The sequence below is a fragment of the Agarivorans sp. OAG1 genome (genome assembly GCF_037076485.1).
GTDB lineage: Bacteria > Pseudomonadota > Gammaproteobacteria > Enterobacterales > Celerinatantimonadaceae > Agarivorans > Agarivorans albus.
In genome coordinates this window covers 378529-422500 of the sequence record NZ_AP028990.1, presented here as the reverse complement: position 1 = coordinate 422500, position 43972 = coordinate 378529, and the positions used below count along the sequence as shown (strand labels likewise).

Sequence of the window (43972 nt, the reverse complement as noted above, 5' to 3'; positions counted from 1 at the left end):
TCGCAATTTTGTTAAAAAATTGCTTTCCATTATTCTGAATACATTGAGCATTGAATTTATTATGAAAAATTCCAGTTTATCTGTTGTCATACTTATAGCGGTAGCAGTTGCTGCCTATTTTGTGGCTGCCGCAGTCGCTCCACTACAGCCTTTATATCTATCTATAGCAGTAATTGTTGGCGGCGCCATCGTATTGTTAAGTTCTAACGGTGCTACTAGCGACGAACAACCAGCAAGTTCATCAACGAATGAATCATCCGACGGTGTGGAAACACAAACCCTATACGTTGGTAACCTACCCTATCGTGCAAACGAGTCAGCTATTCGCAAATTATTCTCAGATTACGGCCAAGTAGTATCAGTACGTTTATTGAAAGATAAGCAAACCGGTAAACGTCGCGGCTTTGGTTTTGTAGAAATGGCGGCTAAAGATGCACCAAAAGCTGTTGAAGCCCTAAACGAACAAGAGTTTCAACAACGTACTTTAAAGGTTCGTGAAGCGAATGAGCGTAAAGAAGCCTAAGTAAATAGTTGCAAGCTACTTAGTTGATAAGCTTGTAGCTGTTTTAACAACGAAGAATTAGCGGGATGCATAGTGCAGTAAGCATGAGCTTCCGCTTTTTTTTGGCTTGGATTCAAGGCTTCATTAGTTGATAGCAAACTGTGTACACGATTGGCTATCGCTGCGCCAGAATCAACTAAACATACTCGCTCACCCAATACTTGCTGGATTTCATCCTTTAATAAGGGGAAATGGGTGCAACCTAATACCACGCAATCTAGATCATCAAACGATAACCACGACGCTAACGCCTGCTTTACATCTTCAAGCGCTATAGATTCGCCAGCTAGTTTTTGTTCTGCCAATTGCACTAATAATGTAGAACCGAGTAACTCAACGCGACAATCTTTAGCAAAGTCTACGATAAGTTGTTCAGTATAACTGCGCTCTACGGTACCAGGAGTCGCCAATACACCAAAGTGGCGAGTGATGCTTTTGTTCGCAGCAGATTTTATCGCCGGCACAACGCCAACTATTGGTATGGAGAGAGTTTCGCGCAAAGAAGGAAGGGATAAGGTACTGGCAGAATTACACGCCACAACCACCAGATCGGGGTTAAACTTATTTACTGCCTTAGTAAGCAGTTCGACCACACGGGTAATCAGTTGTTGGTCGTCTAACTCCCCATAGGGAAAATAAAGGTTATCGAATAAGTAGCTGTATTGCATAGTAGGGTTTCGCTGCTGCAGTTGCTCTAAAACAGATAAACCACCCACACCAGAATCAAAAACAAGAACGTGCATTACTCTACCAATAAGCCTTTAAAATAATTCAGCCCTAGTTTAACCAAAGCTAGGGCTGAGAGCTATGTTAAAGCGTAAACCTTAAAACTGGTAACTTGCGCCCAACTCAAAGGTACGACCTTGTGCTTGGTAGTCGTTTACAGTTGAATACTGCTTATCAAATACATTTCGTAGTTTCGCATCAACACGTAACCCGCTAGCAAACTTATAGTTAGCACTTAAATCCCAAATGGAATGGCTATCAATGGTTGTAGTATTTGCTGCATCTTCATACGAATCTCCGCGCCATAGAAAATCGACGACAACTTGCAGGCTCTGCCAATACATATCAGCTTTATACTTAACTTGCTCCTCTGGGCGGCGAATCAAGTTTTTATCGGTACTGCGATCCTTTGGATCTAAAAATTCTACAATTAACCTATGGTTTACCCAAGCTGTAGAAAATTCACCTTGGAACTCGATACCCTGAATGCGCGCATCACTTACATTGTCTGGTGTCCATAATGGCCATGTATCAGGCGTTCCTGAGTAGTCGTTATCACAACGTGCTACACAACCCCAAGCAATAAGATTATCCACGTCATTACGAAATACATTAAGCTGCCATTGGCTTTGCAGTAAATTAAGCTCTAAGCCCAACTCACTATTAGTTGACGTTTCTGCTTTTAAACTAGGGTTTTCACTACCTGGGTAGTAAAGATCGTTAAAAGTTGGAGCTCTGAAGGCGGTGCCATGCAATGCATTAAAACGCATTGACGGTTGGAACTGCCAAGCCCAACCTAGGTTATAGGTAGTGTGGTCACCGTAATGTTCGTTATCATCATAACGTAAGCTACCTTCGAGAGTATGCTGGTCGTAGTCTGCTCGCGTACCAATATGGGCAGCTTTGTTATCTCGGCTTTCTTGTTGATAAATCAAGCTTGTACCAGAAATATCATCTTTTTGATAATCAAGCCCGCCTTGCAATAACCATTGCTGGTTAAGTTGGTAGCCTAATAGCCAGTTCGCAGCAACTCGTTCTGTAGAATAGCGCTGGGGATCAACAAAATTATCGGCTGGAGCTGTATCCGATTGGTCTTGTTGGGAGTTTAATGCGAACTCACTATTAATTCGGTCTTGAGCATAATTAACACTAGCACCGTAAACGGTCTGCTTGTGCTTGGTTAAAGCTTTACCACCTTGAATAAATTCGGACTCGCTATCATTTAGGAGTAAGAATACTCGCCCACGCCAAGCTTGGTTGAATTCATGATCCAAGCTTAACAATCCTCCAAAGGTATCGTAGCCATAGTCTTCGTCTAAGTTATCTTGTGGACGAATATCATAACCATTGCTCTTATCTTTGCTAAATATCACATTGTATTGAGTAGCATCATCTAATTGTCCGCTTGCACGAGCGGCAAGCTTAGCAGTCTCTTGAGTACCAACTGCAGCTTTCAAGCCGTGATACTCGCTGCCAAAACTAGGACGAGTGATAATGTTGATTACCCCACCTACGGCATCGGCGCCGTAAATCGAAGCTCTCGCACCACGTAAAATCTCAATACGCTCAACAAATTCTAAGGGGAGTAACGACAACTGCGCGCCACCATTTGTAGCAGTATTGATTCGCACGCCATCGATAAGAAACAAAGATTGTGCTGAGCTGGTACCACGAATAAACACACTTTCGGTATGCCCTTTACCGCCATTACGGGTAACGCTAATACCCACTTGCTGGCTTAGCACATCAATAATGTCTTGAGCGCCGCTGCTTTCAATTTCGCTACGGCTAACCACAGTAAGTGGCGCAATAACACTGGCTTCAGTTTGTTCCATGCGGTTGGCGGTAACAACCATAGTAGCTGGCTGTTCTGTTTGGGGCGCTTGCTGGGTTTCTTGGGCATAGCCAAAAGCTGGCGCTACTGCGGCCAGTAATATGAACTTCTTCATCGATGTAATCCTAATCGTCGCGTAGTACTTTGCTGTTATAAGCATGTGCGATGTGGCAGGTATTCGGACTTAGAGGCGTATTACTTGTACTACGGCTGCGACTTCCCGTTTGGCGATACAAACAGTGTCTGGAGTTCCTTGGAAAAGGCCAATCCTTGAGCTTTCGTTCCTCATTACCGCTGCGCGTCAGTTCCGGATTTTCACCAGATTCCCTATTAAGCTTGAGTATTAAATACACAAGCACCACAGCGGGCGAGATTATAAGCGAGGCTTAATGTGATTGATAGCACAAAAAGCCGCGCTTTTACCCAACTTGAAATTAACTAATGTTGTCGGCTGCGTTATTCGCAGTAGCAGGTGTGTTGTTAAACATCGCCAAAGCTTCAGCCATGCGGTCGGCAAAACCTTTAAAGCGTTCTACATCTGCTTGTTTGTTTTCTTCGTCGCTAGGACTAGAAATAGGCAGTATTCCAGCCAATAGCGTTTCGGTGGCAGATTCAGGTTGAGCAAACAAAGCACTCACTTTGGCTTGAATATCTTGCCAAGAGCTCAAAAACTCACTTAAGTCTGGCACCAGCTCAGAACCACCAGAGGATTTATCATTAGCTTGTTGATAGGCTTGCGTAACCGCTACGCTTTGTTGCTGCTGAAAGTTAACCGCAAAGCCAACTAGTTGCTGTTCGTCGAAACCAATATTAAGCGCTTGATCAAAGGCTTTATCTAAATCGCCCGAGAAAAACTGCTGGCCAACCTCATCAACTTGTTTAATCAAATCTGCAATTGCCGCCAATTCATCATCATTAAGGTCTCCCTCAACCGAGAAGCTAAATTGTTGCTGCGAGGCAAAAGAGGCTTGGATTGAAGAACGCCCTTCACTATAACTGGCGGCTAACTGCGAGCCATAACTAATAGTGACCTTATCGCCTTCTGCTGTTTCTAACTCCATAGTGGCGGATTGCGAACTAGACATTGCCAGTTGGCTATAAAGAGGAGCAGATTGAATTTCGTAATCACCTTCTTCAATCTTTTCTAAACCTTCTTGAATCAGGTCATAACTCTTATCGATGCCTTTTTCTAACTCTTCATTAAGAATACCCGCATCACTAAGTTCCTCACGGGCACCTTCAAAACCCATATCTACCCCTTTACGGGCTTGGGCCATCATTTCGGCTAGCTTATCTTCCGACATCCCCGACTGTTTAGCGCTGTGCAGGGAACTGGCAACAAAATTAAGCACGTTTCGAGCGACTTCTTCAGCATCAAACACGCTCACTTGCTGGGGTTTAGGGAGGCTTACTCCACCCGTTGCCATAGATAAGGTATGTTTTTCAACAGAACTCAATAACACATGGCTAGCTACCGCACCTTGCTGGTTTAAGCTTGCCTTGTCATCTGCCAAGTTATTGCGTTTCTCAATCGCCGGTGCCGACTGCTGCAACAAGCGCTCGGCATACTGTTGTACGGGGGTTTTGCCCACGCCATTCAGTTCGTTCATAAAGCCTCCACGGATTTACCCTAGTCACAGCTTATCGGCGACCAAAATTAAAACTTTAGAAATATTATCACTATTATTGTAGATAAACTGGACAAGCAAGCCACGCACCTTTAAATTGCGCTGCTTGCTAGAACAGAGGAACGGCCATGAGCGCTATTGCATACTACCCAGAACAGTACCAACAACTATTGGCCGACAAAGTGGCAAAACGCTTAGAGCAGTTTGCCGAATTTTCGCCTGCTCAACCGAGTGTATTTGCATCACCGACGAATCATTACCGAATGCGCGCTGAGTTTAGGGTGTGGCACGAAGGTGACGATCTCTTCTACATCATGTTTGATCAGCAAACCAAACAAAAATTTAGAGTAGACAGCTTTCCTCCGGCTAGCGAAATCATTAACCAGCTTATGCCAATTTTAGTTGAGCAGCTAAAACCAAACCCGCTGCTACGCCACAAACTGTTTCAAGTGGATTTTTTATCTACTTTAAGTGGCGAAGTGATAGTAAGCATGCTCTACCACAAGCCTATCGACGAGGCATGGCGTGTAGAAGCCGAAAAACTAAAAGCTGAGCTAAGCAAGCAATTTTCCATTCAGCTAATTGGTCGCTCACGTAAACAAAAAATGTGTTTAGACCAAGATAGAGTAGACGAAGTACTTACTGTTAATGGTGAAAAACTTATTTACCAGCAAATAGAAAACAGCTTCACTCAACCTAACGCAATAGTAAATCAACACATGTTGGAATGGGCGCAAAGCGCCACCAGCGATAGCCAAGGTGATTTGCTAGAACTATATTGTGGCAATGGTAACTTCTCATTAGCCTTAGCCAAAAACTTCAATCGCGTGTTAGCCACCGAAATCGCCAAACCCTCGGTTGAAGCAGCGCAATACAACATTAAACATAACAACATCGACAACGTAAAAATCATTCGTTTGTCGGCAGAAGAATTTACTCAAGCGATGTTAGGTGAGCGCGAGTTCCGCCGCCTAAAAGAAGCCGATGTTGATTTAAGCACTTATCAATGCGATACCATTTTGGTTGACCCACCACGAGCGGGTTTAGATGATGCAACCTTAGGCATGGTGCAAGGCTACGACAACATTGTTTATATCTCGTGTAACCCTAATACACTTTACGACAATCTAAGTGAGTTAAGCCGTACCCACAAAATTAGCCATTGGGCGCTGTTTGACCAGTTTCCCTATACCGACCACATCGAAGTAGGCATGTACCTGCAGCGTCGCTAGCACAAGTATTCACCTGCAACTTAAAGCCGCGTTAATTGACGCGGCTTTTTACTATTTGAAATAGTGCTCTGCTAAGCACGGTCTCCCTTTATGGCTTACTCAGCATCTAGGGAAGATTATGAAACAGACTATATTTGCCACCACTTGCTTGATACTCAGTTTAAGCAGCTTTGCCAATGAGCCGGTAAGCACCGGCTTTTGGAGCGACAAAGCTATAGGCGGAATTGACATCACCAGTTACCAACTTGCTCAAGAACAAGCCAATCGCAACATTCAGCAGGGCAATAAAAAATATATAGTGAGATGGAAAGAGGCAAACTGGCAGTTTGCCAGTCAACAAAGCGCCGACAAATTTGCGGTTAGTCCCGAGACCTACCTAGCTAAATACAACGGATTTTGTGCCAATGCACTGTCTTTAGGCGAGGGCTTAATAGCAACCGATGGCCAAGTGTGGGAATTTTTTGATAACCAACTGCATCTATTTTTTGCAGAAAAAGGTCGCCAACGCTGGTTAAAAGGAGATTGGAAAGCCTACCAAAAACAGGCCGATTTAGCATGGCAGCAGGCTTTACAATAACTTAAAAATTCAAACCTTAGCGTTTAAAGCCACCTAACTTAAACATCAACCATAAGCCAATAAACAAACAGATGATTAGCAATACTAAGTTGCTACCGATGTCGGGGAACTGAGCACGCAGCATGGCCGAATAACCCAGCGCGCCCAGCAGAAAGGCGGCGACACTCATTAGAGGTGAGTCTTCACTTAAGTCTTTCTCAGTATATAAGTGGTACAGCTGCATAATAGCCAGTACAAAGGCAATGATTGGAAACACCGAAAACTTTAACTCAGGCACCGTAAACAAGGCCAAGCTGGCGTTACCACATAAGCCAGCAATAAAAGCTAGCAATAGCAGCGATTTTCTTACCTTCATATTCACCTCTTAACTTAAGGCTTCCGAGCGATTATAGAGTGCCGCTCCCTTGGCAACAATGCGTAACTGTTTAATGGTTTTATCGGCCAACAATTGGCGATCAAACTCGGCTAAATCTAAAGCAGATGCTCCAGCATTAAAAACAATGATCACCATTGCCTCGGCTTGCATTTGCGCATCCTCTCGTGGGCAGCGATATTGCAGCTCTAAATAGTCGGTAAGCTCGGCAATAAAATGGGCGATCTCCCGCGCCACAGCAGCCCTAAAAGCCGGAGATGTCCCAGAACGCTCACGCAACAACAAACGAAACACATTAGGATTGTTATAAACAAACTCCATAAAGGTTTCTACCGAGGTGCCAATAACACTGCCACCACTGGCAATAATGCGCTGGCGCGCTTGGCGCATAAGCTGGCGTAAGGTTAATCCACCTTCATCTACTAAGGTTAGTCCCAGTTCTTCCATATCGGAAAAGTGACGATAAAAAGAAGTGGGTGCAATACCCGCTTCTCTAGCCACTTCCCTCAAACTTAAGCTCGACAAACCACGTTCAGCACTTAGCTGACTAAACGCAGCATCAATAATTGCTCTACGTGTTTTCTCTTTTTGCTGGGCCCTAACGCCACTCATAAACCTGCCACTTTCTTTCTATTTATAGGGCTATCATACCGTGAGTAGTAAAAAACCCAAATCGAACAATGCAAATCCTCACAAACCAAGTTTTTAACCATGAATCGTTTCTTGAACAGAATAATCAAAATGAAAACCATTTCATAAAAAAACAATATTCTCAATTAAACGAAAGATGCGAGCTGGGTCAATTTTCCATCAATCTGAAAACGCTATCAAGTATCTAGTCTACAGACGCTGTGATTAACTGAGCTCATATAAGTTGTATTTAGCAAGGATGAATAATGAATTGGTCCAAGAGCGCCATCTCAATGGCAGTAGTATTTGGTTTAAGTGCTTGTGGCGGTGGCGGCGGTGATAGCGGCGGCAACGGCGGCGATGGCGGAACACCTGATTATGAATACCAAGCTTATGCTTGTGATGCTGAAATTTATGAAAAAGCAAAAGAACTTCGCATCTATCAAGTAATGACCGAAGCGTTTATCGATGGTGATTCAAACCACGACTACAACGACGGTTACGGTACTAGCCACCATAAAGGCGATCTGCAAGGTATTATCGACTCGCTTGACTACATCCAGAGCTTAGGCATGAATGCCGTTTGGATGACGCCTATCTTTGACTCAGAAGGCGATAGCAAGCTAGATGCTACCGGTTACTTTACCCGTAACTACTTCGCCATCGATCCTAACTTTGGCACCATAGAGCAAGCGCGCACATTAGTAAATGAAGCACATGCGCGTGGCATGTACGTAATCTTTGATGGCGTATTTGGTCACCATAAAGGCAATGTAACACCTTCTCCAAATGGCTTAACGCCTTCAGGCTCTGATAACCCTGTTAGCTACCCAGGTACCGATAACGATACCCTTGAGTTTTATAAAGAAGTTGCTAGCTACTGGGTAACAGAACTGGGTATCGATGGCTGGCGTTTAGACCAAGCGTACCAAGTGCCTGTTGGTGCATGGGGCGAAATTCGTAAAGCGGTTGAAGATGCATCTAAAGCAACCACCTACACCATGAATGGTGAAACTGTTAATCCATTAGCGTACATGGTGGCAGAAATTTGGGATGGCGGCGGCAGTCAAATTCGTGATGACGGCTACGGACCAGAAACAGCACCAGGTTTGTGTTCGGCCTTTGATTTCCCAATGCGATATAGCATCACTCAAACTTACGCTGTAGAAGAAAGCGGCAATGGTGGTCGTGATGCAACTAACTTAAACGCGGCATTTAACGCTCAGATTGCTAATCCTTCTCACGCAGTGCCAAATGGTTTTATTGGTAATCATGATTTATTGCGTTTTGGTGATTTATTGCAACGCGGCGATATCGCTGAGCCAAGTGATCAAGAATACTGGGATCGTCACAAAGCAGCTTATGCATTCCTAAGTGCTTATTCTGGACCAATTACCCTTTACTACGGTGAAGAAATTGGCGATGAAGTACCAGATTTTGCCGACCAAGTTAGCAATACAACCTGTGCAGATTTAGGTTTGTGTGATGACCACGTGGCTCGCAACAGCGGTCAAGTTGAAGGCCTAGCCAGTGAGCAAGGTGGCAGTGTATTTAATGCCAACGCCAATCAGGCTGATTTACGTGATTACATTAGCTCTTTGATGACCTTACGAGCAGCAAACCCTGCGCTTTATAAAGGTGAGCGAGTTGCCATTAATCATGATGATGCGGCTAATGTTTTCTTTGACCACAAACAGTTCGAAGACAACACCATTTTGTTCCTGAACAATACTAGCGGCAACAGTTACACCATTACGGTAACCGGTGATGATGTTGGTAGTGACGGTCAATTACGCAACATGCTAAATAACGAGACCATCGATATTGCTTCTGGTGGTTATACCATCGATATTGATGGCTTCGAATCACTATTCCTTGAAGTGATGTCTGCTACCGCCGATGGCCCACAACAAGGGAACGGTGGAAGTTTGGTAGGAACTGGCCCCTTGGCAGATTGTAATGCCCCTGATGTTGCAGGAAACGGTCCACTGGATAAAGAAATGTGGATCCGTGGTAACTATAGTGGTGGCGACGGGTTCATGGCCACGCCAGATAGCCATAAGTTCACTTACAAAGGCGACAATATTTACCAAGTGGTGGTAAACGAAACAGCGACCACTTCGTTTGGCTTTAAGTTTGCTGCATCAGATTGGAGCTCAGAATTTGCTTCATCTACCGGAGTGGCTGTAATTGCAACGGAACAAGCAATGTCTATTGCAGCCGGTGAAGGTACAGAATCAAGTGTAGTTATCCCTGAAGCAGGTGAATACGTATATAGCTTTGAAATCAATGATGCCTTAACCGGCGGAACAATGATGATTAGCAAGTGTGAGTAAAAATTGAGAGGTGGCTTCACGCCATCTTTTCTTGTGCGGAAGGTTTTCTAGCAACCCTTAAAACTAGAGTGAAGGTAGCAACCTTCAAGCGTTTGTAAACACCCTTAATATCCTATTTGGCCTCTTAGTTTAAGAGGCCTTTTTTTATCCAACATCAGCTTATTTAAGGCTTTTGCAAAGGCTAACTAAATCAGCTTGAATAGCCCCTGCAGTCACTTCTCTGCCCGCGCCTGGCCCTTGAATCACCAAAGGGTTTTGCTTGTACCATAAGCTCTCAATGGCAAACACATTGTCACAAGGTTTAAGGTTAGCAAAAGGATGAAGTGCATCAATTGCTGATAAGCCAACTTCAGCCTCTCCCTTTTGATTCACTTTGGCTAGAAAACGAATCACTTTGCCCTGGCGCTTAGCGTCATTAAAGGCTTCTAGCATGCTTTGGTCTAACTCGCTCATCGAGTCTAAAAACTGCTCTACAGTTAAGGCAGCTAAATGCTCTGGCACTAACGAGCTAAGCGCAATATCGGCTAGCTCCAACTGTAAACCCGCCTCTCTAGCTAAAATAAGCAACTTGCGCTGCACATCTTTACCAGAAAGATCCTCGCGAGGATCTGGCTCTGTTAAACCTTGATTTAAGGCATCGGCGAGCAATTCAGAAAAGGCTACTGTTCCGTCGTACTGCTGGAACAACCAACTCAAAGTGCCAGAAAATATTCCTGAGATGGTATGAATCTCATCGCCAGAGTCGCGCAAACTTTGAATACTTTTTTGCACTGGCAAGCCCGCCCCTACCGTGGCGTTACTTAACCATTGCGCACCATGGTCACTAAAGGCCTGCTGCAAGGCTGAATAATTAGCTTGCTCACTTGCACCAGCATGCTTGTTAGCGGTAATAAGGTGGAAACCATGTCGAGCAAACTCACCATAATAAGCACTTAATGCCTCACTGGCGGTAATGTCTAACACAGCAAGCTCGTCATATGGATGACGTTTTAACTTATCAAATATCTCTGGCCAAATAAGTGCAGTATCTGCCTCACTGCTGTTTAGCTGCTCAAGCGCTAAGCCAGTAAAATCTAAATGGCCAGCTTTACTAGAAAACACCCCCGCCAAACACAACTCAATTTGATGTTGCTGCTCCAGCTTAGCCTGTTGCTGGCTAAACAACTCAAGCCACTGGCTACCGATGTTGCCTTTACCAAATACCACCAAACCCAACTTGGTTTTTTGCTTGAATAAGTGGCTATGCAAGTCTTTTAATAGCGGCTCTAAGGTGATTTTTCTCACCACCGCACACAAGCTCAACTTATCGGCACTAGAGTGAATAAACTCTAGTGGCTGCTCAGCCAGATGCTGAAAAAACTGGTAACACTGCTGTGGGTTATCACACACGCCCGCGCCCACTAGGGCCACCAAACTGTAACCTTCGCTACGCTCAATTTTTTGGATATGAAATTGGCTCGCCAGTTGGTCTATTTTTGCTAAGGCTTCATCTACAAGCTCACAGGTGTAAGCCATACGTAAAGAACCGGTTTCACTATGTTTATGGCGAGTCGCAGGTGCTAAATGGCTACAGGCCAAAGCTTCTAACAACGCAGTAGCGTTATTAGAAAAATCTTCAGTAAATGTAAGCTCCAGCAGTACCACATTGTCTACCGAGGTAACAATTTTAGCGCTGTGACTGTTTGCGCCTTTACGGTGAATTAAGGTTTGCCCGTCGTTGGGAGCGTAGCTGCAACGCAAGTTCACTTTTTGGCGAGAGCGCGCCAGTGGCTCTAAGGTGCGCGCATGCAATACCGAGGTACCAATGCGCGATAATTCTGCCGCTTCATTCAACGCAAGATTTTCGAGCAATACCGCATCTTTCACTAAACGTGGGTCTGCACTGTAAATACCGGCCACATCACTCCAAATCGTAGTAGACACAGCATCAGCCAAGGCGGCTAACTCGGTAGCCGAGTAATCACTGCCGTTGCGACCTAAAGTCACGGTACGTTGTTCACTATCACTACAAATAAAACCCGTTACCACTATTCGGCAAGCGGCTTTTTCAGCTAAACATTTAGCTAATAACGGTGCGCTTTGCGCAACATCTACTTGCGGTTGAGTAGATAACTCCGCTTTAAAAAACTGGCGAGAATCTAACCACTCGGCTTGGCAATCTTGAGCACTTAACAAAGCAGCCAATAAACGTGCAGACCAACGCTCGCCAAAAGACAATACTTCATTGCAGGTAAAGGCTGTAAGCTCACCTTCAAGAATACTAGCAATTTGGTGATGCTCGCCATCAAGCGCTGTTAGGATCGGTTTGGCAGCGGCTTCATCAAGCAGCTCATTCACCAACTTGCTTTGAAATTCAATTAAACCGGTGAGCGCATCTGCTGCGGCATTATCGGCTTGTTTAGCCAACTCAATAATATTGATTAAACGGTTAGTGGTTTTACCCGCTGCCGATACCACAATTAAATCCTGTGCTTGGGTATGCTCGGCCACAATGGCCGCCACCCGCTTAAAGCACCCTGCATCAGCTAAGCTGCTGCCACCAAATTTATGCACATGTCTATTTACCGACATGACTTACCTCTCTACAACGCTGGTAAAACTACAGTTGGGCAAAGGCCTGCTGTAAATCATTAACTAAATCTTGCGAATCTTCCAAGCCTACCGATACCCGCAATAACTGATTAGAAATGCCAGCCTCTGCTAGCGCTTCTGCCGACATCGCAGCGTGCGTCATGGTAGCCGGATGAGCAATTAGACTCTCTACGCCACCTAAAGATTCCGCCAAAGAAAACAACTGTAAGCTTTTTAAAAACTTAACCATTTGGCTTTCTTCTAAATTCAATTCAAAACTGAACATAGCACCAAAGCCTTTTTGCTGGCTTTGCGCTAAAACATGCCCAGGATGCTCTGGTAAACCAGGATAGTAAATCGCGCCCACCGCTTCTTGCTGCTTTAAACATTCCACCAAGGCTTGGGCGTTTTGTTGGTGTACATTCATACGTGCTTTAAGGGTACGCAAACCACGTAAGGTAAGGTAAGAATCAAAAGCCGACCCCGTTAAACCTAAACAGTTAGCCCACCACGCCAATTGCTCGGCCAGTTCTTCGTTGGCCGCAACCACCATACCTGCTACAACGTCGGAGTGACCATTAATGTATTTAGTGGCCGAATGCACCACAATGTCGGCACCTAACAAAATTGGCGTTTGCAAAGCAGGCGACAAAAAGGTGTTGTCTACTACCACCAATGCGCCTGCAGCATGTGCCTGCTCGGCAATCGCTTTAATGTCTACTATTCGAAGCAAAGGGTTACTTGGGGTCTCTAACCACACTAATTTTGGCTTTTTAGCCAATAACTGAGTTAAAGCTGCATCATCGTTTTGATCAACAAAAGCTACTTCAAAGGCATTCTTCTTAGCTAGGCTGTCGAATAAACGGTAGCTACCACCGTAACAATCATGCGGCGCAACCAATAAATCACCTGGCTCAAGCAAGGCGGTAACAAGGTTAACCGCCGACATACCGGTGTTAGTAATTACCGCACCAGCGCCATGTTCTAAATCGGCAATGGCCTCGGCTAAAATGTGGCGAGTAGGGTTACCTGAACGGCTGTAATCAAACTGGCGTTTTTGGTTAAAATCAGCAAAGCTGTAGTTACTCGACAAATAAATAGGCGGCACTACCGCACCGTGTTGGGTATCACTTTCAATACCGCTGCGCACTGCTATAGTAGCTGCTTGTAGATCTTTTAAAGACATTGCTGATTTACTCCCTCAATTTATCCTGCCACTTTACCACCAGCAAAAAAGACGTCAACACTTCTAGACGTCTAAATGTCTTTGCTGTTGGATTGCTAAGTCGCATTTCCCCCGTTACAATAGGGTCTCTTTAGTTTGGTGTGTATTGCAGAATGTCTACAGATTGGAATGGTGAGTGGATCAGCCCTTACGCTGAGCACGGTAAAAAAAGCGAACAAGTAAAAAAAATCACAGTATCTATCCCACTAAAAGTGCTAAAGATATTGACCGATGAGCGAACCCGTAGACAAATAAATAACCTACGCCACGCCACCAACAGTGAGCTACTTTGCGAAGCATTTTTGCACGCCTACACAGGCCAGCCGCTCCCCGACGACGCCGACTTGCAAAAAGACAAGCCAGACCCGGCCTTAGAAAAAGCCGCCCAAGCAGAATTGGATAAAGAAGATTAACATTTTACAAAGCCGCTCACCGAGCGGCTTTTTTATTGCCTAAACCCAGCGTACAACAAACTATTTTCACCAACTATTACTCATAAACTGTAATCAAATTGGGGGCTTACCGGTCTGTAAACAGGCTCTTAATTTAAAATAGGTAAAAGGATGAAAACGTCGTACCCTCCTCAGTTAGCCTCAAAACTATCACTTGGTCTTTTATGTTTAAGGCTAAGCATTGCCCTCGTGTTTACAATATGGGCTTTAGATAAAGTACTTGTGCCAGAGCATGCAATAAAAGTGTTCTCTGGCTTTTACGGATTAAATTTAACCACCAATACACTTATTGCCATGGGGCTTGCACAACTCGCCTTTATCGCAGCCTTTACCTTAGGTTTATGGAAAAACATTACCTACCTTGCGGTATTGGTACTGCATGCTGGTTCAACATTTTCTTCATTTGCTAAGTATCTAGACCCATTCAATAACTTATTGTTCTTTGCAGCTTGGCCAATGCTCGCTGCATGCTTAGCTCTCTATTTGCTGCGAGATTATGACACTTGGACTTTGGGTAAAGCTCACTCTTTAGAGCAGAGAGAAGAAGCCAACAACTAAGTACTAATTGATAAAACGAAGCCGCTGATTAAGCGGCTTTTGTTGCTTTATCTTACCTAAGGCTACGCTTGCCTCCATTTGCTTTATTTCTCATCTGTTAGCTAAACGCACCCGTTTCGCCTAACGGCGACGTCATTTTCTTTGAACAACCAAAGAAAACGAAGCAAAAGAAGGGTTGCCCCGCATTACCTTCCTCCTATGTTCAAGCGCACAAAGCGATGCTTTGTTTACATCTGTGCTTTCACCTCAGTTTAAAGCGCGCCTGCGCAACTCGGCGATAATGAAGGAATAGAAAGAGTAGGATAACTTGAGTTGATTTGCGCAAAGATGATAGTACGTTATGACGTTCGATCTATCTGTTAAACAAAGCATAATTTGATCTTTGCTCTCTGATCCGCAACCTTGTGCTCAGTTGGCTTTCGCGCATAGAATAGCAATGGTCAGCTTATGCTGACAAAATGTGGAAGGAATCAATACTACAGATGATAACGAACGTAAGGTGTAGAAGCTGCAACAAGAAAGTTGACACCAAAACCTTAAGATTGGCTGAAGACAAATACATATGCCAATCGTGTTTCAATGGCCTATTCAAAGAGTCGTTTATCCCTGAGACCTTGAGAAGAACATTTACGCCGAAAGAGAGTAAGACTCAAGGAAAAGAACCCTTTAGCTCATCTGCACTTTATGGCTCGCTAAAAGTAAAAGAGCAAACGCCAAACTATCTACTTTTAGCTAGATCTAGAAGGAAGCTAATTGAAAACATTGTAGTGAGATTTGTAGTCGTCATTTTGTGGTCTTTGATGCTCTTTAGTTTTCCTGACAACCAAGACGCACTGATAAAATTAGTCAGCTCTAATGCGGCATTAGCATCAAAAGATATTTTGTCAGCCGTAATTTTTTTACTCTTCATGATAGTGCCAGTGCTAGTGATAGTTGACTCTTTTCGTGTCTTTAAAACTATTGCAGCAGGACAAAAATATGAATTTAAAAAGATTGCTTATCTGTTTTTGTGAATAACAAAAAAACATTGGATTTTACAGACATTGAGTGTGTAAACATTCGAGTAATTTATGATAACGATGGTGCAGATGTATACCGTCTTTCATTATCACTAAAGCGTGGTGGAAGATTCTTCATCGAATCAAGTACTGACGGTAATGAAGTGTTTGAAATCTCTGAAGCCGTTGCAGATATAATAATAACAGAAGTTAAAATGGCCTAACAAACAGCTTTAGTCGTTCTTTAGGGCAATGATTAGATTTATCCATGCTTATGACTACTCAAAAAAATCTCTGCATACGTGACTTATCAAACTGATTTCTGCCCACACACTTAATATCACTAAACCCAGACACAAAAAAAGCGCCCTTAGGCGCTTTTTGTTTGCTGTGTAGCGTAAATAAGGCTGGCTTATTTTTTGCCCAATACAGCGAATTTCTTGTTGAAACGATCAACACGACCACCGGTATCAACGTTACGTTGCTTACCAGTGTAGAACGGGTGACATTTGTCACATACGTCTAGGAACATTGCGCCAGTGCGAGTAGATTTAGTTTCGATTACGTTACCGCAAGAACAAGTAGCAGTAAGTACTTCGTAAGTTGGGTGGATATCAGTTTTCATGGATTACCTCAATACTTGGGCCGTATCGCCATCTGGTCGCCACAATTGACACCAAACACCATACGAAAGCAACTCTATCAGAGCCTATAAATTTTAGGTGGCGGATCATATAAGAAGCCACCTAGCATAGCAAGCACCCAACAACAAAAAGCGGGCAAAAATTCGCCAAACGCTTAATTTGCTCCGCAAGGTGCTCTGCCAGTAGAATGAGACAGGTTTTTTGCTTGAGTTTATTCATTAGTGTCGATTGTTCGTGTTGCCTTAGCTATTCCCCTGCGTCGCCTTTTTGATTACAGCGTGCCAGCAAACACTCCCATGCCAGCCATTGGTACTCGCGTAAAGGTGCCTTTTGGTAAAGGCGAAAAAGTAGGTTTAGTAATAGAACACCCCTGCGATAGCGACATTGCCGAAGATAAACTCAAACCATTTAGTGAATCACTCGATCAACAAGCATTATTACCAGAAAGCCTATTTAAGCTACTTAATTGGGCTAGCTCTTATTATCACCACAGCTTGGGAGATGTTATCAGCCAAGCCTTGCCGGCACTTTTACGCAAAGGTGAGCCAGCCAAAGCGAAAAGCATTGTGGTGTGGCGTTTAAGCGAGCAAGGCAAAGTGGCCGATCTAGCTAACTTTACCCGCGCCCCCAAGCAAGGGGTTGTATTAGGCAGCTTACAACAGCAAGAAGATGGCAAGCTGAGTGACGAACAATGCAAACAACAAGAGTTATCCCGTACTGCCATTAAAGCGCTAGTAGATAAAGGTTTTATCGAAAAACATGAGATTACGCCCGCGCCGGCGCTGTGGTCGAAAAGCGATACCAACAACCAAGCCTCGCTAAAACTTAATGCAGAACAAGCCATTGCAGTGGCGGCAGTTAATCAAAGCATTGGCAGTTTTCAGGCCTTTCTTATCGAGGGTATTACCGGCTCGGGCAAAACCGAGGTGTATTTAAATATTATTGCCGAAGTGCTCGCTCAAGGTAAACAAGCCTTAGTATTGGTGCCCGAAATTGGCTTAACGCCACAAACCTTAGCGCGCTTTGCCGAGCGCTTTAAAGTGCCGGTTTATGCGATTAACTCAGGTTTAAACGACACCGAGCGTTTTACCGCATGGCTTAAAGCCAAACAAGGCGAAGCAGGCATTATTATTGGCACGCGTTCGGCAGTATTCACCCCCATGAAAAACCCCGGGGTAATTATTATCGATGAGGAGCACGACAGTTCTTTTAAGCAGCAAGACAGCTTTCGCTACCACGCGCGCGATTTAGCCATAGTGCGTGCCCGCTTAGAAAAAATGCCGGTGGTGCTTGGCTCTGCCACCCCATCCTTAGAAAGTTTACATAATGCGCTAAGCGGCCGTTACTCACACTTAGAACTAAAGCAACGCGCCGGTAATGCAGTATTGGCCGAGCAACAATTACTGGATATTCGCCAGCAGCCACTATCGTCAGGTTTATCACCAGCACTAATTAAAGCCATGCGCATTGAGTTAAAAGCTGGCCGCCAAGTAATGCTGTTTTTAAATCGCCGCGGTTACGCCCCTGCGTTGCTGTGCCATGAGTGTGGCCACGTATGTGAATGTGAGCGCTGTGAGGCCTACTTTACCTATCATCAGCAACCTCGCCACTTGGCTTGTCACCACTGTGGCAGCCAAAAAGCCGTACCACACCAATGTGAGAAATGTGGCTCTACCAACTTGGTAACAACAGGTTTAGGCACCGAGCAGTTGCAAGAAGCCTTGCTGGAGATTTTCCCCGAATACAAAGTGGCGCGCATCGACCGCGACAGTACCCGCCGCAAAGGCAGCTTAGAACAGTTGCTGGACGATATTCACAACAACCAATACCAGATTTTAATTGGCACCCAAATGTTGGCCAAGGGCCACCACTTTCCAAATGTAACCTTGGTTGCCTTATTAGACATAGACCACGCGCTGTTTTGCTCTGATTTTCGCGCGCCAGAACGCTTAGCCCAACTTTACGTTCAAGTAGCTGGCCGAGCTGGTCGAGCGAATCTGCTGGGCAAGGTGTTGTTGCAATCTCACCACCCTGAACACGAGCTGTTGCAAGATCTTATCAACAACGGTTACCAACATTTTGCTCGCTTTGCCTTAAACGAGCGTAAAGATACCGAACTTCCCCCCTTTAGCTTTCAAGCGCTGTTTCGCTTTGAAGCTGCCGATGGCAACGCAGTTAACGAGTTTAGCCAACAGCTATACCAACTCGCTCAACCGCTACAGCAAGGCGAAACGTGGGTATTTCCGCCCTGCCCTGCACCACAGGCTCGCCGTGCGGGTAAGTTTCGTATGCAACTGTTGATTCAAGCCGAACAACGCCCGCAATTGCACCAATTGGTTTATCGCCTGTTGCCTCAACTAGAAAGCTTAAAACTAAGCCGAAAAGTACGTTGGTCACTGGATATCGACCCTTATGACATGCAATAAATCTAAGGCTTTTTATAAGGCTTTTTATAAGGCTTTTTATAAGGCTTTTTATAAGGCTTAAAAGATCAATCTCTCGCCAAGCAGCACCTAGGATCTTAGATGATTTCCCCTAGCTTCCAAAACTAAGGCTAATTAGCCCAGATAAGAGATAGTTTTCGTCACAAATTGTCGGTAAAATGCCCGCTTTGTACAATTTATTTACGCGAGATTGGTGCCAACCTACATGAAAGAGCTTATTCAACAACTTCTGGAACAAACGGTCACAGCCCTAAAACAACAGCAGGTGCTGCCTGAAGGATTCGAACCACGTATCCAAGTAGACCGAACCAAAGATAAAGCTCACGGTGATTTAGCCACCAACCTTGCGCTAATGGCTGCTAAGCCTGCGGGCAAAAACCCACGCGAGTTGGCTCAACTCATCGTAGATAACCTACCTGCTTCAGCCTTGGTAGAAAAAACTGCGATTGCGGGACCAGGCTTCATTAACTTCTACCTAAACAACGATTGGTTAGCGTCGCAAGTTGAAGCCATGGCTAGCTCGCCAACCGCTAACGTTAAGCCTGCTGACAAAGCCCAAACTATTGTGGTGGATTACTCGGCGCCAAACGTAGCCAAAGAAATGCACGTAGGCCACTTGCGCTCAACCATTATTGGTGACGCTGTTGTTCGCACCCTAGAGTTTTTAGGTCACAAAGTGGTTCGCGCTAATCACATCGGCGACTGGGGCACTCAGTTTGGCATGCTAATCGCCAACCTAGAAGAAGTAGAGGCGCGTGGCACCGATGCTGGCGATATTGAATTAGCCGACTTAGAAGTATTTTACCGCGAATCTAAAGCACGCTACGACAGCGACGAAGCATTTGCCGAACGTGCCCGTAATTATGTAGTAAAACTGCAAAGTGGCGACGAGTACTGCAACACTATGTGGCGCAAACTGGTAGACATTACCCTTAGCCATAACCAAGCCGTTTACGACCGCTTAAATGTATCGTTAACTAAAGACGATGTGATGGGCGAAAGCATGTACAACCCCATGCTTAACGACGTGGTAGCTGATTTAAAACAACAAGGTTTAGCAGTAGAAGATAATGGCGCTACCGTTGTATTCCTTGATGAATACAAAAACAAAGACGGCGACCCAATGGGTGTAATCATCCAGAAAAAAGATGGCGGCTTCTTGTATACCACCACCGACATCGCCTGTGCTAAATACCGCTACCAAAACCTTAACGCAGACCGCGTGTTGTACTTCATTGACTCACGCCAACACCAGCACCTGATGCAAGCTTGGAACATTGTTCGCAAAGCCGGTTACGTGCCAGAGGAAGTTCCATTAGAGCACCACGCCTTTGGCATGATGTTGGGTAAAGATGGTCGCCCATTTAAAACCCGTAGCGGCGGCACAGTTAAGTTAGTGGATTTATTAGAAGAAGCTGAGCAACGCGCGCAAACCATTGTGGCTGAAAAATCTCGCGATTTAGATGCCGAACAACAAGTGGTAGCCGCTAAAGCGATTGCTATGGGTGCAGTAAAATACGCCGATTTATCGAAAAACCGTACTACCGACTACATTTTTGATTGGGAAAACATGTTGGCCTTTAACGGCAATACAGCTCCTTACTTGCAGTACGCTTATACCCGTATCCAATCAATTATTCGCCGCTCGGAAGTGGATGTAGCCAATTTGCAGCAAGCAATTAGCTTAGAGCAAGATGCCGAAATTGCATTAGCACAAAAGCTTATTCAATTTAGCGATGCGGTACATAACGTGGCTAACAAAGGTATGCCACACATGATGTGTAACTACCTCTACGAGCTAGCGGGTGCCTTCATGACCTTCTACGAGGCCTGCCCAATTCTTAAAGACGACGTAGCAGCCGATACTAAATCTAGCCGCTTACGCCTAGCCTCGCTTACCGCCAAAGTTCTTGACCAAGGCCTATCACTACTAGGAATTGAAACCCTGGAACGCATGTAAGCATGGCCAAGGATTACGTAGGGCGTAGTAAGCCCAAGAAGCGCGCGGCTAAACCTAGCCGCGCGGTATCTAACAATAAACGTTTCCCTTTACCGCTAGCATTAGCGGTAATTGCGGCTATTGTGGGATTTGCAGCGTTGCTCTTTAATATTAAAGGCACAGCCCCAACCCCCGCACCAGAGCTAAGCGAGATAGTTAAACCTAAAGCAGCCACGCCCACTAAACCCAAAACAACGCTGCCCGAGCCACCAAAAGAACGTACTTACGTTAAAGAGCTAGAAGAGAAAAAGGTTGAAGTAGAGATTGCCGAGCAGTCCTCTAAACCAAGCAAGCCTTACCAAATGCAGTGCGCGTCTTTTCGCAGCCGAGATAAAGCCGAAGAAAGCAAAGCGCTTATCGCCTTTGCCGGCCTAGAAAGCCAAATTAGACGCACCGAAGGGAAAAACGGCGCATGGTATCGAGTGGTTTTAGGTCCTTACCCCACTAAACGCGACGCAGAACGTGCTCGACACATACTGCAGCGAGCCAAAATTAATGGCTGCCAAATTTGGCATTGGAACTTCTAAAACACCTCCCACACTAAATAAGCTGAATAATCCTAATTCAGCTTATTTTTTAATTAGTTAGAATCAAAGTAGTATTAAAGTTTTGTATTAACAATCGACCGTTAAAACAACTACTTTAGGGCACTATTTCAGCAATAAATCCTCACCCTTTAGTGAAAAAGACAGAAAAAAACAACGCTAAGCAATTAAAAATATTAGTTATTTGAACTAGTTCTCAACTATGTTATAAAAATGTAGCTAGGCTAGTATGTTAGGAATAACTAAAATGCGGAATATCTATAAGCTTCAATCCGCGACTCGTAATAGGAACGCGATGAAATGGAAAACACGGAACTAGAGCAGCTCGACCGTCGTCGCTCAATGCGACTGGATTTAGAGAATGAGCCAGTGCAACTAACGTGGAAAGACGGCGAAGGCGAAGATCAAAGCATTGAAGCAACCTGCATAGATATCTCTCGACGTGGCATGTTGGTAAAACATAGCAACGATCTGCAAATAGGAACCAAGCTAAAAATACAATTTTCTGCGGGGCATAGTGATACCTCAGAAATGAAAGCCAAGGTTGCACGCTGTCACCGTAAAAATTTCTCCAGCTATCATATGTTTTTGTTATTACTATAGAAAAACCACCTGCACGAGCAAAACTGGCGAACTGTCTTATACTTATTATTACTTGTAGCAATCTTAACGAGATAAAAAACAACAAGTAGCGATAACAAGGAGCAGCCATGCTAATACTAGTAGGTGGAGAAAAAGGCGGCAGTGGCAAAAGCTGCCTCGCACAAAACATTGCTGTACACCTTAAAACCAGCCTAAATGCCAACATCTTGATGGTGGACTGCGACCCACAGCGCACTACCTCTGATTGGATTCAAGCCCGTAATGAAGATGAATCGCTACCAGGCATCAACTGCATTCAGCTTTACGGCAAGATCCGCAAAGACCTATTAAGCCTAGAAGGTGGCTACGACTTTGTAATTGTTGATTGCGGCGGCCAAGATAACCTCGCAATGCGCGCCGCTATGTCGGTCGCAAAATACGTACTTATTCCATTGCGTCCAAAACGCCGTGATTTAAAAACCCTACCGCACATGGAAGACATGCTTAGCACCTGTAAAATGGTTAACCCAAAAATGGTGGCCAGTTTTGTTATTACCCAGTGCCCTGCCTTACCTAGCCAAGTACAACGGATACTTGATGCAAAAGACGTTTGCCGCTCCTTTGGTCTACACGTACTAGACTCTGTCACCTTCTCTCGCAACATTTATGACGATAGCGAAGAAAGTGGCCGCTCGGTGATTGAAATAGAGCAAGATGGTAAAGCCGCGGCAGAAATAGCCGCCATTGTTGATGAATTATTTGCGATCCAACAAGAAGACTCTCATGAGTTTAACTGATCTTAAAAAGCGTTCTAAACAAACCGTTAAACGCAACAAAGTAAGTGTTGACCAATTTATTGAAGACGCCGATAACTATGCACAGGGTAAACCTAGCACTGTAAATAAACTGACAAGCGAGGCTAAACCTAAAACTAATTTCCGCCACTGTACTTTTACCTTCGATGCATCGGCAATTAGCCACTTACAACAAGCTTCCCAGCAACATAAAGTGGCTAAATCTAAACTACTTAGGCTGCTACTAAAGCAATTCGACTCACTCAGCCCTCAGCAGCAACAAGCCCTTTTAGATGAGAACCAAGAGCGCTAAAACCGCGCTGTTTTTTAGATTACACCTTGAAAACGCTGCTACTCCCCCCCATTTCACAGTTATAGCCAAGCTAACGCTGCAAGTTAGCTCAACAAACTGAGGAAATAACGTGACTACTATCGTCTCCGTACGCCGCAACGGCAAAGTGATCATTGCTGGCGATGGCCAAGTCTCCCTTGGCAACACCGTAATGAAAGGCAACGCCAAAAAAGTGCGCCGCCTATATCACGGAAAAGTACTCGCTGGATTTGCAGGTGGTACTGCAGATGCTTTCACCCTATTTGAGCGTTTTGAAGCTAAGCTAGAAATGCACCAAGGTCACTTAACAAAAGCAGCAGTAGAGCTTGCCAAAGACTGGCGAACCGACCGAATGCTGCGCAAGCTAGAAGCGTTGCTTGCAGTAGCCGACAGCGAAGCGTCGCTAATTATCACCGGCAACGGTGACGTAGTGCAGCCAGAACATGACCTTATTGCTATTGGCTCTGGCGGGCCATTTGCCCAGTCTGCTGCATTAGCATTACTTGAAAATACCGAGCTAGGCGCACGCGAAATTGCTGAGAAAAGCCTTACCATCGCCGGAAACATCTGTGTGTTTACCAACCTAAACCACACTATTGAAGAATTAGACGCCAAAGCCTAAGGCTTTGCAGGAAGAAATTATGTCGGAAATGACCCCAAGAGAAATTGTCTCAGAATTAGACAACCACATTATTGGCCAAAGTGACGCTAAGCGCGCGGTAGCAATTGCCCTGCGTAACCGCTGGCGTCGTATGCAACTTGATAACGAGTTGCGCCAAGAAGTGACCCCAAAAAACATCTTAATGATTGGCCCAACGGGTGTAGGTAAAACCGAGATTGCTCGTCGTTTAGCCAAGCTAGCCAACGCGCCGTTTATTAAGGTAGAAGCGACCAAGTTCACCGAAGTGGGCTACGTGGGTAAAGAAGTTGAAACCATTATTCGTGATTTAGCTGATGTTGCGTTTAAAATCACCCGTGAACAAGAAACCGAAAAATTCCGTTTTCGCGCCGAAGACCAAGCCGAAGACCGCATACTAGATGCCTTACTTCCTCCTGCTAAAGATACTTTCGGTCACGAAGAAGACACCAAAGAAAACTCGACTCGCCAAACATTTCGTAAAAAACTACGTGAAGGCCAGCTCGATGACAAAGAAATCGAAATCGATGTAGCTCAACCACAAGTTGGTGTAGAGATCATGGCGCCTCCTGGTATGGAAGAAATGACCAACCAGCTGCAAGGCATGTTCCAAAACCTTTCGGGCAACAAAGACAGCAAAAAGCGCAAACTCAAGATCAAAGAAGCCTTTAAGCTTTTGGTTGAAGAAGAAGCAGCCAAAATGGTTAACCCAGAAGAGCTTAAAGAAAAAGCCCTGCATGCGGTAGAAAACAACGGCATCGTATTTCTAGATGAAATTGATAAGATTTGTAAACGCGCCGATACCTCAGGACCAGATGTAAGCCGCGAAGGTGTGCAGCGAGACCTATTACCTTTGGTAGAAGGTTCAACGGTAAGTACCAAACACGGCATGGTGAAAACCGACCACATTTTGTTTATTGCCTCTGGTGCTTTCCAAGTGGCTAAACCTTCAGACCTAATCCCTGAACTACAAGGCCGTTTGCCAATTCGAGTAAACCTTAGCGCTCTAAGTGCCGAAGATTTTGTCCGTATTCTTACCGAGCCAAATGCCTCTTTAACCGAGCAATACAAAGCCTTAATGGCCACCGAAGGTTTAGACATCGAGTTTACCGAAGACGGTATTCGCCGCATCGCTAATGCGGCATGGCAAGTAAACGAGCGTACCGAAAATATTGGTGCTCGCCGCTTGCACACGGTAATGGAAAAGCTGATGGAAGAGCTAAGCTTTGTTGCCTCAGACAATGCAGGCCAAACCATCGTGATTGATGCCGATTACGTGACTAAGTACCTAGACGACTTAGTAGCAGATGAAGATTTAAGTCGCTTTATTTTGTAATCATCTTGCTAAGTTAATTCAAAGCCGCCAAGTTGGCGGCTTTTTTATGCCTCTTGTTTGTTGGTTTGCTGATTAAGCCTTCTGTAAAAGACTTGATATTTCTTAATTGAAAACGGCAACTTAGGGTTTATACTGGTAGCGATTATTCGGGCCAATTTAGGATCCAGACCATGGAATATAATACCTCTGAACTTTGTGACCTTTATGCAGATACGGTTGACGTTGTTGAACCGATGTTTGCCAGCTATGGTGGCAGAAACGCTTTTGGGGGCGAAATTACCACCATTAAGTGCTTTGAAAATGCCGGCTTAATTGCTCAGGTAGTTCAAGAGTCTGGAACTGGCCGAGTATTGTTGATTGATGGCGGAGGTTCGCTACGTCGCGCCTTGGTAGATGAAAGCATCGCCGAAACGGCAGCTGACAATGAATGGGACGGTATTATTGTTTACGGTTGCGTGCGTGATGTAGATGCGCTGGAAGACTTAGACATAGGCATTCAAGCCCTAGCCTCTATTCCTGTAGGCGCTGATGCAGAAGATGAAACCGGTGATGTGAACATTCCGGTTAACTTTGGTGGCGTGACCTTCCTTCCAGAAGATCACATTTATGCTGATACCACCGGGGTAATTTTATCGCCAGAGCCGCTAGATATAGAATAAGCGCTCAAGCAACTCATTATTCGGCGTGAACGTCTTCAATACGGCCTAGTAAGGCTTTAAGACGTTCTTGCCAAGCTTGTTGCTCCTGCACTAAACGGCCGTTCTCGTCGTTTAACTTGCTGTTTTGCTCTTTAAGCTCGTCAATTTCCATACGTAATAGTTCGATGCTATCAACTGCAACCTGAACTTTTGCTTCTAATTTTTCTAATACATCAAAAGACATTAATATTTCTCCCGTTAATTCCGTCTCAAAGCCAACTCAGCTTATTTTCGTTGAGTCAGTCATCATGGATATATGAACGCTAGTTAGTGTTCACCTACTGATGGTGACTGCTTTTAAAGCAGCATACTCTTGTCATCTATAGCCAACAAGGGTAGAAATGTATTTCCCTAACTAGTTGTTGAATAAATAATCATGAATTTACAAAAAGGCCGTTATCGTCACTACAAAGGCCCAGAATACCAAGTTATTGATACTGCAATACACTCAGAAACAGAAGAAGTATTGGTGCTTTACAAGCCTTTATATGGTGAAGGGAAACTATGGGTAAGACCCTACGATATGTTTTTTGAAAACGTGGAGTTTGAAGGTAAGCAAGTGCCTCGATTTGCATTTATCGAGGCACAGTAGCTATAGCGCTAAATGTTTTGTCCCATATCAATGGCTGGCATGTCACAGCTAGGCGTGCCAACCACTTTTGCCGGTACGCCAGCAACTGTAGTATGAGCTGGAACAGACTCTAATACTACGCTACCCGCACCTACTTTAGCGCCGCGGCCAACTTCAATGTTACCAAGGATTTTAGCTCCGGCCCCAATCAATACACCGCGACGAATTTTTGGGTGGCGGTCACCACGATCTTTACCGGTACCACCTAAAGTTACCGACTGCAAAATTGAAACTTCGTCTTCAATAACCGCAGTTTCACCCACGACAATACCGGTGGCATGATCGAGCATGATGCCTTTACCAATGGTTGCAGCTGGGTGAATATCAACCGCAAATACCGCTGAGATTTGATTTTGCATATAACGGGCTAAAGCTAGTCTGCCCTTATGCCAAAGCCAATTTGCTACTCGATGGCCCTGCAAGGCATGAAAGCCTTTTAAGTAAAGTAACGGGATGGCGTAGTATTTTACTGCCGGATCTCGGTCTTTTACCGCAACAATGTCTGCGGCTACGGCTTCTAAAATACCAGGATCGGCCAACAAAGCTTCTTCAATAAACTCTCGCAGTAAAATCGCTTGAACCGTTGAGCTGTCAAGCTTACTCGCAAGCTGAAAACTTAATGCAGAAGACAAACTGTGATGATTTAGAATGGTGGAGTAAAAGAAACTCGATAGCATTGGCTCGTCTGCCGCCATGCGGGTTGCTTCATCACGGATTTGTAACCATACCGTCTCAGCTAGAGTTTGTTTGATTTGATAATCCTTTACCTTTGCCACTACTTCACCTTACTCAAGATCTAATTTCTTTTCTTGCGGAACCACCGATTGAGGATCTTGGTGGATCAATACATCAGCTTCCGGCCACTCGGCCATAAAAGCAGCTTCAACCTCATCGGCAATTCTATGCGCCTCATACAGGCTAAGCTTATCATCAAGCTCTAAATGAAGTTGTATAAATTTTGTATGCCCAGATTGGCGAGTACGAATATCATGAGCACCTAGTACGCCTTCAACCGCTAAAGCAGAGCTAAGCACTTGTTTTTGAAAGGCCTCTGGAAGCTGCCTATCCAATAGATTTTGTACCGACTCTTTACCAATGCCAAAAGCGCCGTAGCAGATATATAAGGCAATAAGCACAGCGAACAAGCCATCTGCCCAATACCAACCATAAAAGCTAAGTACTAAGGCCACCAGCACTGCAATGTTCATGTATATGTCCATGGCGTAGTGCATCGAATCAGCTTTAATTACCGCGTTATTGGTTTTAGCGATAACGTAGCGCTGGAACATGACTAAGGCAAAAGTAATAACAGTAGAAATAACCATTACCGTAATACCTACAGTGCTGTGTTCAATGGCTTTGGGGTGTAGCAATTCACTCACCCCGCCAAACATCAGCATTAAAGCAGAACCAGTAATAAAGGCCGCTTGCGCAAGACCAGCTAAATGCTCTGCCTTACCATGGCCAAAACTGTGTTCTTTGTCGGGGGGTTGCAGGGCATAGCGCACTGCTAGAAGGTTCACTAACGACATAGCAATGTCCATTAGTGAATCAATTAAGGAAGCAAGAATACTTACCGCGCCGGTATATAAAAATGCGGCGCTTTTAATAACAAGCAAGGTCACCGCTACACAAGTTGCAACCCATGTAGCTAAGGTGACCAAGCGCTGATAACGTTGCTTATCCACTTTACAAATTCTTTGGAAGATTTTGTAAAGTATAACGTTTAGTGCATGTTAAAGTTGAGCTTTTTTATCGCCCTTCTGCATACGCTTTTGCTGTTTTTCCATCTTTTTAGCGCTTAACTCTTGGTATTTCTGCTGTTGCTCAGGGGTTAATACTTGATAAATTTCCTGTTGAGCTTGCAGCATATTCATCATGCGAGTTTGATGATTAGCTTGCTGCACATCAATAAACGCTTGAGCGGCACCTTCGTCAAAACTGGCTGCGGTGATAATTTCCATACGCTGTTGATACATCGCTTGACGCTGTTCCGCATTGGCTTGAGGTTTATGCTGCTGCATAATCTCTTTTACTTGGGCCTTTTGCTCATCAGTTAAGTCTAGCTGCTTCATCATCTTCATGGCTGGATGGCCGCCACGTTGCTTACCTTCACCATTAGATTTAGCAGCAAAGGCTACAGGGGCAACAACAAGTGCGCCAACAAGGGTAGTAACTAGTAACTTTTTCATTTTCTTTCCTCGGGTCTGTTCGGTCATTTGTAGTCTACAAAAGCCAATGCAAACTAACCGCAGCAAAGTGTAAAGCTATGTAAAAGGCGAACATTAAGCACGGCAAAGCGCTGTGAGTTTTGTACAATTTGCTTATTAATGTTGAATAGAGAATCGCCCAGTGGATTTACTACTTATAGATGACGACAAAGAACTGACCGAGTTGCTCGGCGAACTCTTAGAACTAGAGGGATTTAGTTGTGAGGTATGCAACGACGGCTTGAGCGGCCTAGCCAAGCTAGCAGAAAAGCGCTACGACTTAGTACTACTCGATGTAATGATGCCGGGTAAAAACGGCTTCGAAGTATTAAAAGAATTACGTAAAGACAACCAGCAACCGGTATTAATGCTTACCGCCAAAGGTGATGAAATAGACCGCGTGCTGGGTTTAGAGTTAGGCGCTGACGACTACTTAGCCAAGCCCTTCAGCGAGCGAGAATTGTTAGCGCGCATAAGAGCCATTTTACGCCGCACTCAAAACAGTCCACCAGCCGATGCCAAACAAGACCTTATTTGCCACCAAGATCTGACCCTCTCGGTTGCTAAACAGCAAGTACACTGTGATGAGCAAGAGTTAGAGCTCACCAGTACCGAGCTGTTATTGCTACAACACTTGCTAGAGCAGCCAGGCAAGCTATTAGAAAAGGATAGCCTGAATCAAAAAGTATTGGGCAAACGCCTACAAGCGTTTGATCGCAGCTTGGATATGCACATTAGTAATTTGCGTAAAAAGATCCCTGCTCGCAAAGACCAACTGCCGCGTATCAAAACGGTAAGAGGCAAAGGTTACATGTGGTTAGAGTGGTAATAATGAAGCGCTTAATCAACAATCTGTTTGTAAAAATATTCATCTCATTTTGGATGATTTTGCTGGTTACGGCCTTTGTGTCGATTAACCTGTCCAGAATGCTTAGCGAAGACAACTTCAAAGCGCCTAAATGGGCGGTAAAAAACTTACATGAATTTGCCCTACGTATAGAGCGTAACCCTGAACGCATGTTAAGCCCGCGTTTAGAGCCCCACCTTAAATCACGTTTTGGTAAACCCTTTATCGTTAATAGCGAAGGCGAAGTGGTAAACCGTGAAAACATCAGCCGGGGCATGAGGCGCTTTTTAGTTAACCACGACAATATTGAAGATCCTCGAATAATGCTCGATAAAAAGCACATTTTGATTGGTCCGCAAGCGCTTACCATCGATAACCAGCGTTACCTACTCTATGTAGAGCGCCGAAGTAACCCAGAACAGCTGCACGCTATCCGTAACTTTGGTGTATCACCGTGGTTTTTATCGCTAGTAGCCGTGGGTTTAAGTTTAGCGCTTTGTTTCTTACTTACTCGTCACATCGTAAGGCCACTTAAAAAACTGCAATCTGCCGCGAATAAGGTGTCACTGGGATATCTAGATACACCATTACCGGAGATCAATCGTGGTGATGAAATTGGTCAACTGTCTGATAGCTTGCAGAGAATGGTAGACACCCTTAATCAAGCCATTAGCAACCAACAACGCCTGCTTAGCGATATTTCTCACGAGCTGCGCTCGCCGCTTACTCGCTTAAACATGGCACTCGCGCTACATAAAAAACGCCAGCAAGTGACTCCCGAAGTGGAACGAATTGAGCGAGAATCGCAACGCCTAGCCGAAATGATTGACGCCTTGCTATCTTTATCGCGTATGCAAGTTAACGCCAAACAACAAAAAATGACTTTGCAGGAACTCATTGAAGACTTAGTTAGCGATTGTGAGTTTGAAGCAGAACAGTTAAACAAACAGTTTAGTGCCAACTACCCGCAACAACTGAGTGTAATTTGTTACCCAGAGCTACTCGCATCGGCACTTGAGAACGTTTGTCGCAACGCCCTTAAATACGCAGACCGTAAGGTTAAACTAAGCGCTAGTGTGCAAGACAACTTGCTCACCTTGATTGTGCGAGATGACGGCCCAGGCCTTCCAGATGACGAATTAAATAGCATTTTTCGACCATTTTATCGTAGCGGTGAAGCACGAGACCGTGACAGTGGCGGGGTGGGTTTAGGCTTGGCGATTGCCGAATCTGCGATTCGCCAACACGGTGGTAGCATTAGTGCCAGCAATCATTCGCGTAAAGGGCTAGAAGTTAGCCTACGCTTGCCACTACAATAGCGCTTTTCGCAGCCACTTGGATTAATCATGATTAACATTGTGCTATATCAACCAGAAATACCGCAAAACACCGGCGCAATTATCCGTTTAGCGGCGAACAGCGGTTGTAACTTACATCTTATCGAGCCTTTAGGTTTCGCCTGGGATGATAAAAAAGTTAAACGTGCCGGCTTGGACTACCACGAGTTTGCCGAGGTAAAACGCCACCCCGACTACCAAGCCTTCTTAAACAGCGAGCAGCCTAAGCGCTTGCTTGCTTGTACCACCAAAGGCAGCGGTTTTCATAGTGACTTTGCTTTTGAAGCTGGTGATTATCTAATGTTTGGCCCTGAAACACGCGGCCTACCCGATGAAGTGCTAAATGAGATAGATGGTCAATTTAGGCTGCGTATTCCAATGTTGGCCGATAGCCGCAGCATGAACTTATCTAATGCTGTATCGGTATTTGTTTACGAAGCTTGGCGCCAACTAGGCTATGTAGACGGTGTATAACTAAGCCAATACTAAAGGTGTTCAGGCCGTGCAAATACGTGATTACCAACACAGCGATCTGAACACCATTATTAACATTTACAACCTTTCTAAACTCGACGAGTTACGCTTTGAGCAAAGAACATTTAGTCTTCTACCATTAACTCAAGATCAGCAACGTTTCGCCTCTCTTAAACAATCAACTATTTTTGTCTATGAAACCGATAAGGTAGTGGCTTATGGCGCGCACCAAGGCTCGGTGATAAGCGCTTTGTTTGTCCATCCCGACGCTCGAGGTAAAGGGATCGGCAAACAACTGCTAGAGCACCTATTAAACAATATCAACGACACTACCCGCTTATATGTTGCCGATAGCAATTGGCCTGCCAAAGCGCTCTACCAAGATCATGGTTTTGTTGTCAGCGATACCTTTCAAACCAGCTACAATGGCGTTGCTGTAATTGCCAACGAAATGCTGCGCTCAGTTAAGCCTCATGCTTAAACCAGCGCTGGCTCTTTAAAGCCTGGTAATAAACCCACCCCAAGCTCAATCCTCTAATAGCCATAAAACCACACATCGCTAACCACAGGGCATGGTTCCCCCAACTTTGAGTAACCCACCAAAGCGGAAAGAACCCGGCGAGACTAGCCAATAACATCGAGTTACGCATAATGCGCCCCTCTGAAGTAGCAATGAAAACCCCATCTAAGATAAAGCACCACACCGAGACTAACGGCAGCAAAATCATCCAATTAAGATAGCTAGCCGCAGTGCTGCGGATTTCGGGTATATCGGTAAGCAACGCAACCAGTTGCTCACCCAGTACTCCAAAAACCAAACTAAAGCCAATGCCCGCCACTAAGGCTAACTGCAAACACTGTTTAATCGTTACCACAAACAAGGCGCGGTCATTTTTGCCCTTTGCTTTACCCGCTAAGGCCTCTACGGCGTAAGCTAAGCCATCTAAAGCAAAAGAAACAAACATCAAGAAGTTAAGTAATACTGCGTTGGCCGCAACAATGTGGTCGCCCAAACGCGAGCCTTGAAAAGTGATGAAAGCAAAACAAGCTTGCAAGGCAAGTGAGCGCAAAAATATGTCTCGGTTTAGCGAGAATAATCCCGCCAAATGCTGGCGGTTAAAATCGGCCCAACAATCCTTTAACGACGGTAAGGCATTAAATCGTGTTAAAAACTGCTTGCGACACAACGCCAAACCAACCGCCAATGAGAAATAATCGGCAATCACACTGGCTAAAGCAGCACCCTGCACTTTCCAATCTAGCCCCACCACAAACAGCACATCTAAGGCAATGTTAGTGGTGTTCGCCACAATCAGCAGTAACATGGGGGCTCGAGCATTTTGCATGCCCAATAACCACCCCAACAACACTAAATTAAGCAGTGCCGCTGGCGCGCCCCAAATACGGGTAGAGAAATACTGCGCCGCATAATATTGAACTTGTTCACTACCACCGGCTAAAGCCAAACCAAGTTGCAATATTGGTTGGCTAAGTAGCAGTAAGGCCAATCCAATAAGCACCGCAATGCAGGCAGAATTAAAGCCTATTCGCTGTAACGCTAGCTGGTCATCTGCACCAAAAGCTTGCGCACTTAAGCCTGTGGTCGACATGCGCAAAAAACCACATAACCAATACACCAGGCTAATCATCATTGAACCTAAGGCTACCCCACCAAGATAATACGCATGATCTAAATGGCCAATAACAGCCGTGTCCACCAGCCCCAATAAAGGAATAGTGATGTTAGATAAAATCATTGGCACGGCAATGGCCGCAATGGCGGAAAAACGCGAAACAGACATGAAAGGGAAACTAAGCAGGCGATAGCGAGAGTGTAAGAGTTAGTTACACTCTCGGCAAGCCTTTAAAAGCTAGGGGCTGTTTATAGCAAAGCAAACAACCAATGGTCTGCCAACAAGGCAACAAACAACAACATCAAATACACTATCGAAAAGGCAAATAGGCGCATTGCGTCACGCTGGTTATCCCCTTTATACAGTCGCCAAGCTAAGTGCATAAAACGCAGGTTAAGTGCACAACTTAACACGAGGTAAAGCACCCCACTCATGCCCACTAAAAAGGGTAGCCAAGCAACAGCGAACAGCAGCAGAGAATAAAGAAGTATCAACTTTTTGGTAAAGCCCACACCGTGGGTAACCGGCAGCATTGGAATATTAACCTTGGCGTAATCTTCACGGCGAGCAATTGCCAAGGCCCAAAAGTGTGGCGGAGTCCAAGTGAATATCAGCATGACTAGCAATAAGGGTTCAGCCGATATGGCGTTGTTTACTGCCGTCCACCCCAACAATGGGGGCATAGCACCTGCTAAGCCGCCAATTACAATGTTTTGCGGCGTTGCTCGTTTAAGCCAAAGGGTATAAATCACCGCATACCCAACTAAGCTAGCTGCAGTTAGCCAAGCAGTCAGTGGATTAACCCACCGGTACAGCATGACAAAACCCACCACCGATAACAGTGAGGCCCATAGCAAGGCCTGCCAATTGGCTATCGCACCAGTGGGTAAAGGGCGTTTGTGAGTGCGCGCCATTGCGGCATCTGCTTCACTATCAATGTAGTGATTAAAGGCGGCAGCGCCCGCAGCCATTAAACCGATGCCTAAGTTACCTATTAGTAAAGCTTGCCAAGGCGGCAAACCAGAAGTTGCCAAGCATGCTCCTACCACCGCAGTGAGCACAATAAGGGCGACCACTTTGGGTTTGGTAAGTTTGTATAAGGCGCGCCAATTAATGCCTTTGTTGAGTGAACTTGGCGGGTTAAGCGTGTTCAACTTCGCCATAATGCGTCTCCTTTTGCTCAACGAATGTTGCTACGGCCGCACCCTGATAGTGAGCCAAGATTAAACTGATCAAACTTAACAACAGCATGGCAGCCACTAAGTTATGCGCCACAGCTATCGCTAAGGGAACCTGCCAAAGCACGTTGGCAACGCCTAAACCGACTTGAGTAAACAATATAAAAATCAGCCTAGAGGCGCGCCCTCGTTCCATATCACTATGTCGTCGCTGAATGTAACTTAGCGCCAGAATGAACAAGTAAATGGCTGTTACGCCTGCCCAAATACGGTGGGTAACATGAATGGTTTTACGTTGTTCGTGATTAAGCACACCAAATTCGTAATCATTGCCAGTAGCAAGCGGCAGAGGATCAAATGCATCCAACTGATAAGAGCTTAGCCACTCTTCATGGCAAAGCGGCAAGCCCTGACAAGAAATGGCCGAGTAGTTAGCCGATGTCCAGCCACCTAATGCTATTTGCACTACTAGTACCAACAAACCTAGCCACAACCAGCGGCCACTTCGTTGAGGCTTAGCTACAGGACGTTTTGCAATCATCAACCACGTAAACAATAAAGCCAGCATTGAAAAGCCACCCAACAAGTGGCCCATAACCACAATGGGCATTAAACCAAGTGTTACCGTAAGCATGCCTAATATGGCTTGAAAGCCAATAAGCAGCACCGAGGCTAGCGCCCAAAAGCGGTGTTGCTTTTGCCAAAATGCCAGCGCAGCTAGTCCCACCACTAGCAAACCTAAACCGCCAGCAAAGTAGCGATGAATCATCTCATTCCAGGCTTTGTGGGCTTCTAGCGGCCGCTCAGGATAAGCACTAGCCGCGTGTTGAATATGCTCTTCACTTTGTGGAACCACTAACTGCCCATAACAGCCAGGCCAATCGGGGCAACCTAAACCGGCATCAGTTAAGCGGGTAAACGCACCTAAACCAATGACAACAATGGCAAGTAAAATAGCGGCAATTAATCCCTTTTGCATATGCTGTCCTTAAACTCTATTGAAACCGCGAGTTTTTAATCAGTCGCTTCAAATCGGTGATTAGCCCTTTGATCTGCTCATCACCTTGAGCGGGTTGGTAGCTCAATATCACCCAACCTGTTGGGTCTATCACTAACCACTGTTGATCGTAATCGGCCAGTTGTTGATTAGCTTGTCCCAACCTCATTTGCTCAAGTCCATCGTTTATTTGATTGAGCTGTTCGCCGGAAGTAAGGGCAACTTTTTGAGTTTGCTGTTTGGCGATGCCCAAAGCTAACCAAGCATTATTGAGTTTGCCAAGCTGTTGCAAACAAGCTTGCGAGCAGTCGCCATCAATAACCTGAGCAATCGACCACTTACCTATGGGATAGTTTTCCAACTGTCTTGGCGGCTCCATCCACTCCCCATGGCTAAGTGCACCCGGTTCATACCAACCCATTTTAAGTACCACCCAAGCCAAAATAAGCGGCACTAAAAATACCGAAGCAAGTAACAACATGGTTTTTTGGTGACTTCTCATAAACCTTCCTTGTTTCTATTTTGCACGCAAAAATAAACGGTTAAGCCAGCGGCAACTAAGGCCATTAACAACCATTGCAGCGCATAACCTTGGTGCTTTTGCGGCGATATTGACACTAACTGTTCAGAACTATGCTCAAGTTGGCTATCTAGCACAAAAGGCAACAATTCAAGATTCCAATAGTCGGACAAAGCCGCAATATTGATTTGCTGAACCCGCAGTCCCTGCGGAAACTCTTCTAACCAGTGCTGCTGATTAAGTACCACTGGCAAGCTGATTTCTCTTAATCGATAGCGCGAAGGTAGCTCTTGAGCACTTATTGCTTCTGGTAGCAAACGCCTATCTGTTCCTGCGGGCTGCCAAGCAAGACGCACTAGTACATTGCCTTGAGGGGTATCTGCTAAGGTATAGGCGTCGTACCCCACTACTCCTTCATTTACTTTATTGTCTAACCACAAAAATTTACCCGAACTTGCAATGTCACTTAGCGTAACTAATTGAAACGGCTGCACACCCGAAGCAAGGGCCTGTTCTAAGCTGGTTTCGAGCTGTGATTGCTGCTGGTATTGATCTAATAACTGCTGTTTTTGTTCACTGCGTTGCCATTGCCACAAGGAAAGCTTGACCATTAGCCCTATCAGCGCAACCATAAGTACAACAAACAGTATCAAGCGGTAAGAAACTGTTTTTTTATCAGCCTGTTGAGAGAGCTTAGTTATGGTCATAAAACTGCTAATTACCGCGTTAATCCTGTTTGTAGTGGTGAACATGCTGTTTGCTTTACGGGTAATGCTAAAGGGCGGAGAAAAACCAATGACCCATTACTTAGGTAAACGCTTAATCTTTAGCGTGTTGGTTATCCTATTGGTTTTACTCGCCATGGCCTTGGGCATCATTCAGCCCAACCCACGCCCTTACTAAAGCACATAGACAAAAATAAACAGACACAACCACACCACATCTACAAAGTGCCAATACCAACTCGATGCCATAAATGCAAAGTGACTCTTACCGGTGAAGTGGCCTTTTAGTACCCGCAAAAACATCACCGTAAGCATGATGGCGCCTAACGTAACGTGTAAGCCGTGAAAACCCGTGAGTAAGAAAAAGGTATTGCCATAAATGCCTGAATCAAGGCGCAAGCCTAATTCCTGATACGCGTGAATGTATTCTTCAATCTGGAAAAATAAGAAAGCAAAACCTAGCACCAAGGTAATGGCTAACCACATTTTAAGTGGCCCGCGTTTATCTTTTTCTAAACTCACATGAGCAAAGTGCAATGTCACTGACGAAATCACCAGTATTACGGTATTCAATAACGGCAAGCCAAACCAGCCCATCGCTTGGGTTGTTGTACCGCCGGGCGTTTCAACTAGCGGCCACATGGCAGTAAATTCTGGCCATAACACCGCGCCAGTCATTTCATTATTACCAGCACCGCCCAACCAAGGCACAGCAATCATTCTGGCGTAGAATAACGCTCCGAAAAATGCACCAAAGAACATTACCTCAGAGAAAATGAACCAACTCATGCCTTGGCGAAAAGAGCGGTCCATTTGGGCACTATATAAGCCATCCATACTCTCTTGGATAACATTGCCAAACCAACCAAACATCATGGTAACAATTACCACAAAGCCACATGACAATATCCAAAGGCCGTAGCTTTGTTCACTGCCCATTTGTTGAACAGAAAAACCAGCGCCCATGGCGATTAGGAATAAACCCACCGCGCCAACAATTGGCCAAATACTTTGCGCAGGAACGTAATACTTCTCATAAGGCTGCGTCATTGCTCACCTCTCCATCAGCACTTACTTGTGCAGTTTCAGATTCAATCGGCTCGCCCTCTACGGCAAATAAGGTGTAAGCCAAAGTTAAGGTATTTATATCTTTAGGTAACTCAGGATCTACATAGAAGAACAATGGCATGTCTTGTTGCTGACCCGGAGCTAGGGTTTGCTGCTCAAAACAAAAACAGCTGACTTTTTTTAGATGATTGGCCGCCAAACCAGGGCTAACCGAGGGAACCGCCTGCACCGTGCCACGTTTGGGAGTAAGGTTACTAGCACTAAAATCAACCTGTAGAGTCTCACCTGGATGGACTTTTACTTGGTTAACCTTAGGGCCAAACTTCCAATTAAGCCCTTGCGGTACATAGCTAATAAACTCCACGGTTACGGTGCGCTGTTGGTCGGTAACAAGGCTTATTTCACTGGCTTCTGTAGCTGTTTTGCCGTTAATGCCAGTAACCTGACAAAATACGTCATACAGTGGCACTAAGGCGTAACCGAAGCCGAACATAGCCACTACTACAAGCAGCAGCTTTGTGACTAAACGGCCATGGCCAAGCATATTATTTAATCTCCGGCGGTGTAGAGAAACTGTGATAAGGCGCTGGCGATGGCAATGCATCCCACTCTAAGCCCTCTGCGCCTTCCCAAGGTTTAGCCGGCGCAGGTTCACCGCTTCTAATACACTTAATCACCATGTACAAGAAGATGAACTGCGACAAACCAAAGGCAAAGCCACCAATACTCACAATAGCGTTAACATCGGCAAACTGCAGCGCATAATCTGGAATACGCCGTGGCATGCCACCTAAGCCTAAGAAGTGCATAGGGAAGAACAACACATTTACCGAGATAAGCGAACACCAGAAATGTAGCCGGCCCAGGCCTTCGTCGTACATATTACCGGTCCACTTAGGTAGCCAATAATAAGCAGCAGCCATAATCGAGAATACCGCGCCTGTTACCAGTACATAATGGAAGTGCGCCACCACAAAATAAGTGTCGTGATATTGGAAATCCACCGGCGTAATCGCCAACATCAATCCCGAGAAACCACCGATGGTGAAAAGCACAATAAAGGCCAGTGCGAATAACATCGGCGTTTCAAAGGTCATTGAGCCGCGCCACATGGTGGCCACCCAGTTAAATACCTTCACCCCAGTAGGTACCGAGATCAGCATGGTACAAAACATGAAGAACAACTCAGCCGCAACAGGCATACCAGTAGTAAACATATGGTGCGCCCACACAATGAAGCTTAAACCAGCAATAGATGCTGTGGCGTAAACCATCGAGGCATAACCAAATAACCTTTTACGAGAGAAGGCTGGAACAATCGCCGAGATAATGCCGAATGACGGCAAAATCATAATGTAAACTTCGGGGTGGCCAAAGAACCAGAATATGTGCTGAAACAGTACAGGGTCTCCCCCGCCGGCGGCATCAAAAAACGACGTACCAAAATACTTATCTGTAAGCACCATGGTCACTGCACCTGCTAATACCGGCATCACAGCAATCAACAAAAATGCGGTAATAAACCAGGTCCACACAAATAGCGGTAACTTCATGTAAGTCATGCCGGGTGCACGTAAGTTCATAATGGTTACAATCACATTGATCGCCCCCATAATCGAACTAATCCCCATAATATGCACCGAGAATACAAACAAAGCGGTACTGTCTGGACTGTAGTTAGTAGAAAGCGGCGCGTAGAAAGTCCAACCAAAGTTAGGGCCACCACCTTCCATAAACAACGAGGCCAACAGCATGGTGAAAGCAAAAGGTAAAATCCAAAAGCTCCAGTTATTCATGCGTGGCAAGGCCATATCTGGCGCGCCAATCATCATCGGAATCAGCCAGTTAGCCAAACCGGTAAAGGCAGGCATCACTGCACCAAACACCATGATTAAGCCATGCATGGTGGTCATTTGATTGAAAAAGTTAGGTTCAACTAACTGTAAACCTGGTTGGAACAGCTCGGCGCGGATCACCATCGCCATTGCGCCACCGGTAATAAACATGGCAAAACTAAACCACAAATACATTGAGCCAATGTCTTTGTGGTTAGTGGTTAATACCCAACGCATTAAACCGCGCGGGGCACCGTGATGGTGCTCATCATGGTCAGCATGAACGTCACTAATCGTGCTCATTATCTCTCTCCCTACTGCGCTGCGTTTTGCACGGCCACAACATCCTTGGCCTGCACTAAATCACCGGTATCATTACCCCAAGCGTTACGCTCGTAAGTAATTACGGCAGCCAGCTCTTTTAAACCTAGCTGTTTACCAAAGGCTTGCATCGCAGTGCCCGGTACACCATTCACAACTACTTCAATATGTTTGCCCACATCACCAATAGCGATTGGACTGTCTTTCAAGCCAGGGAACACACCTGGTAAGCCTTCACCGTTAACTTGGTGGCAAGCCGCACAGCTTTTGTCGTAGACTTTTTTGCCCAGCGACATCAGTTCGTCTTGCTCCATAGTCATAGCAACCAGCTCTAACTCTTGGGCTTGTTTGGCTTGATAAGCGGCTTCTTCCTCGGCTAACCAAACATCGTAATCGGCCTGCGTTTTAGCGATAACCACAATCGGCATAAAGCCGTGGTCCTTACCACATAACTCAGCACACTGGCCGCGGTAAATGCCGGGTTTATCAATGATGGTCCAAGCCTCATTAATAAAGCCGGGGTTGGCGTCTTTCTTCACTGCAAAATCAGGTACCCACCAGGAGTGGATAACATCTTCCGAAGTCATCAAAAAGCGCACTTTTTTATCGATGGGCAATACCAGCGGTCGGTCTACCTCAAGCAAGTAGTTTTTGCGTTTTTCCAGCTTGCCGTTAACTTCATCCATATCAGATGCCAGCACACTGTAGAATTCCAGTTCACGGTCAAAGTATTTGTAATGCCACTTCCACTGGGAACCTGTTACTTGAATCGTGATATCGGCATCGGAAGGATCTTCCATGGCCAGCAGGGTTTTAGTGGCAGGAATCGCCATCCCTATCAATATAATGAAAGGAACGATGGTCCAAATAATTTCTACTTTGGTACTTTCATGAAATTGAGCCGGCTTGGCCCCTTTAGATTTGCGATGATGAAAAATAGCCCAGAACATGGCGCCAAACACCAGCACCCCAATAGCACAACAAATATAAAAAATTGTCATGTGCAGGCCATAAACCTGCTCACTAATGGCGGTAACACCCGGACGTAAGTTGAATGACATTTCTTGCGCAAATACTTGCGACGAAAAGAATGTCAGCATTATTAGCTGAATCCATCGGCCCACAGCGCTCTCCTTTGCTAGTAGCCAACGACAACAACTCTCCAAACTAGGAAAGTAGCTGCAGAAAAAGGGAAATCCCCCACCCCAAAAGTAGTAGACAGCAACAGCTAAATACAAGCTACTGCTTATAAATTAACCCCTAAGTTAAAGAAATGTAAATATATTGTTGAGATTTTTATGGATAAACACAAAAGATGTGATGCTAACGACAAAAGCCCAAATCGGGCTGATTTGGGCTTAAAAAGGGCGGAACTTATTGCTATGTAAGGCTTACATCCAATCGGCAGTGCGAATAATACCTACCGCTAAGCCTTCAATTTCGATGCTTTGATACTCTAAATCAACTTCAATAGTTGAGAGCTCTTCATTTTCTGGATGCAAGTAAACCATTTTACCGTCGCGTTCAAAACGCTTAACCGTAACATCGTCTTCTAAACGTGCCACCACCACTTGCCCATTATGAACATTATTGGTTTTGTGCACCGCTAACAAGTCACCATCCATAATGCCGATGTCTTTCATACTCATTCCCTGCACCCGCAGTAAATAATCAGCATGAGGATTAAACAAGTTAGCATCTACCGCATAGTGCGACTCTACATGCTCCTGCGCCAAAATAGGCTCGCCTGCAGCCACTTGGCCGATTAAGGGTAAACCGGGTTCTAAGTCTTCGGCCACTGGCTCATTAGCGCTGGCTGGCAAATACTCTTCACTAATGCGAATACCGCGCGAAGCTCCAGGGATCATCTCAATAGCCCCTTTCTTAGCAAGTGCTCGTAGGTGCTCTTCTGCCGCATTAGCGGAACGAAAGCCTAATTCTTTAGCGATCTCTGCACGGGTTGGCGGCATACCCGTTTCGGAAATATGACGACGAATTAATTCAAATACTTCTGTTTGACGGGGTGTTAAGGGCTTCATATTCTACCTGTAAGTTTATACAGCACACTGTTAGTATATACAGCATGAGCAATGAAGCAAGGATTTATCTAAATCAGTGACTTATTGTAGTGTAGGTTTCAGTTTCATTGGAATTCTTTCCGCTACTTTGAAACTACACCCCATATTTTGAGAGACAGATTGCAATGTGATGGAAACTGAACAAAGTTACCACCTTTAGCAACTAAATCTCTACTACGCTCTTCCCCTGATAGTGATAAAATCGCCGCATTAAAATTACCGAGAAACTCTATGTTTATCCATCATGTTAACGGCATCGACTGGCTGGTGATTACAGCTTTTGAAGAACTGAAAACACTGTTTATCGAAGAAGCGGCTGCGATCCCCTCATGCTTTTCTACTGCCAGCGAGCTGAGCCTAATTGATCAAGCCAAGCGCACGCATGGATATTTGCCGACATTCAGCGGTATTATCACCGATACTGGCACTTTTCAAAGCCAATATAACGAAGAAGATTTAAACCCACAGCTTGCCTGCTTAGTGGAGGGACGCGGACGGGTGTTTATCTACCACGGCGGCTTTGTCGCTTTTGTGGATGACGAGCAAACCTTTATTACTCGATTGGACTGACAATAATTTAGGAAGTTGAAATCGACGAATTGGAACCGCTAGCTAGGAATAGGAAAAACTGGGTTAGAAAGGATTGTGAAAATGCTATTTTTCACAATGATGCATCACATTCGAACATAAGAAAAACTGTAATATCTCGGCCCAACACAAGCTCCTGAGAGACCTAAACAGTAATTAACATTAAGGTGTCTTACTCGAGAAAGCATGACTCTCACACCGTAAACAATATTAAGCACTTGGCTTAACTAGTTAGATCCTTTTCAGCGATCCGATACCCTGGATGTGCTTTGTCGATAATGCCATTAGAAATCAGCGTTTTTAGTGCACTGCCCACAGTGTTTCTAGACATATTAAGTAACGATGCCAAGGACAGTATATTGATAGGTAATACATCATCTTGGTTTAGATCACTAAGTACCTCTAGGGCTTTGTATACCTTTTTCTGAGGAGGACGCTCAGAGCTAAGATGAAACAATCGGCTTAGTGCTCGCTGCTTTTTAGCCATAGATTGATTCAGCATCTGGTTAAATTCTAGAGAGCTAGCAATAAGGTTTTGCGCTTTTTTGAAAGACAAGGTTAACACTCGGCATTCGCAAGATGTGTTGATGTCTAAGGGCGAATTGCCTCCCATAAAAAACTGAGTCTCGTTTAAAATAATTCCAGGATAAATAATATTAACGTACACCCCAGAATTGCCATTACCCGCTTGGTGAAAACCCAGTATCCCCGTAATTAGAAAGGTAATAAATTCTGACCTTCCATCCTGAAAATAGATGAAGTCACCTTTATTTAGTTGCTGCACTTTTCCTAATTTAATCATTTCTTTAGCAAGTTCTTGGCTGGTTCCGTATCTCCTTATAAGTGTATTTTCAACCAAGCTATATGTGGCTGTACGCATAGCTGTTAGATACCACTCTTTTAGTACAAATTAGGTAAACCCATTAGTTAATGCGATGAACAAACCGACATGACTCGTCACCTTCGGTAAGTAGTGCGATGATCTCGACCTTGTAATTGGGGTTAATGGCACAACCGGTAGCATTCTCCATTGCCGACACAACGTGCCGACAAAACTCGCCACTGCATTTAGGATCTTGTGACTCTCGCATTAAATCTTCGCAAGCAACACATGCAGTTTCGACCCTAACCGGATCTCCATTCGCATCGACTTCCCAATGCCCTTCTACCCCAAATATTGGATCTTCATAATCATGGTAAGAGCCAATAGCGCGAGCAGAGTGTTGGTCAATATTCATTTTCTTAACCAAATAAGGAGCGCGATACTTCCCATACTCGCTAAGCGCGGGGATCCAAAAAGCTTGCCAGGCACCCAGTCCTTTATTCTGATATTGCTTTACTAAGTGCTTTACCAGAGCGGTGTTCCCTTTACGCAATAACCATCTCATACTGCAACTATGCTCTGCTAGGCGCATCATGCTGTGCAGGTAAATAGCAAATAGCTTCTTCATCGATACACTCCTCTATCTTTACACAAAAGCCCACGCACAATGCGCAGGCTTTTGATTGAGATTAGTATTCGCCAGTTAGCACTATTGGCAGCTCAATTTTACCTTCTAAGGCTAGAGCATGGGTAAGCATCCAATTACGGGTATTAGATGCCGATGCTTTCTGGGCCATAGCGCGCAAAGAGTCAGCTTTCACTTGTTTTGCCTTTTCTTCACCAGCGCGAATTGCATAAGTGGCAAGTTGAGCAGCCCATTGATGGTCATTGTCTGCTTGAGCTTGTTTAGCCAAGTTAATCACTTTGTCTAATCCGCCCATCGCTTCAACCATCTTGGTTGCTTCTAAATCTCTTGGCAGTGGGTGAAGGTCAA

General features: G+C 45.0%; 48 protein-coding genes and 1 riboswitch (1 of these 49 cut by a window edge). Of the genes, 23 read left to right on the top strand and 25 right to left on the bottom strand.

Translation table 11 applies throughout. From position 1 onward, the window contains the following. Positions 1–61 precede the first annotated feature (61 nt). Positions 62–523: an RNA-binding protein gene (locus OAG1_RS01990; RefSeq protein ID WP_338623521.1), complete on the top strand. Its 462-nt coding sequence runs from the start codon at positions 62–64 to the stop codon at positions 521–523. Here the strand turns inward: OAG1_RS01990 and murI are convergent. From murI to OAG1_RS01975, 3 genes are all read right to left on the bottom strand, one after another. Continuing rightward, positions 520–1305, bottom strand: a complete 786-nt coding sequence (murI, locus tag OAG1_RS01985; RefSeq protein WP_338623519.1) for a glutamate racemase — start codon at positions 1303–1305, stop codon at positions 520–522. The genes OAG1_RS01990 and murI overlap by 4 nt on opposite strands. A gap of 81 nt (positions 1306–1386) precedes the next feature. Further along, a complete protein-coding gene (locus OAG1_RS01980) occupies positions 1387–3237 on the bottom strand; it encodes a TonB-dependent receptor (RefSeq protein WP_338623516.1) in 1851 nt (616 codons plus the stop codon). A gap of 36 nt (positions 3238–3273) precedes the next feature. Beyond that, positions 3274–3500, bottom strand: a riboswitch (cobalamin riboswitch). A gap of 56 nt (positions 3501–3556) precedes the next feature. Beyond that, positions 3557–4732, bottom strand: a complete 1176-nt coding sequence (locus tag OAG1_RS01975) for a DUF5610 domain-containing protein (protein ID WP_338623513.1) — start codon at positions 4730–4732, stop codon at positions 3557–3559. A 146-nt stretch (positions 4733–4878) separates the two neighbouring features. Between OAG1_RS01975 and trmA the strand changes: the two genes are divergently transcribed. Further along, entirely contained in the window at positions 4879–5982 is a 1104-nt protein-coding gene (gene trmA, locus OAG1_RS01970) for a tRNA (uridine(54)-C5)-methyltransferase TrmA (protein WP_338623510.1), read from the top strand. Positions 5983–6100: 118 nt separating this feature from the next. After that, on the top strand, positions 6101–6559 hold the full coding sequence (locus tag OAG1_RS01965) for a YHS domain-containing (seleno)protein (protein WP_338623507.1): 459 nt from the start codon (positions 6101–6103) through the stop codon (positions 6557–6559). Between the two features lie 16 nt (positions 6560–6575). On the opposite strand, the gene OAG1_RS01960 is transcribed toward OAG1_RS01965, so the two are convergent. Next, entirely contained in the window at positions 6576–6914 is a 339-nt protein-coding gene (locus tag OAG1_RS01960; RefSeq protein WP_016399695.1) for a DUF1422 family protein, read from the bottom strand. Between the two features lie 9 nt (positions 6915–6923). Continuing rightward, positions 6924–7544, bottom strand: coding sequence for an HTH-type transcriptional repressor FabR (fabR, locus tag OAG1_RS01955; protein ID WP_016399696.1), 621 nt, complete (start codon positions 7542–7544; stop codon positions 6924–6926). Positions 7545–7828: 284 nt separating this feature from the next. On the opposite strand from fabR, the gene OAG1_RS01950 reads away from it, so the two are divergent. Next, positions 7829–9898, top strand: a complete 2070-nt coding sequence (locus OAG1_RS01950) for an alpha-amylase family glycosyl hydrolase (RefSeq protein WP_338623502.1) — start codon at positions 7829–7831, stop codon at positions 9896–9898. Positions 9899–10057: 159 nt separating this feature from the next. Here the strand turns inward: OAG1_RS01950 and metL are convergent, their stop codons facing one another. After that, positions 10058–12469 carry a bifunctional aspartate kinase/homoserine dehydrogenase II gene (gene metL / locus OAG1_RS01945; RefSeq protein ID WP_338623500.1) on the bottom strand — a complete coding sequence of 804 codons (2412 nt, stop codon included), beginning with the start codon at positions 12467–12469 and terminating at the stop codon, positions 10058–10060. 28 nt (positions 12470–12497) lie between these two features. After that, positions 12498–13655 (bottom strand): cystathionine gamma-synthase, encoded by a 1158-nt coding sequence (gene metB / locus OAG1_RS01940; protein ID WP_338623497.1) that lies wholly within the window; start codon positions 13653–13655, stop codon positions 12498–12500. Between the two features lie 152 nt (positions 13656–13807). Between metB and metJ the strand changes: the two genes are divergently transcribed. The 3 genes from metJ (at position 13808) to OAG1_RS01925 (ending at position 15717) form a co-directional block, all read left to right on the top strand. After that, complete coding sequence (metJ, locus tag OAG1_RS01935; RefSeq protein WP_220719238.1) at positions 13808–14107, top strand: met regulon transcriptional regulator MetJ; 300 nt, start codon at positions 13808–13810, stop codon at positions 14105–14107. 228 nt (positions 14108–14335) lie between these two features. Next, positions 14336–14704 (top strand): hypothetical protein, encoded by a 369-nt coding sequence (locus OAG1_RS01930; RefSeq protein ID WP_246612308.1) that lies wholly within the window; start codon positions 14336–14338, stop codon positions 14702–14704. A gap of 482 nt (positions 14705–15186) precedes the next feature. Beyond that, entirely contained in the window at positions 15187–15717 is a 531-nt protein-coding gene (locus tag OAG1_RS01925; protein WP_338623492.1) for a hypothetical protein, read from the top strand. A gap of 397 nt (positions 15718–16114) precedes the next feature. Here the strand turns inward: OAG1_RS01925 and rpmE are convergent, their stop codons facing one another. Then, positions 16115–16327, bottom strand: a complete 213-nt coding sequence (gene rpmE, locus OAG1_RS01920) for a 50S ribosomal protein L31 (protein ID WP_016399703.1) — start codon at positions 16325–16327, stop codon at positions 16115–16117. A gap of 240 nt (positions 16328–16567) precedes the next feature. Between rpmE and priA the strand changes: the two genes are divergently transcribed. The 9 genes from priA to rraA all read left to right on the top strand — a co-directional run bounded on the left by priA (position 16568) and on the right by rraA (position 25673). Then, entirely contained in the window at positions 16568–18772 is a 2205-nt protein-coding gene (gene priA, locus OAG1_RS01915) for a primosomal protein N' (protein WP_338623489.1), read from the top strand. A gap of 223 nt (positions 18773–18995) precedes the next feature. Continuing rightward, entirely contained in the window at positions 18996–20750 is a 1755-nt protein-coding gene (gene argS / locus OAG1_RS01910; RefSeq protein ID WP_338623487.1) for an arginine--tRNA ligase, read from the top strand. A gap of 2 nt (positions 20751–20752) precedes the next feature. Then, positions 20753–21316 (top strand): SPOR domain-containing protein, encoded by a 564-nt coding sequence (locus tag OAG1_RS01905; RefSeq protein ID WP_152783562.1) that lies wholly within the window; start codon positions 20753–20755, stop codon positions 21314–21316. 318 nt (positions 21317–21634) lie between these two features. Beyond that, positions 21635–21937 (top strand): PilZ domain-containing protein, encoded by a 303-nt coding sequence (locus OAG1_RS01900; protein ID WP_016399707.1) that lies wholly within the window; start codon positions 21635–21637, stop codon positions 21935–21937. A 107-nt stretch (positions 21938–22044) separates the two neighbouring features. Next, positions 22045–22713 carry an AAA family ATPase gene (locus OAG1_RS01895; RefSeq protein ID WP_016399708.1) on the top strand — a complete coding sequence of 223 codons (669 nt, stop codon included), beginning with the start codon at positions 22045–22047 and terminating at the stop codon, positions 22711–22713. Then, positions 22700–23023, top strand: coding sequence for a replication protein RepA (locus OAG1_RS01890; RefSeq protein ID WP_338623483.1), 324 nt, complete (start codon positions 22700–22702; stop codon positions 23021–23023). The genes OAG1_RS01895 and OAG1_RS01890 overlap by 14 nt, the downstream gene beginning before the upstream one ends. Positions 23024–23132: 109 nt before the next feature. Beyond that, entirely contained in the window at positions 23133–23663 is a 531-nt protein-coding gene (gene hslV / locus OAG1_RS01885; protein ID WP_016399711.1) for an ATP-dependent protease subunit HslV, read from the top strand. Positions 23664–23682: 19 nt separating this feature from the next. After that, positions 23683–25014, top strand: a complete 1332-nt coding sequence (hslU, locus tag OAG1_RS01880; protein ID WP_016399712.1) for an HslU--HslV peptidase ATPase subunit — start codon at positions 23683–23685, stop codon at positions 25012–25014. A gap of 170 nt (positions 25015–25184) precedes the next feature. Continuing rightward, the gene (gene rraA / locus OAG1_RS01875; RefSeq protein ID WP_016399713.1) at positions 25185–25673 is read left to right on the top strand and encodes a ribonuclease E activity regulator RraA; all 489 of its coding nucleotides are present in this window, start codon (positions 25185–25187) and stop codon (positions 25671–25673) included. A 16-nt stretch (positions 25674–25689) separates the two neighbouring features. On the opposite strand, the gene OAG1_RS01870 is transcribed toward rraA, so the two are convergent. Next, positions 25690–25896 (bottom strand): cell division protein ZapB, encoded by a 207-nt coding sequence (locus OAG1_RS01870; RefSeq protein ID WP_016399714.1) that lies wholly within the window; start codon positions 25894–25896, stop codon positions 25690–25692. Positions 25897–26088: 192 nt separating this feature from the next. Here OAG1_RS01870 and OAG1_RS01865 point away from each other — a divergent pair, with 192 nt between their 5' ends. After that, positions 26089–26304, top strand: coding sequence for a DUF1653 domain-containing protein (locus OAG1_RS01865; RefSeq protein ID WP_338623477.1), 216 nt, complete (start codon positions 26089–26091; stop codon positions 26302–26304). Between the two features lie 8 nt (positions 26305–26312). On the opposite strand, the gene cysE is transcribed toward OAG1_RS01865, so the two are convergent. The 3 genes from cysE to OAG1_RS01850 are packed head-to-tail and all read right to left on the bottom strand — an operon-like array spanning position 26313 to position 28535. Further along, positions 26313–27119 carry a serine O-acetyltransferase gene (gene cysE / locus OAG1_RS01860; RefSeq protein WP_016399716.1) on the bottom strand — a complete coding sequence of 269 codons (807 nt, stop codon included), beginning with the start codon at positions 27117–27119 and terminating at the stop codon, positions 26313–26315. A 9-nt stretch (positions 27120–27128) separates the two neighbouring features. Next, positions 27129–28031, bottom strand: coding sequence for a cation diffusion facilitator family transporter (locus tag OAG1_RS01855; protein ID WP_338623475.1), 903 nt, complete (start codon positions 28029–28031; stop codon positions 27129–27131). 48 nt (positions 28032–28079) lie between these two features. Next, a complete protein-coding gene (locus OAG1_RS01850) occupies positions 28080–28535 on the bottom strand; it encodes a Spy/CpxP family protein refolding chaperone (protein WP_016399718.1) in 456 nt (151 codons plus the stop codon). 160 nt (positions 28536–28695) lie between these two features. On the opposite strand from OAG1_RS01850, the gene OAG1_RS01845 reads away from it, so the two are divergent. The 4 genes from OAG1_RS01845 to OAG1_RS01830 are packed head-to-tail and all read left to right on the top strand — an operon-like array spanning position 28696 to position 31692. Beyond that, a complete protein-coding gene (locus tag OAG1_RS01845; RefSeq protein ID WP_338623472.1) occupies positions 28696–29382 on the top strand; it encodes a response regulator in 687 nt (228 codons plus the stop codon). A 2-nt stretch (positions 29383–29384) separates the two neighbouring features. Further along, the gene (locus tag OAG1_RS01840; RefSeq protein WP_016399720.1) at positions 29385–30719 is read left to right on the top strand and encodes an ATP-binding protein; all 1335 of its coding nucleotides are present in this window, start codon (positions 29385–29387) and stop codon (positions 30717–30719) included. A gap of 27 nt (positions 30720–30746) precedes the next feature. Then, positions 30747–31211: a tRNA (uridine(34)/cytosine(34)/5-carboxymethylaminomethyluridine(34)-2'-O)-methyltransferase TrmL gene (trmL, locus tag OAG1_RS01835; RefSeq protein ID WP_220719253.1), complete on the top strand. Its 465-nt coding sequence runs from the start codon at positions 30747–30749 to the stop codon at positions 31209–31211. 28 nt (positions 31212–31239) lie between these two features. Continuing rightward, positions 31240–31692, top strand: a complete 453-nt coding sequence (locus OAG1_RS01830; RefSeq protein WP_338623468.1) for an N-acetyltransferase — start codon at positions 31240–31242, stop codon at positions 31690–31692. On the opposite strand, the gene dinF is transcribed toward OAG1_RS01830, so the two are convergent. The 5 genes from dinF to OAG1_RS01805 all read right to left on the bottom strand — a co-directional run bounded on the left by dinF (position 31676) and on the right by OAG1_RS01805 (position 36247). Beyond that, positions 31676–33013, bottom strand: a complete 1338-nt coding sequence (gene dinF, locus OAG1_RS01825; protein WP_338623466.1) for an MATE family efflux transporter DinF — start codon at positions 33011–33013, stop codon at positions 31676–31678. The genes OAG1_RS01830 and dinF overlap by 17 nt on opposite strands. 80 nt (positions 33014–33093) lie before the next feature. Further along, on the bottom strand, positions 33094–34008 hold the full coding sequence (gene cyoE / locus OAG1_RS01820; protein ID WP_152783572.1) for a heme o synthase: 915 nt from the start codon (positions 34006–34008) through the stop codon (positions 33094–33096). After that, positions 33986–35002 (bottom strand): COX15/CtaA family protein, encoded by a 1017-nt coding sequence (locus tag OAG1_RS01815; RefSeq protein WP_338623463.1) that lies wholly within the window; start codon positions 35000–35002, stop codon positions 33986–33988. The genes cyoE and OAG1_RS01815 overlap by 23 nt, the downstream gene beginning before the upstream one ends. A gap of 16 nt (positions 35003–35018) precedes the next feature. After that, on the bottom strand, positions 35019–35522 hold the full coding sequence (locus OAG1_RS01810; protein ID WP_338623461.1) for a hypothetical protein: 504 nt from the start codon (positions 35520–35522) through the stop codon (positions 35019–35021). Continuing rightward, positions 35519–36247, bottom strand: coding sequence for an SURF1 family protein (locus OAG1_RS01805; protein WP_338623459.1), 729 nt, complete (start codon positions 36245–36247; stop codon positions 35519–35521). Before OAG1_RS01805 ends, OAG1_RS01810 begins: the two co-directional genes overlap by 4 nt. Here OAG1_RS01805 and OAG1_RS01800 point away from each other — a divergent pair. Then, entirely contained in the window at positions 36240–36443 is a 204-nt protein-coding gene (locus OAG1_RS01800) for a DUF2909 family protein (protein WP_016399728.1), read from the top strand. The genes OAG1_RS01805 and OAG1_RS01800 overlap by 8 nt on opposite strands. On the opposite strand, the gene OAG1_RS01795 is transcribed toward OAG1_RS01800, so the two are convergent. The 5 genes from OAG1_RS01795 to lexA form a co-directional block, all read right to left on the bottom strand. Beyond that, the gene (locus OAG1_RS01795; RefSeq protein ID WP_152783580.1) at positions 36440–37315 is read right to left on the bottom strand and encodes a cytochrome c oxidase subunit 3; all 876 of its coding nucleotides are present in this window, start codon (positions 37313–37315) and stop codon (positions 36440–36442) included. The genes OAG1_RS01800 and OAG1_RS01795 overlap by 4 nt on opposite strands. Beyond that, positions 37299–37877, bottom strand: coding sequence for a cytochrome c oxidase assembly protein (locus OAG1_RS01790; RefSeq protein ID WP_338623456.1), 579 nt, complete (start codon positions 37875–37877; stop codon positions 37299–37301). The genes OAG1_RS01795 and OAG1_RS01790 overlap by 17 nt, the downstream gene beginning before the upstream one ends. 1 nt (position 37878) lies before the next feature. Next, positions 37879–39471 (bottom strand): cytochrome c oxidase subunit I, encoded by a 1593-nt coding sequence (gene ctaD / locus OAG1_RS01785; protein ID WP_016399731.1) that lies wholly within the window; start codon positions 39469–39471, stop codon positions 37879–37881. A gap of 11 nt (positions 39472–39482) precedes the next feature. Then, entirely contained in the window at positions 39483–40550 is a 1068-nt protein-coding gene (gene coxB, locus OAG1_RS01780) for a cytochrome c oxidase subunit II (RefSeq protein ID WP_215426316.1), read from the bottom strand. A 330-nt stretch (positions 40551–40880) separates the two neighbouring features. Next, positions 40881–41528 (bottom strand): transcriptional repressor LexA, encoded by a 648-nt coding sequence (gene lexA / locus OAG1_RS01775; protein ID WP_338623453.1) that lies wholly within the window; start codon positions 41526–41528, stop codon positions 40881–40883. A 270-nt stretch (positions 41529–41798) separates the two neighbouring features. On the opposite strand from lexA, the gene OAG1_RS01770 reads away from it, so the two are divergent. Continuing rightward, the gene (locus OAG1_RS01770; protein WP_338623451.1) at positions 41799–42137 is read left to right on the top strand and encodes a cytosolic protein; all 339 of its coding nucleotides are present in this window, start codon (positions 41799–41801) and stop codon (positions 42135–42137) included. Between the two features lie 241 nt (positions 42138–42378). Here OAG1_RS01770 and OAG1_RS01765 read toward each other — a convergent pair whose 3' ends face one another. The 3 genes from OAG1_RS01765 to OAG1_RS01755 form a co-directional block, all read right to left on the bottom strand. After that, on the bottom strand, positions 42379–42957 hold the full coding sequence (locus OAG1_RS01765) for a Crp/Fnr family transcriptional regulator (RefSeq protein ID WP_338623449.1): 579 nt from the start codon (positions 42955–42957) through the stop codon (positions 42379–42381). A 121-nt stretch (positions 42958–43078) separates the two neighbouring features. Further along, positions 43079–43606: a hypothetical protein gene (locus tag OAG1_RS01760; protein WP_338623447.1), complete on the bottom strand. Its 528-nt coding sequence runs from the start codon at positions 43604–43606 to the stop codon at positions 43079–43081. A gap of 61 nt (positions 43607–43667) precedes the next feature. Next, positions 43668–43972: the 3' end of an alkyl sulfatase dimerization domain-containing protein gene (locus OAG1_RS01755; protein ID WP_338623445.1), read on the bottom strand. The gene runs 1108 nt beyond the window's last position; the window shows 305 of its 1413 coding nt (coding positions 1109–1413); its start codon lies off the right edge, out of view — the gene reads right to left on this strand; it ends in the stop codon at positions 43668–43670.

Bases quoted from the DNA above. Each gene is read 5' to 3' on its own strand.
- OAG1_RS01765 (WP_338623449.1), bottom strand. From the start codon at position 42,957: ATGATTAAATTAGGAAAAGTGCAGCAACTAAATAAAGGTGACTTCATC.
- OAG1_RS01990 (WP_338623521.1), top strand. From the start codon at position 62: ATGAAAAATTCCAGTTTATCTGTTGTCATACTTATAGCGGTAGCAGTT.
- coxB (WP_215426316.1), bottom strand. From the start codon at position 40,550: ATGTCATTCAACTTACGTCCGGGTGTTACCGCCATTAGTGAGCAGGTT.
- metJ (WP_220719238.1), top strand. From the start codon at position 13,808: ATGTCTACAGATTGGAATGGTGAGTGGATCAGCCCTTACGCTGAGCAC.
- OAG1_RS01870 (WP_016399714.1), bottom strand. From the start codon at position 25,896: ATGTCTTTTGATGTATTAGAAAAATTAGAAGCAAAAGTTCAGGTTGCA.
- OAG1_RS01905 (WP_152783562.1), top strand. From the start codon at position 20,753: ATGGCCAAGGATTACGTAGGGCGTAGTAAGCCCAAGAAGCGCGCGGCT.
- OAG1_RS01925 (WP_338623492.1), top strand. From the start codon at position 15,187: ATGATAACGAACGTAAGGTGTAGAAGCTGCAACAAGAAAGTTGACACC.
- lexA (WP_338623453.1), bottom strand. From the start codon at position 41,528: ATGAAGCCCTTAACACCCCGTCAAACAGAAGTATTTGAATTAATTCGT.
- metL (WP_338623500.1), bottom strand. From the start codon at position 12,469: ATGTCGGTAAATAGACATGTGCATAAATTTGGTGGCAGCAGCTTAGCT.
- OAG1_RS01980 (WP_338623516.1), bottom strand. From the start codon at position 3,237: ATGAAGAAGTTCATATTACTGGCCGCAGTAGCGCCAGCTTTTGGCTAT.
- OAG1_RS01890 (WP_338623483.1), top strand. From the start codon at position 22,700: ATGAGTTTAACTGATCTTAAAAAGCGTTCTAAACAAACCGTTAAACGC.
- OAG1_RS01960 (WP_016399695.1), bottom strand. From the start codon at position 6,914: ATGAAGGTAAGAAAATCGCTGCTATTGCTAGCTTTTATTGCTGGCTTA.
- fabR (WP_016399696.1), bottom strand. From the start codon at position 7,544: ATGAGTGGCGTTAGGGCCCAGCAAAAAGAGAAAACACGTAGAGCAATT.
- murI (WP_338623519.1), bottom strand. From the start codon at position 1,305: ATGCACGTTCTTGTTTTTGATTCTGGTGTGGGTGGTTTATCTGTTTTA.
- OAG1_RS01965 (WP_338623507.1), top strand. From the start codon at position 6,101: ATGAAACAGACTATATTTGCCACCACTTGCTTGATACTCAGTTTAAGC.
- rpmE (WP_016399703.1), bottom strand. From the start codon at position 16,327: ATGAAAACTGATATCCACCCAACTTACGAAGTACTTACTGCTACTTGT.
- OAG1_RS01850 (WP_016399718.1), bottom strand. From the start codon at position 28,535: ATGAAAAAGTTACTAGTTACTACCCTTGTTGGCGCACTTGTTGTTGCC.
- OAG1_RS01975 (WP_338623513.1), bottom strand. From the start codon at position 4,732: ATGAACGAACTGAATGGCGTGGGCAAAACCCCCGTACAACAGTATGCC.
- metB (WP_338623497.1), bottom strand. From the start codon at position 13,655: ATGTCTTTAAAAGATCTACAAGCAGCTACTATAGCAGTGCGCAGCGGT.
- OAG1_RS01770 (WP_338623451.1), top strand. From the start codon at position 41,799: ATGTTTATCCATCATGTTAACGGCATCGACTGGCTGGTGATTACAGCT.
- OAG1_RS01815 (WP_338623463.1), bottom strand. From the start codon at position 35,002: ATGCAAAAGGGATTAATTGCCGCTATTTTACTTGCCATTGTTGTCATT.
- OAG1_RS01805 (WP_338623459.1), bottom strand. From the start codon at position 36,247: ATGACCATAACTAAGCTCTCTCAACAGGCTGATAAAAAAACAGTTTCT.
- OAG1_RS01795 (WP_152783580.1), bottom strand. From the start codon at position 37,315: ATGACGCAGCCTTATGAGAAGTATTACGTTCCTGCGCAAAGTATTTGG.
- OAG1_RS01800 (WP_016399728.1), top strand. From the start codon at position 36,240: ATGGTCATAAAACTGCTAATTACCGCGTTAATCCTGTTTGTAGTGGTG.
- ctaD (WP_016399731.1), bottom strand. From the start codon at position 39,471: ATGAGCACGATTAGTGACGTTCATGCTGACCATGATGAGCACCATCAC.
- trmL (WP_220719253.1), top strand. From the start codon at position 30,747: ATGATTAACATTGTGCTATATCAACCAGAAATACCGCAAAACACCGGC.
- hslU (WP_016399712.1), top strand. From the start codon at position 23,683: ATGTCGGAAATGACCCCAAGAGAAATTGTCTCAGAATTAGACAACCAC.
- OAG1_RS01895 (WP_016399708.1), top strand. From the start codon at position 22,045: ATGCTAATACTAGTAGGTGGAGAAAAAGGCGGCAGTGGCAAAAGCTGC.
- OAG1_RS01950 (WP_338623502.1), top strand. From the start codon at position 7,829: ATGAATTGGTCCAAGAGCGCCATCTCAATGGCAGTAGTATTTGGTTTA.
- cyoE (WP_152783572.1), bottom strand. From the start codon at position 34,008: ATGGCGAAGTTGAACACGCTTAACCCGCCAAGTTCACTCAACAAAGGC.
- dinF (WP_338623466.1), bottom strand. From the start codon at position 33,013: ATGTCTGTTTCGCGTTTTTCCGCCATTGCGGCCATTGCCGTGCCAATG.
- argS (WP_338623487.1), top strand. From the start codon at position 18,996: ATGAAAGAGCTTATTCAACAACTTCTGGAACAAACGGTCACAGCCCTA.
- OAG1_RS01810 (WP_338623461.1), bottom strand. From the start codon at position 35,522: ATGAGAAGTCACCAAAAAACCATGTTGTTACTTGCTTCGGTATTTTTA.
- trmA (WP_338623510.1), top strand. From the start codon at position 4,879: ATGAGCGCTATTGCATACTACCCAGAACAGTACCAACAACTATTGGCC.
- OAG1_RS01790 (WP_338623456.1), bottom strand. From the start codon at position 37,877: ATGCTTGGCCATGGCCGTTTAGTCACAAAGCTGCTGCTTGTAGTAGTG.
- OAG1_RS01760 (WP_338623447.1), bottom strand. From the start codon at position 43,606: ATGAAGAAGCTATTTGCTATTTACCTGCACAGCATGATGCGCCTAGCA.
- OAG1_RS01840 (WP_016399720.1), top strand. From the start codon at position 29,385: ATGAAGCGCTTAATCAACAATCTGTTTGTAAAAATATTCATCTCATTT.
- OAG1_RS01865 (WP_338623477.1), top strand. From the start codon at position 26,089: ATGAATTTACAAAAAGGCCGTTATCGTCACTACAAAGGCCCAGAATAC.
- rraA (WP_016399713.1), top strand. From the start codon at position 25,185: ATGGAATATAATACCTCTGAACTTTGTGACCTTTATGCAGATACGGTT.
- OAG1_RS01900 (WP_016399707.1), top strand. From the start codon at position 21,635: ATGGAAAACACGGAACTAGAGCAGCTCGACCGTCGTCGCTCAATGCGA.